The organism is Ruegeria sp. CDSB136, assembly GCF_059610965.1.
Window position 1 is genome coordinate 112742 of the sequence record NZ_JBXWOP010000009.1, and the last position, 56386, is coordinate 169127.

The 56386-nt window shown below is 59.9% G+C and carries 55 protein-coding genes and 1 pseudogene (2 of these 56 cut by a window edge); 27 read left to right on the forward strand and 29 right to left on the reverse strand.

Annotated features, from left to right (window positions below):
- Positions 1–668, reverse strand: the 5' portion of a protein-coding gene (locus AC2FIR_RS11560; protein WP_170805790.1) for a sulfotransferase family protein. It extends 151 nt beyond the left edge of the window; 668 of the gene's 819 nt are visible here — the first part of the coding sequence; it begins with the start codon at positions 666–668; the stop codon falls past the left edge of the window.
- Positions 669–811: 143 nt separating this feature from the next.
- Between AC2FIR_RS11560 and AC2FIR_RS11565 the strand changes: the two genes are divergently transcribed.
- Complete coding sequence (locus AC2FIR_RS11565) at positions 812–2389, forward strand: DUF5928 domain-containing protein (protein WP_496762380.1); 1578 nt, start codon at positions 812–814, stop codon at positions 2387–2389.
- 299 nt (positions 2390–2688) lie between these two features.
- On the opposite strand, the gene AC2FIR_RS11570 is transcribed toward AC2FIR_RS11565, so the two are convergent.
- From AC2FIR_RS11570 to AC2FIR_RS11585, 4 genes are read right to left on the reverse strand one after another with little or no spacing between them, the layout of a single operon-like run.
- Positions 2689–3633 carry an ABC transporter substrate-binding protein gene (locus tag AC2FIR_RS11570; protein WP_170681871.1) on the reverse strand — a complete coding sequence of 315 codons (945 nt, stop codon included), beginning with the start codon at positions 3631–3633 and terminating at the stop codon, positions 2689–2691.
- Between the two features lie 43 nt (positions 3634–3676).
- Positions 3677–4684: an ABC transporter permease gene (locus AC2FIR_RS11575; RefSeq protein ID WP_496746780.1), complete on the reverse strand. Its 1008-nt coding sequence runs from the start codon at positions 4682–4684 to the stop codon at positions 3677–3679.
- Positions 4681–6207 (reverse strand): sugar ABC transporter ATP-binding protein, encoded by a 1527-nt coding sequence (locus AC2FIR_RS11580; RefSeq protein WP_496746782.1) that lies wholly within the window; start codon positions 6205–6207, stop codon positions 4681–4683. Before AC2FIR_RS11580 ends, AC2FIR_RS11575 begins: the two co-directional genes overlap by 4 nt.
- 42 nt (positions 6208–6249) lie before the next feature.
- On the reverse strand, positions 6250–7803 hold the full coding sequence (locus AC2FIR_RS11585) for a UxaA family hydrolase (protein WP_170615623.1): 1554 nt from the start codon (positions 7801–7803) through the stop codon (positions 6250–6252).
- Between the two features lie 83 nt (positions 7804–7886).
- Here AC2FIR_RS11585 and AC2FIR_RS11590 point away from each other — a divergent pair, with 83 nt between their 5' ends.
- The 9 genes from AC2FIR_RS11590 to AC2FIR_RS11630 are packed head-to-tail and all read left to right on the forward strand — an operon-like array spanning position 7887 to position 15570.
- A complete protein-coding gene (locus tag AC2FIR_RS11590) occupies positions 7887–8624 on the forward strand; it encodes a GntR family transcriptional regulator (RefSeq protein ID WP_480813667.1) in 738 nt (245 codons plus the stop codon).
- Positions 8621–9673: an aldo/keto reductase gene (locus AC2FIR_RS11595; protein WP_496746783.1), complete on the forward strand. Its 1053-nt coding sequence runs from the start codon at positions 8621–8623 to the stop codon at positions 9671–9673. Before AC2FIR_RS11590 ends, AC2FIR_RS11595 begins: the two co-directional genes overlap by 4 nt.
- Entirely contained in the window at positions 9663–10091 is a 429-nt protein-coding gene (locus AC2FIR_RS11600; protein ID WP_170681865.1) for an RbsD/FucU family protein, read from the forward strand. The genes AC2FIR_RS11595 and AC2FIR_RS11600 overlap by 11 nt, the downstream gene beginning before the upstream one ends.
- Entirely contained in the window at positions 10088–10918 is an 831-nt protein-coding gene (locus AC2FIR_RS11605; protein WP_496746785.1) for an amidohydrolase family protein, read from the forward strand. Before AC2FIR_RS11600 ends, AC2FIR_RS11605 begins: the two co-directional genes overlap by 4 nt.
- Before the next feature lies 1 nt (position 10919).
- Entirely contained in the window at positions 10920–12032 is a 1113-nt protein-coding gene (locus tag AC2FIR_RS11610; protein WP_496762383.1) for a fumarylacetoacetate hydrolase family protein, read from the forward strand.
- A 14-nt stretch (positions 12033–12046) separates the two neighbouring features.
- The gene (locus AC2FIR_RS11615) at positions 12047–13549 is read left to right on the forward strand and encodes an aldehyde dehydrogenase (NADP(+)) (protein WP_496746787.1); all 1503 of its coding nucleotides are present in this window, start codon (positions 12047–12049) and stop codon (positions 13547–13549) included.
- Between the two features lie 8 nt (positions 13550–13557).
- Positions 13558–14313 carry an SDR family oxidoreductase gene (locus tag AC2FIR_RS11620; RefSeq protein WP_496746789.1) on the forward strand — a complete coding sequence of 252 codons (756 nt, stop codon included), beginning with the start codon at positions 13558–13560 and terminating at the stop codon, positions 14311–14313.
- A 17-nt stretch (positions 14314–14330) separates the two neighbouring features.
- Positions 14331–15173 carry a fumarylacetoacetate hydrolase family protein gene (locus tag AC2FIR_RS11625; RefSeq protein ID WP_170615639.1) on the forward strand — a complete coding sequence of 281 codons (843 nt, stop codon included), beginning with the start codon at positions 14331–14333 and terminating at the stop codon, positions 15171–15173.
- 52 nt (positions 15174–15225) lie between these two features.
- On the forward strand, positions 15226–15570 hold the full coding sequence (locus AC2FIR_RS11630) for a DUF8846 family protein (protein ID WP_170681859.1): 345 nt from the start codon (positions 15226–15228) through the stop codon (positions 15568–15570).
- Here AC2FIR_RS11630 and AC2FIR_RS11635 read toward each other — a convergent pair.
- Positions 15567–16625 (reverse strand): transporter substrate-binding domain-containing protein, encoded by a 1059-nt coding sequence (locus AC2FIR_RS11635; protein ID WP_496746791.1) that lies wholly within the window; start codon positions 16623–16625, stop codon positions 15567–15569. The genes AC2FIR_RS11630 and AC2FIR_RS11635 overlap by 4 nt on opposite strands.
- 208 nt (positions 16626–16833) lie before the next feature.
- On the opposite strand from AC2FIR_RS11635, the gene dapE reads away from it, so the two are divergent.
- Genes dapE through rnr form a run of 3 tightly spaced genes read left to right on the forward strand, consistent with a single transcriptional unit; the run spans position 16834 to position 20869 of the window.
- Positions 16834–17973: a succinyl-diaminopimelate desuccinylase gene (dapE, locus tag AC2FIR_RS11640; RefSeq protein WP_496746793.1), complete on the forward strand. Its 1140-nt coding sequence runs from the start codon at positions 16834–16836 to the stop codon at positions 17971–17973.
- Between the two features lie 3 nt (positions 17974–17976).
- On the forward strand, positions 17977–18552 hold the full coding sequence (locus AC2FIR_RS11645) for a TIGR04282 family arsenosugar biosynthesis glycosyltransferase (RefSeq protein WP_321250365.1): 576 nt from the start codon (positions 17977–17979) through the stop codon (positions 18550–18552).
- A gap of 58 nt (positions 18553–18610) precedes the next feature.
- Positions 18611–20869, forward strand: a complete 2259-nt coding sequence (gene rnr / locus AC2FIR_RS11650; protein ID WP_496746794.1) for a ribonuclease R — start codon at positions 18611–18613, stop codon at positions 20867–20869.
- On the opposite strand, the gene AC2FIR_RS11655 is transcribed toward rnr, so the two are convergent.
- Positions 20860–21246, reverse strand: a complete 387-nt coding sequence (locus AC2FIR_RS11655; protein WP_170615652.1) for a DUF1801 domain-containing protein — start codon at positions 21244–21246, stop codon at positions 20860–20862. The genes rnr and AC2FIR_RS11655 overlap by 10 nt on opposite strands.
- Positions 21243–21941 carry a glutathione S-transferase family protein gene (locus tag AC2FIR_RS11660; RefSeq protein WP_496762385.1) on the reverse strand — a complete coding sequence of 233 codons (699 nt, stop codon included), beginning with the start codon at positions 21939–21941 and terminating at the stop codon, positions 21243–21245. The genes AC2FIR_RS11655 and AC2FIR_RS11660 overlap by 4 nt, the downstream gene beginning before the upstream one ends.
- An 83-nt stretch (positions 21942–22024) precedes the next feature.
- On the opposite strand from AC2FIR_RS11660, the gene AC2FIR_RS11665 reads away from it, so the two are divergent.
- The 4 genes and pseudogenes from AC2FIR_RS11665 to AC2FIR_RS11680 all read left to right on the forward strand — a co-directional run bounded on the left by AC2FIR_RS11665 (position 22025) and on the right by AC2FIR_RS11680 (position 25798).
- Positions 22025–22747 carry a helix-turn-helix transcriptional regulator gene (locus AC2FIR_RS11665; RefSeq protein WP_170615655.1) on the forward strand — a complete coding sequence of 241 codons (723 nt, stop codon included), beginning with the start codon at positions 22025–22027 and terminating at the stop codon, positions 22745–22747.
- 94 nt (positions 22748–22841) lie between these two features.
- Positions 22842–23480: pseudogene (locus AC2FIR_RS11670) on the forward strand (acyl-homoserine-lactone synthase).
- A 60-nt stretch (positions 23481–23540) separates the two neighbouring features.
- Positions 23541–25073 carry an ATP-dependent DNA helicase gene (locus tag AC2FIR_RS11675; protein WP_480914884.1) on the forward strand — a complete coding sequence of 511 codons (1533 nt, stop codon included), beginning with the start codon at positions 23541–23543 and terminating at the stop codon, positions 25071–25073.
- Positions 25070–25798, forward strand: coding sequence for an SDR family oxidoreductase (locus tag AC2FIR_RS11680; protein ID WP_496746796.1), 729 nt, complete (start codon positions 25070–25072; stop codon positions 25796–25798). Before AC2FIR_RS11675 ends, AC2FIR_RS11680 begins: the two co-directional genes overlap by 4 nt.
- A gap of 4 nt (positions 25799–25802) precedes the next feature.
- Here AC2FIR_RS11680 and AC2FIR_RS11685 read toward each other — a convergent pair whose 3' ends face one another.
- The 13 genes from AC2FIR_RS11685 to trpS all read right to left on the reverse strand — a co-directional run bounded on the left by AC2FIR_RS11685 (position 25803) and on the right by trpS (position 37381).
- On the reverse strand, positions 25803–26570 hold the full coding sequence (locus AC2FIR_RS11685) for a TIGR02186 family protein (protein ID WP_170825255.1): 768 nt from the start codon (positions 26568–26570) through the stop codon (positions 25803–25805).
- 2 nt (positions 26571–26572) lie between these two features.
- Positions 26573–27493: a sulfite exporter TauE/SafE family protein gene (locus AC2FIR_RS11690; RefSeq protein ID WP_170615663.1), complete on the reverse strand. Its 921-nt coding sequence runs from the start codon at positions 27491–27493 to the stop codon at positions 26573–26575.
- A gap of 338 nt (positions 27494–27831) precedes the next feature.
- Positions 27832–28800, reverse strand: a complete 969-nt coding sequence (locus tag AC2FIR_RS11695) for an ABC transporter permease (RefSeq protein WP_480490855.1) — start codon at positions 28798–28800, stop codon at positions 27832–27834.
- Positions 28800–29894 carry an ABC transporter permease gene (locus AC2FIR_RS11700; protein ID WP_170615667.1) on the reverse strand — a complete coding sequence of 365 codons (1095 nt, stop codon included), beginning with the start codon at positions 29892–29894 and terminating at the stop codon, positions 28800–28802. Before AC2FIR_RS11700 ends, AC2FIR_RS11695 begins: the two co-directional genes overlap by 1 nt.
- 1 nt (position 29895) lies before the next feature.
- The gene (locus AC2FIR_RS11705) at positions 29896–31425 is read right to left on the reverse strand and encodes an ABC transporter ATP-binding protein (RefSeq protein ID WP_496762388.1); all 1530 of its coding nucleotides are present in this window, start codon (positions 31423–31425) and stop codon (positions 29896–29898) included.
- An 89-nt stretch (positions 31426–31514) separates the two neighbouring features.
- Positions 31515–32513, reverse strand: a complete 999-nt coding sequence (locus AC2FIR_RS11710) for a BMP family lipoprotein (RefSeq protein WP_170615671.1) — start codon at positions 32511–32513, stop codon at positions 31515–31517.
- A 158-nt stretch (positions 32514–32671) separates the two neighbouring features.
- Positions 32672–33085: a GNAT family N-acetyltransferase gene (locus AC2FIR_RS11715; protein WP_170805766.1), complete on the reverse strand. Its 414-nt coding sequence runs from the start codon at positions 33083–33085 to the stop codon at positions 32672–32674.
- Positions 33082–33672 carry a tRNA (adenosine(37)-N6)-threonylcarbamoyltransferase complex dimerization subunit type 1 TsaB gene (tsaB, locus tag AC2FIR_RS11720; protein ID WP_170805765.1) on the reverse strand — a complete coding sequence of 197 codons (591 nt, stop codon included), beginning with the start codon at positions 33670–33672 and terminating at the stop codon, positions 33082–33084. The genes AC2FIR_RS11715 and tsaB overlap by 4 nt, the downstream gene beginning before the upstream one ends.
- Positions 33662–34225: a NifU family protein gene (locus tag AC2FIR_RS11725; RefSeq protein WP_170615678.1), complete on the reverse strand. Its 564-nt coding sequence runs from the start codon at positions 34223–34225 to the stop codon at positions 33662–33664. The genes tsaB and AC2FIR_RS11725 overlap by 11 nt, the downstream gene beginning before the upstream one ends.
- A gap of 69 nt (positions 34226–34294) precedes the next feature.
- Positions 34295–34888 (reverse strand): 2-hydroxychromene-2-carboxylate isomerase, encoded by a 594-nt coding sequence (locus tag AC2FIR_RS11730; protein WP_170805763.1) that lies wholly within the window; start codon positions 34886–34888, stop codon positions 34295–34297.
- Between the two features lie 9 nt (positions 34889–34897).
- Positions 34898–35353, reverse strand: a complete 456-nt coding sequence (locus AC2FIR_RS11735) for a universal stress protein (RefSeq protein ID WP_170615682.1) — start codon at positions 35351–35353, stop codon at positions 34898–34900.
- A 77-nt stretch (positions 35354–35430) separates the two neighbouring features.
- Complete coding sequence (locus AC2FIR_RS11740) at positions 35431–36294, reverse strand: branched-chain amino acid aminotransferase (RefSeq protein ID WP_480490859.1); 864 nt, start codon at positions 36292–36294, stop codon at positions 35431–35433.
- A 58-nt stretch (positions 36295–36352) separates the two neighbouring features.
- Entirely contained in the window at positions 36353–37381 is a 1029-nt protein-coding gene (gene trpS, locus AC2FIR_RS11745) for a tryptophan--tRNA ligase (protein ID WP_496746799.1), read from the reverse strand.
- 86 nt (positions 37382–37467) lie between these two features.
- Between trpS and AC2FIR_RS11750 the strand changes: the two genes are divergently transcribed.
- The gene (locus AC2FIR_RS11750; RefSeq protein ID WP_170615688.1) at positions 37468–38154 is read left to right on the forward strand and encodes a rhomboid family intramembrane serine protease; all 687 of its coding nucleotides are present in this window, start codon (positions 37468–37470) and stop codon (positions 38152–38154) included.
- A 4-nt stretch (positions 38155–38158) separates the two neighbouring features.
- Here the strand turns inward: AC2FIR_RS11750 and murJ are convergent, their stop codons facing one another.
- Genes murJ through AC2FIR_RS11765 form a run of 3 tightly spaced genes read right to left on the reverse strand, consistent with a single transcriptional unit; the run spans position 38159 to position 43627 of the window.
- Entirely contained in the window at positions 38159–39700 is a 1542-nt protein-coding gene (gene murJ / locus AC2FIR_RS11755; protein WP_496746801.1) for a murein biosynthesis integral membrane protein MurJ, read from the reverse strand.
- Complete coding sequence (locus tag AC2FIR_RS11760; protein WP_170615692.1) at positions 39697–42495, reverse strand: [protein-PII] uridylyltransferase; 2799 nt, start codon at positions 42493–42495, stop codon at positions 39697–39699. The genes murJ and AC2FIR_RS11760 overlap by 4 nt, the downstream gene beginning before the upstream one ends.
- Complete coding sequence (locus AC2FIR_RS11765; protein WP_170681842.1) at positions 42455–43627, reverse strand: penicillin-binding protein activator; 1173 nt, start codon at positions 43625–43627, stop codon at positions 42455–42457. The genes AC2FIR_RS11760 and AC2FIR_RS11765 overlap by 41 nt, the downstream gene beginning before the upstream one ends.
- 88 nt (positions 43628–43715) lie before the next feature.
- Between AC2FIR_RS11765 and rsmI the strand changes: the two genes are divergently transcribed.
- The 3 genes from rsmI (at position 43716) to gshB (ending at position 45940) form a co-directional block, all read left to right on the forward strand.
- Positions 43716–44573 (forward strand): 16S rRNA (cytidine(1402)-2'-O)-methyltransferase, encoded by an 858-nt coding sequence (gene rsmI, locus AC2FIR_RS11770; protein ID WP_480904216.1) that lies wholly within the window; start codon positions 43716–43718, stop codon positions 44571–44573.
- 1 nt (position 44574) lies between these two features.
- Positions 44575–44946, forward strand: coding sequence for a YraN family protein (locus tag AC2FIR_RS11775; RefSeq protein WP_496716626.1), 372 nt, complete (start codon positions 44575–44577; stop codon positions 44944–44946).
- Between the two features lie 61 nt (positions 44947–45007).
- Positions 45008–45940, forward strand: coding sequence for a glutathione synthase (gene gshB / locus AC2FIR_RS11780; protein ID WP_480813646.1), 933 nt, complete (start codon positions 45008–45010; stop codon positions 45938–45940).
- On the opposite strand, the gene AC2FIR_RS11785 is transcribed toward gshB, so the two are convergent.
- The 4 genes from AC2FIR_RS11785 to cobU form a co-directional block, all read right to left on the reverse strand.
- Entirely contained in the window at positions 45937–47451 is a 1515-nt protein-coding gene (locus tag AC2FIR_RS11785; RefSeq protein WP_170615702.1) for a YifB family Mg chelatase-like AAA ATPase, read from the reverse strand. The two genes, gshB and AC2FIR_RS11785, sit on opposite strands and share 4 nt — an antisense overlap.
- Before the next feature lie 70 nt (positions 47452–47521).
- The gene (locus AC2FIR_RS11790) at positions 47522–48394 is read right to left on the reverse strand and encodes a glutathione S-transferase N-terminal domain-containing protein (protein WP_496762391.1); all 873 of its coding nucleotides are present in this window, start codon (positions 48392–48394) and stop codon (positions 47522–47524) included.
- A 58-nt stretch (positions 48395–48452) separates the two neighbouring features.
- Positions 48453–49031, reverse strand: coding sequence for a histidine phosphatase family protein (locus AC2FIR_RS11795; RefSeq protein ID WP_496746804.1), 579 nt, complete (start codon positions 49029–49031; stop codon positions 48453–48455).
- A complete protein-coding gene (gene cobU, locus AC2FIR_RS11800) occupies positions 49028–49549 on the reverse strand; it encodes a bifunctional adenosylcobinamide kinase/adenosylcobinamide-phosphate guanylyltransferase (RefSeq protein ID WP_170615708.1) in 522 nt (173 codons plus the stop codon). The genes AC2FIR_RS11795 and cobU overlap by 4 nt, the downstream gene beginning before the upstream one ends.
- A gap of 98 nt (positions 49550–49647) precedes the next feature.
- Between cobU and AC2FIR_RS11805 the strand changes: the two genes are divergently transcribed.
- The 5 genes from AC2FIR_RS11805 (at position 49648) to AC2FIR_RS11825 (ending at position 54143) form a co-directional block, all read left to right on the forward strand.
- Positions 49648–50526 (forward strand): RNA polymerase factor sigma-32, encoded by an 879-nt coding sequence (locus AC2FIR_RS11805; protein ID WP_170615711.1) that lies wholly within the window; start codon positions 49648–49650, stop codon positions 50524–50526.
- Positions 50523–51347, forward strand: coding sequence for a ChaN family lipoprotein (locus AC2FIR_RS11810; RefSeq protein WP_496746805.1), 825 nt, complete (start codon positions 50523–50525; stop codon positions 51345–51347). The genes AC2FIR_RS11805 and AC2FIR_RS11810 overlap by 4 nt, the downstream gene beginning before the upstream one ends.
- A gap of 63 nt (positions 51348–51410) precedes the next feature.
- Positions 51411–52607 carry a bifunctional phosphopantothenoylcysteine decarboxylase/phosphopantothenate--cysteine ligase CoaBC gene (coaBC, locus tag AC2FIR_RS11815; protein ID WP_496746830.1) on the forward strand — a complete coding sequence of 399 codons (1197 nt, stop codon included), beginning with the start codon at positions 51411–51413 and terminating at the stop codon, positions 52605–52607.
- Between the two features lie 37 nt (positions 52608–52644).
- Positions 52645–53100 carry a dUTP diphosphatase gene (dut, locus tag AC2FIR_RS11820; RefSeq protein ID WP_480908915.1) on the forward strand — a complete coding sequence of 152 codons (456 nt, stop codon included), beginning with the start codon at positions 52645–52647 and terminating at the stop codon, positions 53098–53100.
- The gene (locus AC2FIR_RS11825) at positions 53100–54143 is read left to right on the forward strand and encodes a HesA/MoeB/ThiF family protein (protein WP_496746806.1); all 1044 of its coding nucleotides are present in this window, start codon (positions 53100–53102) and stop codon (positions 54141–54143) included. Before dut ends, AC2FIR_RS11825 begins: the two co-directional genes overlap by 1 nt.
- Before the next feature lie 90 nt (positions 54144–54233).
- Here AC2FIR_RS11825 and AC2FIR_RS11830 read toward each other — a convergent pair whose 3' ends face one another.
- Positions 54234–55445, reverse strand: coding sequence for a trans-sulfuration enzyme family protein (locus tag AC2FIR_RS11830; protein WP_480915212.1), 1212 nt, complete (start codon positions 55443–55445; stop codon positions 54234–54236).
- A 142-nt stretch (positions 55446–55587) separates the two neighbouring features.
- Here AC2FIR_RS11830 and AC2FIR_RS11835 point away from each other — a divergent pair, with 142 nt between their 5' ends.
- Positions 55588–56386 carry the beginning of a M3 family metallopeptidase gene (locus AC2FIR_RS11835; RefSeq protein ID WP_496746807.1) on the forward strand. The gene runs 1217 nt beyond the window's last position, so only the first 799 of its 2016 coding nucleotides appear in the window; it begins with the start codon at positions 55588–55590; the stop codon falls past the right edge of the window.

Consider the following 56386-nt stretch of genomic DNA (forward strand, 5'->3'; position numbering starts at 1 on the left):
TCGACCGGATGCGCGCGCTTGGGCCCGTGTCCTTCGGATTCGTTGAACCGCGGAATATCCGACAATGCTATGGCGTGAGGGGTCTGGATGTGATCCAGAACATCCTGCATCCCGTCGTTGAAACGTTCGGTCCAGAAAATCCGGTCATACCGCCCGCCATTCACGATGAAGGTCGAGACATGCCCGGACATCGCCGACCAGTGAATGTCCGGATCCATCGGGCGCCGCCAGCGAATCGTATCACGCGCAAAAAGCAGGAACCGGCGAAAGCTGGCGATCTGGTCGAACTCTCCCTTGCCGTCGTCGCCGCCAACCTCGATGCCGTAATTGTAAACCAGCGTCGGCACAAGGTTGCCGCGATACCGTTTCCCATTGCGCTGAATGCCGCAGATCTTGTCGAAAAACGAGCTCAGAACGCGGGTGTACGGGTTGCGCACGCAGGTAAAGGAATAAGACGCATGCGAGCGGACATTGGTTGAAATCGGGTCCTGACTCGGGCCAAAAGCCCATTTATGCATGCCATCTTTGGCATCATGTATGTCGCCATCAAAGAACCTGCCATGATCGGAATAATACATGATCTGCCCGATGGTCGAGCAGGCACATTTGGGCACAACACGGTAAACCATGCTTTCGCTTTCGGTCATCCAGGTGCCGGGAAAACCCATCTGCTGTGCCTCCTTATCCGATCGGGTCTCAGATTGACGCGTCGGCTTTGGACCCCAAAGAAGCAAAAAAATTCTGTTTATTCAATCGCTCATCCTCAGTATCACGGTTGCGAACAGGCAGAAACGGAAATCGCGTAACTCAGATGGCAAAGATTGCCTATATTTTGCTGTGCCACAAAGACCCCGACGCGATCATCGCGCAGGCCCGGCAACTGACTGCGTCCGGTGACTGCATGGCGATCCATTTCGATGCGCGTGCAAAGGCTGAAGATTACACCAGAATACAAACGGCCCTGAAGGACAACCCGTACGTCGCATTCGCGGTCAAACGGATCAAATGCGGCTGGGGTGCCTGGTCGCTGGTTCAGGCAACGCTCCACGCGCTTTCGGCAGCGGTCGAAAGTTTTCCGCGCGCAACGCACTTCTACATGCTGTCAGGCGACTGCATGGCGATCAAGACAGCCGAATACGTTCACGATTTCCTGGACCGCAACGATTTGGATTTCATCGAAAGCCACGACTTTTTCGAAAGCAACTGGATCAAGACCGGCATGAAGGAGGACCGGCTGATCTATCGACACTATTTCAATGAACGTACGCAAAGCGGGCGGTTCTATGCGTCATACGAAATACAAAAACGTATGGGCCTGACCCGTGAAATACCGCAAGACCTGCAGGTCATGATCGGTAGCCAATGGTGGTGTCTGCGACGCCAGACCGTGGAAAAGATCCTGGATTTCCTGCGCCAGCGACGAGATGTCGTCCGGTTCTTCGCGACAACCTGGATTCCCGACGAGACCTTTTTTCAAACGCTTGTCCGCCATCTGATCCCAAGACAGGAAATCGAGAACCGGACGCTGACTTTTCTGATGTTCTCGGATTACGGCACGCCGGTGACGTTCTATAACGACCATTTTGACATGCTGCTTGGTCAGGATTATCTGTTCGCTCGCAAGATCAGCCCCGAAGCGCTTGAGCTCAAGGAAAGACTGGGCAAACTCTACGCCAGCGACGGCATTGACTTCCAGATTTCGAATGAAGGGCGCAGCCTCTATGACTTTCTGGCCGGGCGCGGGCGGGTTGGCCGGCGTTATGCCCCGCGTTTTTGGGAAGCTGGAAACACGCTGGATCCCGGACGCGAAATCTACCTGATCGCCTGCAAGAAGTGGCACGTCGCCAAGCGACTGGTCGATCAGATCATGTCGGAAACAGACATTCCCTGCGTTGAATACCTGTTCAACGAACAGGATTCGCCATTGCCGGACCTGGGAGGTATTGAAACCACCCTGGTCAAACGGGGACGTCATCGGCGCGCCGTGGTGCGCATGCTTTTCGAATGTTTTGAAACTGACAGGCTGGTCCTTTGCGTGGACCCTGCAAACCTTGAGATCATTCAGGATTTTTGTGCGGATCAGGCCCGGACGCATGTTCTGGAGATCGAATGCGATTACTCGGATGAGTACCTGATCGGCCACGCACGCCGTGTCGGACTGGCCGGGGAAAACACGCCGACGCAGCGGGTCGCCCACCTGTTGCCCGCGCTCAGAAACTCATTGGCTTACGAATCCGAACTGATCCGCGGTGCAGGGCTTGAGGGCCATTTTCGCCTTCGCGAATCCGCCGAACGCGAAGAAAACGAAGCGGCGATCGCCGCGTTTCTGAGGATTTCGCGAGAAAAGGCGCGGTCGGTCATGCAGTTGGACTATCTGTTTCTGGACTGAGACCATGCGGCTTTGGGACGGTATCCGCCCGGCGGCACGACAGGTCTCTCGGGCAATCGATCAATCGCATCCACGTCCGGTTTCGTTTCGTTGCAATATTCGTCGATCAACTTTTGGGTCTGAGGTTGCCGACCCCGATAGCACGTAGCCGAAACAATCCACATCAAACTCAATATTGAAACGCACCGCGCTGGGATCACTCGATGCGCAGATTCTCCTGAGCCTTGGTGTCAATTCGGTGTGTTGCCATCGAAGTAAAAAGCCCACCGAACGGCGGGCTTTTTTTGGGGCGTTTAGACTTAGTCGTACAATACGGCGGCGATTGCCGGATCTTCCATATTGGACGCGTCATAGTAGTAGAACCCGGTATCAATCAGGGCTGGTACACTTTCACCCTTTGACGCGGCCACCGCCGCCTTTACCGTTTCGTATCCGATACCGACCGGGTTCTGGGTAATGGCCCCTGCCATCAGGCCGCTCTTGATCGCGTCCTTCTGGGCTTTGCCGCTGTCATAGCCAATAATGACCAGACCTTCGGTGCCTAGTTCCTGCACACCGTTCACAACGCCAATCGCCGATCCTTCGTTGGTTCCGAAAATGCCGTTCAGATCTGGATTGGCTGTCAGGATCGCCTTTGTCACCTCGGTGGATTTCAGATGGTCGCCCTGTCCGTACTGAACGGTTACGACCTCGATATCGGGATACTTCTCGGCAATGCGATTGACGAACCCATCGCGACGGTCGATGCCCGTGCGGCTGGTCTGGTCATGGGCCACGACGGCAACCTTTCCTTTGCCACCCAGCATTTCAGCCATCTTGTCAGCGGCCAGACCCGCAGCAGCCAGATTGTCTGTGGTCGCAGTGGACACCGGAATGTCACTGTCTACCCCGCTGTCGAATGCGATGATCGGAATGCCCTTGTCATTGGCTTGTTTCAGCAGCGGGATCGCCGCCTGGCTGTCCAGCGCGGCAAAGCCGATGGCCTTGGGGTTGTTGGCCAGCGCAGCGGCCAGCATATCGATCTGGCGATCCACCATGGTTTCGTTGTCAGGCCCTTCGAACGTGATGGTGACATTGTATTCGTTCGCCGCTTGCTCGGCACCGGCCTTCACGGCCTGCCAGAACTGGTGCTGGAACCCTTTGGACACCAGCGGGATATAGACCTCCTCGGCCACGGCCATCGAGGCCGGAACGGAAAGGCTGGCAGCACTGAGCGCCCCCAGAATGAAACGACGTGTAAACATGATTTTCTCCTCCAGTTGGTCGTTTTTTCGTTTTTTGGAATGATCAGCCGGTTTTCTTGCGCCGGGCCATGTCGGCATAGACGGCAAGGATGATGATTGCTCCGGTCACGACGGTCTGCCATTCCTGCGCGACCGACAGCACCCGCAGACCATTGGTCAGAACCGCCATGATCAGTGCGCCGATCAGCGTGCCCAGGATGGTGCCGCGCCCGCCGGACAGGGATGTGCCGCCGATCACCACGGCTGCAATCGCCTCCAGCTCGTACCCAAGACCCAATGCCGGTTGCGCCGAATTCAGCCGCGAGGCGATCAGGATTCCCGCAATGCCGCAGATCGCACCGGCCAGCGCATAGATGCGCACTTTCCACATGTCGGTGTTTACACCGGACAGGCGCACTGCCTCTTCGTTCGAGCCCAGCGCAAAAGTATAACGGCCCAGAACGGTGCGCCCCAAGATGTACGAGGCGGCGATGGCCACGAGAAACAGGATCAGTACGCCGTTGGGGATCGGCAGCGCCGGAATGACCTCACCGATCAGCGACCCGCGCGAGATCTGGTCGAAACCAGGTGTGTCATTGAAATAGATCGGCCGCGTGCCGGAAATCACCAGTGACAGACCCTTCAGGATCAGCATCATACCCAGCGTGGCGATGAAGGGCGGGATTTTCATCTTCGCCACGAATGTGCCCGAGCACAGCCCGCAAAACGCACCGGCCGCGATGGCCGCAGCCACACCCAGCAGCAATGGCATGCCCAGATAAGTCAAAACCACACCCGCGATGACTGCGCAAAACGTCATCAGCGTGCCCACCGACAGGTCAATACCGCCGGTAATGATCACCAATGTCGCTGCCACCGCCAACACTCCGTTGACCGACGTTGCCTGCAGAATGGCAATCATGTTCGAGGTCTGCATGAAGTTGGGCGATGCGATCGAGAAGCCGATCAGCAGGGCGATCAGGCTGGCGAAGGCCAGCAGCTTCTGGTACGCGCCGCTTTCCGACAGGCCCGCAAGTGGCTTTTTCTTGTCGAGATCCGTTGCTGTGGTCATTGCACTGTCCCTGTAACCTGCATCGCCGCCTTGCGTTGGGTGGCCAGATGCATGATGTCTTCCTGAGTGGTGTCTTTTCCGCCGGGCAGGATGCCGGTCAGCCGGCCCTCGCACATCACGGCGATGCGATGGCTCAGCCGCATGATCTCGGGCAGTTCGGATGAGATCACGATGATAGTCTTGCCTTGTTCTGCCAGCTCTTCCAGCAGCTTGTAGATTTCCGATTTTGCGCCGACATCGATGCCGCGAGTCGGCTCGTCAAAGATCAGAATATCGCAATCCCGCAGCAACCATTTGGCAATGACAACCTTTTGCTGGTTGCCCCCTGACAACAGCCGCACTTCCTGAACGTCGGATGGCGTCCGGATGCCCAGTTGATTGATGTAGCTTTTGGCGGCGGTGCCGATTTCACTGTCGTTCAGAACGCCGCCTGTCCCGGTGAAAAGATCCATCGAAGCCAGCGCGATATTGTCCCGTACGTTCATGCCGGTAGCGAGGCCGAAGTGCTTGCGATCCTCGGAAAGGTATCCGATCCCGGCCCGCACCGCATCCCTGGGGGATCTGATCGAGACGGATTGTCCGTGCACCCGGATTTCACCACTGTCTTTCGGGTCGGCTCCAAATATGGCTCGCGCCACCTCGGTCCGGCCCGCCCCCATCAGACCCGCAAATCCCAGTATCTCACCCTTCTGGACCGAGAAGCTGACATCCTGAATTTCAACGCCCCGTGACAGGTTGCTGATCTCAAGCGAAACTTCGGCCCCGGCCAGATCGGGTACTTCCAGCGGTTCTTCCTTGACCTCGCGACCCACCATCATCGCGATGATCTGGCTGATCGGGGTTTCGGCGGCACCGACCGTACCGACATATTCGCCGTCACGCATCACCGTTACCCTGTCGGCGATCTGTTTCAGTTCGTCCATTTTGTGGCTGATATAGACGATGCCCACGCCTTCGGCCTTGAGGCGCCGAATGATTACAAAGAGTTCGGCAATCTCTGCATCGTTCAACGCCGCCGTTGGTTCATCCATGATCAGCACTTTCGAGCGGTAGGACAGAGCCTTGGCAATCTCGACCATCTGTTGCTTGGCGATGGTCAGGCCGCCGACCAGCGCCCTTGGGTCGAGCCCCAGGTTCATCGAAGCAAAGATGTCGGCTGTCTGTGCATTCAGCGCCGCATCGTCCAGTCGACCAAAGCTTTTGCACGGCTCGCGGCCGATAAAGATGTTCTGCGCCACAGTCAGGTCGTTCATCAGGCTCAGCTCCTGATGAATAATGCCGATCCCCAGATCCTGCGCCTGACGCGGGGATTGCGGACTGACGACCCGGCCTTCGACCGACAATAACCCACCATCGCGCTGATAAATGCCTGAAAGGATTTTCATCAGCGTGCTTTTCCCGGCGCCGTTCTCGCCCATCAGCGCGTGAACCTCGCCGGGCACCAGATCGAACTGCACGGATTTCAGCGCGTGCACGCCGGGGAAGTGTTTTTCAATCCCCGTCATTTCGACCAGTTTCGTCATTTCTCCTCCCATTTGTCCCTCAGTCCCCGTGTCGCATCCGGTTCACATCACCGCTCCGATCTGCCACGGAACAAACTCGACCCCTCCGAAGCCAAGCTGCTCGCTTTTCGTCTGTTCGCCCGATGCGACGCGGATCAGAATCTCGAACAGTTCCTCGCCCTTGGCTTCGATGCTGACGCCCTCGGTGACGATGTCGCCGCAGTTCAGGTCCATGTCGTCGGACATGCGGGCATACATTTCGGAATTGGTGGCCAGCTTGATGCAGGGTGTCGGCTGATAGCCGGAAACCGAGCCGCGCCCGGTGGTGAACACAATCAGGTTCGACCCTGACGCCACCTGACCTGTGACCGAGCAGGGATCAAACCCCGGACTGTCCATGAAAACAAACCCGTGTTTGTCGACGATCTGGCCAAACTCGTACACATCGCGCAGAGGCGCCGTACCGCCCTTGGCGACCGCACCCAGCGATTTTTCCAGAATCGTCGTCAGCCCGCCGCGCTTGTTGCCGGGGCTGGGGTTGTTGTCCATCTCGCCGCCGTTTCGTTCGGTGTAGTCCTCCCACCAGCGGATGCGGGCGATCAGCTTTTCTCCAACTTCGACGGTTTCGGCACGACGGGTCAAAAGATGTTCCGCACCGTAGATTTCGGACGTCTCCGACAGAATGGTCGTGCCACCGTGCCGAACCAGCAGGTCCGAGGCGTAGCCAAGCGCCGGGTTTGCCGTGATGCCGGAATACCCGTCTGAACCGCCGCATTGCATTCCGACGGTGATTGCACTGACGGGCGCGGGTTGCCGGGTCGCCTGATTGGCCAGTTCGGCAATTCCGCGCAGTTCTTCCAGGCCCCGCTCGATGGTTCGGCGCGTGCCGCCTTCGTTCTGGATCGTCATGTAGCGGAGCGCGCCATCGGGCCGGATCGGACGCCCCCCGACAAGATCGGACACCTGCATGACTTCGCAGCCCAGACCGATCAGAAGAATGCCACCAAAATTCGGGTGCTGCGCATAGCCTGCCAATGTGCGGAACAGGGCGGCATAGCCTTCGTTCTTGCCGGACATTCCGCAACCGGTGCCATGAACAATCGGCACAATGCCGTCGACGTTGGGGTAAGCATCCAGAAGGCCCGATTTCTCGGCCGCCTCGGAAATGAAACGCGCGACCGAGCCGGAACAGTTTACGGTGGTCAAAATGCCGATGTAATTACGCGTGCCCACTTTACCGTCCGCCCGGTGAAACCCCTGAAAGGTCCGGGTGCGATGTATTTCGGGCAATGGCACGCAGGCAGACGCATGCGCATAGTCCTGCTGATGCTCTCCCATCCCAAGGTTGTGGACATGGACATGCGCGCCCGGCGCAATATCTGACTTGGCCTGCCCGATGATCTGGCCATACCGGATGACATTCGCTCCTGCGGGGATATGCACCACGGCAATCTTGTGACCGCGCCCGATTGAACCCGGCAAAGGCGCAGGCACTCCTGTCGGGCAGTCGCCAGCCGAAAGATCCCGCAGCGCAATGACCACATTGTCATCCGGGTTCAGCCTGACGGTGTCCTGCGTCTTGCCCTGAAGGCCCTTGTTTTTCTGCTGTGCTTGCATTGTTTTCCCACTTGCCTGCACAAATTGCTAATGAGCGAACCCACACTTGTCAACTAACATGTTAGTATGCTAGATCGAAAATCATGAACCGACCTCAAGACATCGACGCAACCTTGCTGCCTGAAATTGCCGTGACAGAAGGCTCGCTGGCACACCGTGTTTATCTTGCGATCAAGCAGGCTATCCTGTCCTTGGATTTCCTGCCGGGCGCAAATCTGAAAAAGGCGCCGATCTGTGAGCGGCTTGGTGTCTCGCGTGCGCCCGTGGCCGAGGCGATTGCCCGGCTGGCGGCCGAAGGGCTGGTGGATGTGGTTCCGCAATCGGGGACGCGGGTATCCTATTTCTCGATGTCGGAAATCCGCGAGGGCGTCTTTCTGCGCGAAGCCCTTGAACTGGCTACCGTCGCCAAGGTCGCCCGCGATTTTACCGAAGACCAGCGCAAGCGCCTGAGTCGCAACATGCGGCTGCAGGAACTGCTGATCGAGGATGAGGACATCCCCGGGTTCTACCAGGCCGACGAGGAATTTCACGCCCTGCTGATGGCCTTTACCGGCTTTGTCCGGCTGCCGGATGTGGCGCAAACGGTTTCGCTGCAGGTCAGCCGTGCACGCATGCTGCTGTTGCCCACCCCGGGCCGCGTTGCGGAAACGCTGCAGGAACACCGCGCGATATTCGACGCGATCCAGGACCGCAACGAACAAGCCGCACAGGAGGCGATGCGCCATCACCTGGGACAGTTGATGCCGCGCATCGAGGTTCTGGAACGCGAAAAGCCGCACCTGTTCAACATCAGCTCCCACCCAGAGCGAGAGGCAGGATGACCGTTTCTCAGACCGAACTCCTCAACAACCGAACTTCACGCCCTGTTCCTTTGACCCGCATGGGTTTCGGGGGCGCACCATTGGGAAACCTCTATCGCAAGGTGTCCGATGCCGACGCACAGGCCGCGTTGCATGCGGCTTTCGATGCCGGGATCCGCTTCTTTGACACCGCCCCGCAATACGGGCTGGGCCGGTCTGAACAGCGCTTCGGAGAGGCCATCCCGGTCTTTGGACGTGACAACATTCAGCTTTCCACAAAGATCGGGCGCCTTCTTGTGGACTGCGAACCGCACGAGGTCACACCCGAAGCTTTCGTGGATGTTCCCCGGAAACGCATCGTATTCGACTACACCTATGACGGTGTCATGCGATCCTACGAAGCCAGCCGCGAACGGATCGGTGTCGCCAATTCCGACATTCTTCTGGTGCATGATGTTTGCGTGTTCAGCCAGGGCAGTCAGGAAGCATCCGACGCGAAGGTCCGAGAGCTTTTTGACGGCGGCGGCTACCGCGCACTGGCTGAATTGCGTGAGGCGGGCGAAATCGCCGCGATCGGCGCCGGGGTCAATGAATGGCAGGTGTGCGAGAAATTGCTGGGTCTGGGGGATTTCGACGGCTTCCTTCTGGCTGGGCGATACACGCTGCTGGAACAGGAGGCACTGGACAGCTTTCTGCCGCTCTGCGAAAAGCGCGATGTCGGCATCCTTCTGGGCGGTCCCTACAACTCGGGCATTCTGGCGACCGGCGCGGTTCCCGGAGCAAAGTACAATTACGCGGATGCGCCACCGGACATCATGGACAAAGTGCGCAAAATCGAGGCCGTGTGTGACGCTCACGGCACTCCGCTGATTGCGGCCGCCCTGCAGTTCGTTCTTGGGCATCCATGTGTCAAAACTGTTGTACCCGGGGCGGTCAGTGCGGCCGAGGTGAATGCGAATGTCGCCTTGCTGGAGCGCAATATTCCCGCTTCGCTGTGGTCGGATCTGAAATCCGAAGGCCTGATCCGCGCGGATGCCCCCCTGCCATCGGAGACGGCCCATGCTGCGTAACATCGATCCACTGCTTTCCCCTGACCTACTACATGCCTTGCGATCCATGGGTCACGGGGATGACATCGTTATCGCTGACGCCAATTTTCCCGGCTCCAGCGTAGGCCCCGAATGCCTGAGGGCGGATGGATCCTCGGCCGGTGATATACTTCGGGCCGTTCTCTCGGTCATGCCGCTGGATAATTTTGTCCCTGACCCCGCCCTGACCATGCAGGTGGTGGGAAACCCCGAGGCGGTCCCCGAGGCGGTGGCCGACTTTCAATCCATCATTCACCAGACAGCCGACAACCCCGTCGAAATACAAAGCCTTGAGCGCTTTGCATTCTATGAACGCGCATCCCAAGCTTTCGTCATCGTCCAGACCGGCGAGCGCAGGCTTTACGGCAATATCATCCTGAAAAAAGGCGTGATTGGATGAGAATTGATGCTCATCAGCATTTCTGGTCTCTGGATCGGGGTGATTACGGCTGGCTGACAGCCGAGATCGGGCCGATCTACAGGGATTTTCTGCCCACCGATCTGCTGCCCCTGATTGAACGTGCCGGAATCGATGGCACTGTTCTGGTTCAGGCTGCCCCGACCGTTGCCGAAACAGAGTTCATGTTGTCGTTGGCGGACAAAACTTCCTTTGTCAAAGGCGTCGTGGGCTGGGTTGATTTCGAAGCATCCGATGCCCCACAACAGATTAAGGCGCTGGCACAAAACCCACTCCTCGTCGGTTTGCGCCCGATGATTCAGGATATCGAGGATCCTGAATGGATGCTGCGGGAGTCTCTGCACCCGGCCTTTGCGGCGCTCATCGATCACGAACTGGCCTTTGATGCACTGACCTTGCCCAAGCATCTTGGGCCGTTGCGCCGTTTGCTGGCCAGATACCCGCAGATGCGGGTTATCGTGGATCACGCATCAAAACCGGCAATCCGGGACGGTCAGCTATCTGACTGGGCCGATGACATTGCCGCAATCGCCAGCAACAGCCATGCGTTTTGCAAGCTGTCCGGACTTGTGACCGAAGCGGGGCTCGGCTGGGACATCGGCGACCTGCGTCCCGTCGTTGATCATCTGCTGAACGTGTTCGGACCCGAACGCCTGATCTGGGGCAGCGACTGGCCGGTTTGCACTCTTGCCAGCAGCTATGAACGTTGGGTCGAGGTTACCGACATACTGCTTTCGGGTCTGACCCCTGAAGAACGTTCGGCAATTCTGGGCGGCAATGCGCTGCGCGCCTACAGCCTGAGGGATTGAAATGAACCTGTCTGAATTTGACCGCGACGGAGTGTGGCTGGGTCGTGTCGAACGGGCCGGCATTGGACCGTGCGTTGTCACCTTGCGCGGCGAAAGCCTGATGGACATCACATCAAGAACCGCGCCCACGGTCCGGGATGTCCTCGAACGCGAAGATGCGGTGGAATATGTCCGCACTGCCAAAGGTGAGGTGCTGGACCCGGTCCGCGATGCCTTTGCCTGGCTTGCCCCTTGTGACCTGCAGGCCGTCAAAGCCTGCGGCGTCACCTTTGCCGGTTCCATGGTCGAACGCGTGATCGAAGAAAAGGCCGGTGGCGACCCGGCCCGTGCCGACAGCATTCGCAACCGGATCGGTGTCCGCATCGGCAAGAAACTGAGCGATATCGTCCCCGGATCGGACGCAGCTGCAAAGGCAAAACAAGCCCTGATCGAAGAAGGTTTGTGGAGCCAGTACCTTGAGGTGGGCATCGGACCCGACGCCGAGGTCTTTTCCAAGGCACAGGTCCTGTCGTCGGTTGGGTACGGGGCCGAGATTGGCCTGCACCCGGTTTCGGAATGGAACAACCCAGAACCCGAAATCGTGCTTGCCGTGAATTCGCAAGGCGTGATCATGGGTGCGACATTGGGCAATGACGTCAATCTGCGCGACATCGAGGGGCGCTCGGCCTTGTTGCTGAGCAAGGCCAAGGACAACAATGCGTCCTGCGCGATCGGTCCGCTGATCCGGCTGTTCGATGACCACTACTCGCTGGACGATGTGCGACAGGCCGAACTGACACTGACTGTAAACGGTCCCGAAGGTTTCAACCTGAATGGAAGCTCCTCCATGTCCCAGATCAGCCGCGATCCTGCAGATCTTGTTTGCCAGACGATCGGGCGGCATCACCAGTATCCGGACGGTCTGATGCTGTTCCTCGGGACCCTGTTCGCCCCGACGCAGGATCGAGAAACACCCGGAGGAGGGTTTACACACAAGCTGGGAGACGTTGTAACCATCGCCAGTGAAAAGCTGGGCACACTGACCAACACAGTGCGTCTGGCGACTGAGTGCCCCGAATGGCGTTTCGGGGCGTCCCATCTGATGCGAAACCTGGCCCGGCGCGGCCTGCTGTAAGAAAGAACCACAATATGCTCACCGGAAAACACCTGATCGCTGGCGAATGGATTGGCGCGGACACTGTCTTTGCGTCGCAGCCTGCAGAAGGCCCCGCCCATGACTTTGCGGCGGGAACGGCATCTCACGTCGACGCCGCCGTCGACGCCGCCGAAGAGGCGTTTGCAACCTACGGCTGGTCCTCGCGCGCCGAACGGGCAGAGCTGTTACGCCGGGTCGCCGACGAAATCGATGCCCGGGGGGATGCAATCACCGAAATTGGCAGCCAGGAAACCGGCCTTCCCGCAGCCCGCCTGCAAGGAGAGCGCGGGCGGACAGTGGGACAGTTGCGCCTGTTCGCCGATTACATCCTTCAGGGTGACTATCTGGACATGCGCCATGACCCAGCTATGCCCGACCGCGCGCCCCTGCCGCGCCCGGACCTGCGGATGATACAGCGCCCTCTGGGTCCGGTTGCCGTATTCGGGGCCTCCAATTTCCCGCTGGCGTTTTCGGTTGCGGGCGGTGACACCGCCGCGGCGCTGGCCGCCGGATGCCCGGTTGTCGTCAAGGGGCACCCGGCACATCCGGGCACTGGCGAGATCGTCGCACAGGCCATCGACGCCGCCGTCAAGGCTTGCGGGGTCCACCCGGGTGTCTTCTCGCTGGTTCAGGGTGACGCACGTGAAGTCGGCGAACGGCTGGTTCAGCACCCATTGATCCGCGCAGTTGGCTTCACCGGCAGCCTGGCCGGGGGGCGGGCGCTGTTCGATCTGTGCGCGCAACGGGACGAGCCTATTCCGTTCTTCGGTGAACTCGGGTCGGTCAACCCGATGTTTATCCTGCCTCAGGCGGCGGCTGCCCGCGCGGCAGATATCGGTGCGGGCTGGGCCGGTTCGCTCACCATGGGCGCGGGTCAGTTCTGCACAAATCCCGGCATCGCCGTGGTGATCGATGGCCCGGATGCGGACGCGCTGGAAGCCGCGACAGCAGATGCGCTGCAGGACGTTGCTGCCCAAACCATGCTGACCGACGGAATCGCGAACGCATACCGGCAAGGGTCAGATCGCGTTGCGGCCTGCAACGGTGTTACCCGGATCCTGGGCGAAAGCTGTGAGACACGCTCGGCCAGACCTTGGCTGTTCAGTGTTTCCGGCAAAGACTGGCAATCGAACCATCGATTGCAGGAAGAGGTGTTTGGCCCGCTCGGCATCATCGTGCGCGTTCAGGATATCAGCGAAATGCGCGATATCGCCCGTACAATCGAAGGCCAGTTGACCTGCACCGTTCACATGGATGCGGGCGACGCGCAGGATGCTGGTTCGCTCCTGCCTCTGCTGGAGCGCAAGGCCGGGCGTATTCTGGCCAACGGGTTCCCCACCGGGGTCGAAGTTTGCGACGCGATGGTGCACGGGGGGCCCTACCCGGCCTCGACCAACTTCGGTGCAACTTCTGTGGGAACGCTTTCGATCCGGCGCTTCCTGCGTCCCGTTTGCTATCAGAATATCCCGGCCGAATTGCTGCCGGAACAGGGATGAGGTCCGGTATGCCGAACGAAGGAACACCAGCGCGACTGGCCGGGAAAACCGCTCTGGTCACGGCGGCAGGCCAAGGCATCGGCCGAGCGTCAGTCGAACTTTTTGCCGCCGAAGGGGCGCAGGTCATTGCATGCGACATCAACTCTGATGCGTTGGCCTCGCTTGATGGAACAGCGGGCGTGACGACGCTGCAACTGGATGTGACGGATGCCAGTGCTGTGCAGGCCGCTGTCCCGGACTTGCCGGCACTGGACGTGCTGTTCAATTGCGCGGGCTATGTTGCAAACGGGTCCATTCTGGAATGCGAGGAACGCGACTGGGATTTCAGTTTCGACCTGAACGTCAAGGCCATGTATCGGCTGACCCGGCTGATCTTGCCGAACATGTTGGATAACGGCGGCGGCTCGATCATCAATATGTCGTCGGTTGCCTCGTCGATCAAGGGCGTGCCGAACCGCTTTGCCTATTGCGCCTCGAAGGCGGCAGTCATTGGCCTCACCAAATCGGTCGCGGCGGATTTCGTCACCCAAGGGGTTCGCTGCAACGCGATCTGTCCGGGGACTGTGGACAGCCCCAGCCTGCATGACCGCCTGCGTGAAACCGGCGACTATCAGCAGGCGATGACGGATTTCATCGCGCGCCAGCCCATGGGGCGCATTGGAACCGCCGAAGAGATCGCGGAACTCGCACTCTACCTGGCCAGCGACGCCAGCAAATACACCACCGGACAGCCCTTTGCCATCGATGGCGGCTGGACGATCTGAAGAATGAGGGAAACAGGATGAAACTTCTGCGCTTTGGGCCTGTCGGTCAGGAAAAACCGGGCCTTCTGGATGATACCGGAGTAATTCGGGACCTGTCGGGGGTCGTGGATGACATTGCCGGCGAAACGCTGGGCGATGAGAGCCTGCAAAAACTCCGCGCGCTGGACCCCGCTCAATTGCCGCAAGCCGATGCGAATACCCGGATCGGTGCCTGTGTCGGGCAGGTCGGAAAGTTCATCTGCATTGGCCTGAACTATGCCGACCATGCTGACGAAAGCGGTATGGAGCTGCCGCAGGAGCCAGTCGTCTTTTTCAAGGCAACCTCGGCCATCATGGGGCCGAATGACACCGTGGAGATCCCGCGCGGATCGGTCAAAACCGATTGGGAGGTCGAACTGGGCGTGGTTATCGGCAAAGCCGCAAAATACGTGTCAGAAGCCGAAGCGTTAGACCACGTGGCGGGCTATTGCGTGATCAACGACCTGTCTGAACGCGATTTCCAACTGCATCGCTCGGGCCAGTGGGTCAAGGGCAAGTCGGCGGATACGTTTGGTCCGATTGGCCCGTGGCTGGTGACGCGGGACGAGGTTTCGGACCCGCAAAACATGGCAATGTTTCTTGAGGTGAACGGGCATCGTTATCAGGACGGATCGACCCGGACGATGCATTTCGCCGTTGCGACAGTAGTTTCGTACCTTTCCCAGTTCATGTCCCTGCAGCCGGGCGATGTGATCGCCACCGGAACACCGCCGGGTGTCGGGATGGGTCAGACACCGCAGACCTATCTGAAGCCCGGTGACAAAATCGAACTGGGTATCGAAGGTCTGGGCGTGCAGAAACAGAACGTCGTTGCTGGCTGATCCGGGCAACCGTGAACTTGACCATGTCCGGGTGCGGCGCTAAGGCCCGGATATGGACAAGCAAAAGAAACCCTCTCGCCAGCAGGTCTATACGCTGCTGGTTCAGATCGGACGGAAAGAAGGTGACGGTCTGCCCGAGGGCGCGACCGGTGCCGCACTGATGTGTTTTGCCAGCGGCGTGGACGAGGCGGAAGCGGTACGGGAAACCGTGGCGATTCTGAAACAGGCCGATACCGCTCCGCTGGATGTTACCGGCTATGGCACACTGGCCGAGCGTGAGGCGCAGGGCCATGACATCGATTCCGACGAACGTGCTCTGATGCAACGGGCGCTGGATGAAAACGCGGTCATCGTCGCGCAGATGACGCCGTTTTTCGGGGATCCGGAACAGTCCTAGTTCCGCGCCCCGAACCATTTACGGTAGATTTCGGAATACGTGCCGTCTTCACGCAGGGACAGCAGCGCCTGGTTGACTTCCTCGACCAAAGGCGAGCCGGTCGGAAAGGCGATCCCATAGGTTTCGCGCAGGAAAATTCCGCCTGTCACCGAGGCGATTTTCCGGCCTTCATGCGCAGCGTAATAGGACAGGATCGGTGCATCGAAGACGACCGCGTCCAATTCCTCTTTCTCGAAGGATGTCAGCATCTCTTCCAGTCCGGGATAGCCGGTAAATTCAATTTCGCGACGGTTCAGAAAGTTGGCCGCGGTCGAGCCCGAGATCGTGCCCACCTGCTTGCCATAGAGGTCGTTGACCGAGTTTACGCTGCCGGTGATCGCGTCCACTGTCATGACCGATGTAATCCGGGCCGTGAAAACGGACACGATGAACAGCGAAGAAACAACCAGAATGACCCCCAACAAACGGCCAAAAGGCGTCCGGGGCATGCGTTCTTCGAAGCCGCCATTGACCACGAGATTCAACGCCCACCAGAAAGACGGGAACCATGCCTCGTTCAGCTTGCGGTCAAAATAGGGTTGCGCACGTCGTTCGAAACTCCACATCAGCATCCCGCCGCCCAGCAGGATCGCAAAAGCCAGCCCGATCGCTATGAACAGTTCGCGCGACAACAGCGCCTGCAGCAGGGATGGCCGGCGCATTGCTTCGGACGGAACCATGATCTGCAAACCGGATTCGAAAATCGGCTGGCTGAAATCCATACTCGTTTCGCGTGACGCGGTGATCGAGATATTGGCGATCGCAAGATCGGCTGTCCCGTCCTGCACCGAATTCAGCATGTCCCCAAAGGCATCAAGCCGGTTGACCGAATACTCCCAACCCAGCGCGCTGGACAGGGCTTCCAGCAAGTCCATGGAAAAACCGCTCTGGTCCCCGTCCTCGACATAGGAAAACGGGGGGCGAGTTACGGTCGAGACCGTAAGCGATTGCGCCTGGCTTTGCTGTGCAAGAACGGCGAAAGTCTGGCAGACCACTGCGAAGAATAGGCGTTTCATCGACAAGATACCTGTTTCGCGGCCCTCTAGCTTAGTTTTGGACCGGGCGGCAAGGTGATCGCGGGGTAAAGCGCCATGTTTTCCGGACGTCTCAACCAGACATGCGTGGACAAAACAGGTGGAAAATTTGCGCCCTGGGGTTGGCAATCGGGCCAATTCGTTGAATCTGTGCACGAACCTGCCCAGCAATACAGACAAGAGGCCCGCGATGACAGACCCGGTACAATTGACGGCAGACCTGATCCGTTGCCCATCGGTCACACCCGAGGAAGGCGGCGCGCTGGTTCTGTTGCAGAAAGTCCTGTCGGACGCGGGCTTTGAATGCACCCGCGCGGATCGCGGCGGGATCAGCAATCTGTTTGCGCGCTGGGGCAGCAAGGGTCATGCGCGCAGCTTCGGCTTCAACGGGCATACCGACGTCGTTCCTGTAGGTGATGAGGCAGCATGGACCATGCCGCCCTTTGGGGCCGAAATACGCGACGGGATCATGTATGGCCGGGGCGCCACGGACATGAAGTCGGGCGTCGCTGCGTTTGCAGCCGCAGCCATTGATTTCGTACGGGACACTCCGCCGGACGGAGCCATCATCCTGACCATCACCGGGGATGAGGAAGCCGATGCGCTGGACGGCACAACCGCATTGCTGGATTACATGGACGCTGCGGACGAACGTATGTCGGTCTGTCTGGTTGGCGAACCCACCTGCCCGAACCGCATGGGTGATATGATCAAGATCGGGCGGCGCGGCTCGATGACCGCATGGTTCACTGTCAGTGGGGTCCAGGGCCATTCGGCCTATCCTCATCGCGCGAAGAACCCGGTGCCCGCCATCGCCCGGCTGATGGATCGGCTGGCCAGCCACGAGCTGGATCAGGGCTCGGACCATTTCGATGCATCGACCCTTGCGGTCGTCACAATCGATACCGGCAATCCGGCCACGAACGTGATTCCTGCGCAATGTCGTGGGGCAGTGAACATCCGCTTCAACGACTTTCATTCCGGGCAAAACCTGAGTGACTGGCTGCACGCCGAAGCGGACCGGGTTGCCGAAGAGTTTGGCGTCACAATCGATACCCGCATCAAAATCTCCGGCGAAAGCTTTCTGACGCCGCCGGGCCCCCTGTCGGATCTGGTTTCGCGCGCGATCGAAGCCGAAACCGGAATCGCTCCCGAGCTGTCCACAACCGGCGGCACATCGGATGCGCGCTTCGTCAAGAACCATTGCCCGGTGGTCGAATTCGGGCTTGTCGGGCGCACCATGCATCAGGTCGACGAATGCGTCGAAGTCGCGCAAATCGAACAGCTCAAGGCGATTTATACCCGCATTCTCGGGGATTACTTCGCCTGATCCATGCAACGCACTTTGATTATCATGATCAAGGAACCACGCCCGGGTCGGGTCAAGACGCGACTGGGTCGGGATATCGGCATGGTTGGTGCAGCGTGGTGGTTTCGGCATCAGGCAAGGGCTCTGATCCGGCGGCTGCGCGATCCTCGGTGGCAGATCATGCTGGCGGTTTCACCCGATCGGGAGGGTCTGGCCAGCCGGATCTGGCCCGCCGATTTGCCGCGTGTCGCGCAAGGGCAAGGCGATCTGGGTGTCCGCATGACCCGGATGTTACGCAGCGCTCCGGACGGGCCCGTCTGCCTGATCGGTGCCGACATACCGGGCATTACCCGAAACCACATCGCAAGCGCCTTTCGCGCCCTGGGGGCGACGCAAATGGTATTTGGACCTGCGACAGATGGCGGGTACTGGCTGGTTGGTGCGCAAGGCGTAGCGGCGCTGCCACCCGGATTGTTCAATAACGTGCGCTGGTCGACGGAACACGCGCTGGCGGACACACTCGCCTCGATCCCCGATCGCAGCTTCGTGCTGCTGGATTATCTGAACGACGTGGATACCGTCGCAGATCTGCAAACCTGATCCACACGACTGCTTTTTTGGTCATGACGCGGTCGCATCCCCGTGCTAGGCCGAATTCATGACTCGCATCCCCACCAAGCAGGAGGTCCTGGACTGGATCTCGGCGAACCCCACCTTGACCTCGAAACGCGATATCGCCAAGGCCTTTGGCATCAAGGGCGCGGACCGAATTGACCTCAAGCGTATCCTCAAGGAGCTAGAGGCCGAAGGGCATCTGGAAAAGCGAAAGCGCAGCTATCGCGACCCCGACCGTCTGCCTCCCGTCAGTGTGTTGCAGGTGAAGGCGCCGAACGCTGATGGCGATCTGTTTGCCCGTCCGCTGGAATGGCATGGCGAAGGCGTTGAACCCATTGTCCTGATCATTGCCCGCGCCAGCGATCCGGCGCTGGGCGAAGGGGACCGCATCCTGGCCCGCCTGACGGTGGTGCATGAGGAAGACCACAATTACGAGGCGCGGCTGATCCGCCGTATCGGAACCAACCCGCGCAAAATCGTCGGCATCTTCCGCAAAGGGGCCGAGGGCGGGCGGATCGTTCCCATCGACAAGACCGGCCAGACCGAATGGCTGGTTCAGGATGGCGCGGTGCTGGGCGCCAAAGACGGCGAACTGGTCGAGGCCGAGCAGGCCGGGCCAAAAAACCGCATGGGCCTGCCCCGTGCGCGGATCGTGGAACGGCTGGGTGATCCGTCTGCGCCCAAGGCCGTGTCGCTGATCGCCATCCATCAGCACGGCATCCCGGACGATTTTCCGGACAAGGTGATTGACGAGGCTGACAAGGCCAAACCCGTTGGCCTGAAAGGGCGCGAAGACCTGCGGGACATGCCGTTGCTGACCATCGACCCGTCGGACGCACGGGACCATGACGACGCCTGCTATGCGCATGCCGACGACGATCCCAAGAACCCTGGCGGCCATGTCATCTGGGTCGCGATTGCAGACGTGGCAGCTTATGTGCAGCCAGGTACGGCATTGGATCGCGAGGCACGCAAACGCGGCAATTCCAGTTACTTCCCCGACCGTGTGGTGCCGATGCTGCCGGATCGTTTGTCGGGTGATCTGTGTTCGCTGCACGAAGGCGTCCCGCGCGCCTGTATCGCCGTTCGAATGCAGATCGACGCGGATGGCAACAAGATCGGCCACCGCTTCGTTCGGGCCCTGATGCGCTCTGCTGCTTCGCTGAATTACACCGAAGTGCAGGAGGCTATTGACGGTAATCCCAATGACCGTACCGGACCCCTGTTGGAACCGGTTCTGAAACCGCTCTATGCTGCGTATACCGCGCTGAAAAAGGCGCGCTCGGTACGGCAACCACTGGAACTTGACCTGCCCGAACGCAAGATTGTCCTCAGCGACACCGGCGAGGTGCTGAGCGTGGCCTTCCGCGAACGTCTGGACGCACACAGACTGATCGAAGAGTTCATGATCCTCGCCAATGTCGCGGCAGCTGAGACGCTGATCGCCAAGCGCCAGCCGCTATTGTTCCGGGTGCATGAAGAACCTGCCCCCGAAAAGCTGGAAAGCCTGCGCGAAACGGCTCAGGCCGCGGGCCTCAACCTGGCCAAGGGACAAGTGTTGCAGACACGCCACCTGAACGCGCTGCTAAACGCCGCTGCCGGAACCGAGGATGCGGAGCTGATCAACCTCACCACCCTCAGGTCGATGGCGCAGGCGTATTACAACCCCGAGAATTTCGGCCACTTCGGTTTGGCGTTGCGGAACTATGCGCATTTCACTTCGCCCATCCGTCGCTATTCCGACCTGATCGTGCATCGCGGGCTGATCTCGGCCCATGGCTGGGGCAAGGATGGGTTGACCGAGGATGACATCGATCGCCTGGAAGAGACCGCGACCCACATCTCGGACACCGAACGTCGTTCGATGATGGCGGAACGGGACACAACCGACCGCTATCTTGCCGCCTATCTCAGCGAGCGGGTGGGCAATGAGTTCACCGGTCGCATTAGCGGCATCGCCCGGTTCGGTGCCTTCGTGAAGATGGATGAAACCGGCGCGGACGGGCTGGTGCCGGTGCGCTCACTGGGTCGGGAGTTCTTCCATTTCGACCGCGAGGCCGGAACCCTGATGGGGTCGGACACCGGCCTGATCATCGCCATAGGTCAGCGTGTCACTGTTCGTCTGACTGAAGCGACGCCTGTGACCGGCGGGCTGGAGCTGGAGTTGTTGTCGATTGACGATCAGGCCTTGCCGCGCGGACGGGGGCCGGCAAAGCGGGCAACCCGGCGCAAGGCGGTCAGTACCAAGCGCAAGAAGGACAAGATCAAGCGCAAGGTCGAACGCAAACGCCGTCAGAGGTGATAAGTCAGCGCCCGCGCGATCAGCCAACCGTGACGGGTTTCGTCGATCTGGTCAATGTCATCGAACAACACGGCCCGATTGCCATCGATCCGGTCTTCACCGGGAAAGGCCGAGGTGAAATCGCCCATCAACCGGCTCTGGCAATGCACGAACAGGGCGAAGCTGGCGGACTTGTGGCTACCAAGCCGGACCGTTGATCCCTTGGGCGCCAGGTAGGCAGGCTGGCCCCAGCGCAACGCCTCAGCCAACGGCTGCGCGGCTTCCAGATCGCTTGCGGTCTCAAAGACCAGCTCTCGCAGGATCAGGGCACCCTTTCGAGTGCCCTGGGGCAGTTCCTCGAAAGCCTGTGCCACTGCCGGGTTCTCAAAAGGTCTCATACCAATGGGATCGCCTGTTCCATGCGGTCAATATAGCTATTCAGCAGTTTATCCTGTTTGATCCGCCGCGTCAGCGGAGTGTCCGACGGTGTCGCCCGCATCGCCGCGAGAATTGGACCAACACTCATATCCGCCGATGTCGGGTGTTCCGCCAGCAGGAACGGAGATTGCCAAAGAAATGCGGCGATGGATTCCAGATCCCGCTCGATTCGTTCCATCCGTTCAGCAACCGAAAATCGGCCAACCCCCTGCGCCTGCAATCCTTTCAGAACGGATTTTCGGATGGCATTGGAAACCGGCTTTCGGATCAAAGCCGGTACAGAGGTAAAGAACGTGTTTCGCAGGATCGGCCAGACCTCGTCATTGCCCCAGCGGTCCAGAACGATCTGAAAATACAAGTGCTCTTCAGCCATTCGCACCAAAGCACGCGATTGCGCCTTTTGAATGTCGCTCAGGCCCCGGTCGAATTCGGCGCCCTGCGCCTCCAGCCAGTCCCGGATCAGGTCACTGTCCGGCACCAACCGGTCGGGTGTGCGCAACACCGGAAGCTTGTGGTGCGGAATCTTTCGGGGATCCAACAGATCCGACCGCTGCCACGACTGGCCGGAGTGCTGGAGCATGAGAGCCGTTTTCACGCAAAAGGGGCTGGCGCTGTATTGGCCAAAGGCGGATGGGAAGGTCAGAAGGGTCAGCATCAAAATCGCTCCTAAGTGGGATGGTAGATGCATAACTCCGACTGATGACAGAAACTGACATCAGGTTTAGGCTAAGTTGCATCATGACCCGAACCACCCGACTGTTCCAACTGATGCAGGCCCTGCGCTCGGGCCCGTCTCCCAGAACGTCCTCACAACTGGCGCAGGATCTTGGTGTCTCGGCCCGCACGGTTCACCGCGACATAGACACATTGCGCGGCCTTGGCGCAGTCATCGACGGAGAGGCCGGATTTGGGTTCACCCTGATCGAAGACGCGACCCTGCCCCCGCTCGGTTTTACCGATGATGAACTTGAAGCCCTTGTTCTTGGCCTGCGCGAAGTGCAGCAGATCGGGGACCCTGCCCTGTCCGACGCAGCCAGCGCGGCGCTGCGCAAATTGCAGGGCCGCCTGCCACAGCGCCAGTCCCACAGGCTAAGTCATGCGGTGCTGACAGCAACACGTTTTGACCGCCCGGCCACGCCCACGATTCATGTCCCTGATCTGCGGCAGGCCACGTGGGATGAACGCACGGTCGAGTTCGCCTATACCGATGCAAAAGGCGATGCCACCACGCGGCGCGTCAATCCGCTCAGCATCGTCTATATGGATCGGGCCAGCATTCTGCTGAGCTGGTGCCACCTGCGCCGGGATTTCCGGTTTTTCCGTCTGGACCGGATGCAGGACATGACGATTTCGGATGAAAGCTTTCGCCCCAATCGCGTTCCCTTGCTGCGGAAAGCACTGGCCCGAATCCGAGAAGATCGCGAGGCGCATAGCCGGGAAAACCAGAACGGCGAGTCCTAACAGCCACTTAAGCAACGCGCGGTCACCAAACGGGAAATTAACCACGGATTTGTACCCCATTCGTTCCTGCACAGGACGACGAGGGGAGCAAGTCATGTTGCGTTATGTATATGCTGACGAACTGCATAAATTTCCAAAACTTGCCAAGGGGATGTTTCTGGACCGCGCCGATCAGTTCAAGACCCGGCTGGGGTGGGATGTTGATGTCGACGAAAACGGCGAAGAACGGGATCGGTATGACGATCTGAACCCGCTTTATGTCATCTGGGAAGAACCCGATGGCAGCCATGGCGGTTCGATGCGGATACTGCCGACAACCGGCCCGGTCATGGTAAACGATGTCTTTGGTCATCTGACGGGCGGCAGTCCTATCCGCAGCCCGCTGATCTGGTAGGTTACGCGGTTCTGCCTGTCGCGCAATGCCAGCCCGCACACGGCAGGTGCCATAATGCTGAGCGGTGGCGAAGTGATGGAAGGATTTGGCCTGACCCATATTGCCGGTGTCTTCGACGCAAGGATGATCCGGATCTACCGTCTGATAGGGTCTTCGCCGGTGGTGCTGGGGTCGCAGGGCAAGGGCCGGGATCAGATCTCGGTCGGGCTCTGGCCCTATTCAGCCGAGGACTGCAGCCGGGTGGCTGAACGGGCGGGGGTTTCCCGAGACCTGTCCCGGCTGTGGTTTCGTGCAGCGTTCGGGGGCAGTGCGCAACATCGGTTCGCGCTTTCGGCCTGAATTCAGGAAAAGCGGACTCCGCGTCTGGTGATGACTGACGCGGCCCTGTAGGGTCGCGCCATGTCCTTGCCTCTTGTCACCTTTTCCGATGATCAGGCCGCCGCCTATGACAGCATTTCCGAGATGCTGAAATCGGCGGGCGTCGACCTTGACGATGACGCGCTGCTCAGGCCGCCCGGAGGTGGAAAGACAGAAACGATGGCCGTGATCGGCAAGGCCGGGTCAGGCAAAACCTTGCTGTTGGCTGAATTGTTCAAGGCGCTGGCCGAAACCGGTGTTCAGATCGTGTCCGGCGATTTTGAAAGCCGTAAGTCAAAGGACAAGCGCAGCCTTGCCATTCTGGCCCCGACCAACAAGGCGGCCAGCGTTCTGCGCCTGCGCGGGGTTCCCGCAACAACCATCCACCGCATCCTTTACACGCCTGTATACGACCCGGAATATGAGCGTATTGCCGAATGGCTCGCAGGCAATGACGAACGCCCTGAAATCGAGGGGCTGACGGATGAGGCGCTGGATCGGGCAGCGGCATTCTATGCCAACAACAAATCCATCCCCGGGGCGCTAGCCGCTGCCGGGCTCCGGGGTTCGGATTTCATTACCGGGTGGAAACGCCGGGACGAACCGCTCGATATCGGGTTTGTGGACGAAGCCTCGATGCTGGATGACCGGCAGTTCGAGGACCTGAAAGAGATTTTTCCAACCTTGCTGCTGTTCGGAGATCCGGCCCAGCTTGCGCCTGTGAACCAGTCCGGCAGCATGGTATTCGAAGCTCTGCCCGAGCCTCGGAAGCTGACACTGCACCGGGTCCACCGGCAGGATGCGGATAACCCGATTCTGGATCTTGCCCATGCCTTGGCGGACCCGGCAATGGGGTTCGAGGATTTCGAAAGGCTGGTCGAGCAGACCGCCCGGCAGGATGACCGCGTCGTCTGGGGGCAGCGGGTCGAGGTTGACCTGATGGCGCGCAGCCCGGTTCTGGTCTGGCGCAACGCCACGCGCATTCGCCTGATCAACGCCTTCCGGCATGTTCACGGCGCCCCCGACACCGAGTTGCTGGAGGGTGAACCCCTGATCTGCGACGGTCTGGAACTGCCGCTGAAACACCGCAAGAAGCGGCTGGATCTGGAAGCGCGCGGCCTGATCAAGGGCGCACAGGTCATCTATCTGGGCCCCGGGCGCAAACCAGGTTTTTCGCGTCTGCATGTGATGGGGGCTGAAGACCCGCAGGTCAGCGCCGCCTCAATCGTTAAGATCGAGAAACCGGACGAGGAAGAGCCGTTTATCCCCTATGCCGCCCGCATGGGGGCGACTTTCCTGCATGGTGCTGCCGTGACGATTCACAAGGCGCAGGGATCGCAATGGGACACGGTGCAGGTTTTTGCGCCAGATATCTACGCTGCCGCCAGAATGGGTCGTACCGAGGCGGGACAACCCCTGTGGAAACGCCTAGCTTATGTGGCCATAACCCGCGCGCAGGAACGGCTGATCTGGGTCGTGCGCAACCGCCTGTCCAAGCCAACTCATCCACTGCGCGTTGATGACCTGCGCACAGCGCCCGTGGCTTCTCTGGTTCTGGAGGCTGAAGACACATGAAGACCATCATCGTAACCGGCGCAAGTTCTGGTATCGGCCGGGCAACCGCCGAGTTGTTTCTGGAAGAAGGCTGGCGCGCCGGCCTTCTGGCGCGCAGTGCCGATGTTCTGACGGCAATGTCAGAGGCTCACGAAAACGCCGTCCCCTTGGTTGCCGATGTAACGAACCCGGACGCAGTCGCCGCCGCCTTCGATGCTTTCACCAAACAGGCTGGCCGTCTGGACGTGCTGTTCAACAACGCGGGCATCTTCGCGCCTGGCGGAACCATTGACGAGATCGCGCTGGACGACTGGTACAACTCGGTCAACGTGAACCTCAACGGGATGTTCCTGTGTGCCCGGGCGGCCTTTGGCATCATGCGCCATCAGTCGCCGCAAGGCGGGCGTATCATCAACAACGGTTCGATAGCGGCCCATGTCCCGCGTCCCAACTCGGTCCACTACTCGGCGACGAAACACGCGATCACCGGATTGACCCGCAGCCTGTCATTGGACGGGCGGAGCTTTGGAATTGCCTGCGGCCAGATCGACATCGGCAACGCGCGCACGCAAATAGTGCAGGGCCTGGTCGACGCGGCGATGGCAGAAGGCACGACCCCGGACCCGACTATGTCTGTCGAGGATGCGGCACGCTCTGTATTGCATATGGCTTCGCTGCCGCCCGAGGCGAATGTTCAGTTCATGACGGTGATGGCCACCACGATGCCTTACATCGGCCGGGGCTAAAGGTTTACTTCTCGCGCAGCAATCTGAACGCGGTCGAGGCGCCCCACCCGGCCGAGATCGCGATGACAAGCGACATCAGTCCGTACCAGACCGGCTGTTGGCGGGACATGTTGAACAGAAACCGTTCAAGTCCAACCTTGCGCACGTCGATCACCGTCTCGAATTGGGAAACAACCTCTCCGCCGCGTGTCAGCAGAATGCGCGCGACATAGTCGCCCTCGGTCAAGTCTGCAGGCATGTCGATCGAGGTTCTGAACAAGGTCTGCTCATCCACAGCCACGGTGTTTTCTCGGATCGAGTAAAGTCCCTCATGCTCGCGAATTCGAACAACAGCATCCGCAAAGTCCTGCGCGCCGCGAATATGCATCGCGGCACCCACCGACCGGATGGCACGTTCGATCGAAACCCGGTGGCGCAGATCTTCTACGTCCGACAGGATGGAATTCAGCGGTGAACTGGTTGCAACGGCATAAAAGCTGGGTGCCAGATCGACCAACACGCTGTCGGTGTTCACCCAGATACCCAGCCGCTTTTCTTTTCTTCGCACCGTTACGGGGCTGGATGGCCCGGCAACCGCAACAATCACTTCCAGCGGAGGGCCCGGCGGGATCGGCGCTTCGCGCTTGACCGCCCCGAAAATCAGAATTTCGGAACCGTCAAAGTTTGCTGTGATTGCAACCCGGTCCTGGCTGAGGCCAAGAACGACCTGCTCATCCTCTGCATGCGCGGGCAGGCAGATAAGGCACAGAACGGCGATCAGATAACGCATCATGATCAGTGCCCTCCCGCATCGCCCAACGAGTACAACTCGGAGGGTTGAAGCAACAGGTCCAGCGCAAGTTTTCCACATACGGCAAGCACCAGGGCCGCCAGCAGAACACGCAACTGCTCGGCCGGCATGCGCGATCCGATGACCGTGCCGATCTGCGCCCCGATAACTCCACCAACCAGAAGAAGCACCGCCAGGACCACATCAACAGTGTAGTTCGTGGTGGCATGCAGCATTGTTGTAAACGCCGTCACGAAAATGATCTGAAACAGCGATGTTCCCACAACGACCTTGGTCGGCATGCCCAGCAGGTAGATCATCGCAGGCACCATGATGAACCCGCCGCCCACGCCCATGATGGCGGACAGCACGCCGACGCACAGCCCGACCAACGCTGGTGGAATGACCGAAATATACAGGCCCGAAGTCCGAAAGCGCATCTTGAGCGGCATGGCGTGAACCCAGCCGCGCTGACGTCGCTTGGGGGGCGAACCTCCGGCCTTTTTTGACTTGCGCAGCGCGTTGAGGCTTTCGATGAACATCAGGCTACCGACGACACCCAGAAACACGACGTAACACAGGGTAACCAGCAAATCGACCTGACCCAGGCTTTTGAGGTAGTTGAACACCACAACGCCCAGCGCCGCGCCGATCAGACCTCCGGTCAGCAACACGGTGCCCATTCGAAAGTCCACGGTCCTTCGCCGGAAATGCGCCAACACGCCAGAGAACGACGACGCCACGATCTGGTTGGCCTCGGTCGCAACTGCCACAGCGGGAGGGATGCCGATGAAGAACAGCAGCGGGGTCATAAGGAACCCGCCGCCAACTCCGAACATGCCGGAAAGAATGCCCACCATTCCGCCCAGACCCAACAGCAGAAAGGCGTTCACGGATACTTCGGCGATTGGAAGGTAAATCTGCATGATGTTCTCTAAACGGGCTGGGTGTGTTCGTGTAATGTGACAAAGCCCGTCTTATTGCAATGGGTCTGGCCGCAAGTGCGACGCACCGGCACGGTCTTGGCAGTGTTCTGGGCGAACAATCTCTGTTTATGACCCACCAGCGGCAAAGACAGACCGACCCGCACAACAATCCCGGAGCCAGAGTCCGAGGAATCGGAAAGCGAAAAAAGCCTGTCTGCAGACCGGGTTATGAAAGGGGGCGTTTGCATACCCCTTTAGAGCGGGTGCGACATGCAAAATCAACTCTGCATGCCGCTCTGCAGCGAACAGGACTGAGATACTAGTCCGAACTGGACCTATCAGCGTTCCTTCACATAGGGTTCGCCCCCGGCGCGTGGCGGCACGGCCTTGCCCACGAACCCGGCAAGGATCACCACGGTCAGGATATAGGGCAACGCGTCCATGACTTGCACCGGTATGACAACCCCACCCAGATCGATGTTCTGGAATCGCAGGGCGATGGCCTGAAGCAGACCGAACAGAAGGCAGGCCCCCATCGCGTGCCAGGGTCTCCATTTCGCAAAGATCAGGGCCGCCAGCGCGATAAAGCCACGCCCGGCTGTCATGTCCTTGACGAACCCGGCCTGAAGCGCGGTGGCCAGATAGGCACCGGCGATCCCGCAAAGCAGGCCGCAGATGGCAACAGCGGCATAGCGAAGCCCCACAACGGAAACACCGGCCGTATCCACCGCGGCAGGATTTTCACCCACGGCGCGCAGTCGCAAGCCAAACCGGGTGCGGAACAGGATCCACCAAGTGGCAGGCACCATCAGAAAGGCGACGTAGACGAGAATCGAATGGCCAGACAGCAACTCGGAATAAATCGGGCCAATGAACGGAACACCGCTTAATGCTTCCGCAAAGGGAAATTCGATCGGTCCAAACCGTCCGCCACCGATCAGTGAAGGTGTTCGACCCCCCTGCTGGAACCAGCTTTGCGCCACAAGAACGGTCATCCCCGCCGCCAGAAAATTGATCGCCACGCCCGAGATCAACTGATTGCCCCGGAATGTGATCGACGCAACGCCGTGCAGGGCGGACAAAACCAAAGATGCGGCAACACCTGCCAACAAGCCCAGCCAGACCGACCCGGTCACGGCTGCCACGGCGGCGGAAAAGAAAGCCGCCATCAGCATCTTGCCTTCTAGTCCGATGTCAAAGACGCCCGCCCGTTCGGAATAGAGCCCGGCCAGACAGGCCAGCAGCAGCGGTGTTGCAAGGCGGATGGTTGAGTCCAGGACCTGGATGATGATCAGGAATGTGTCCATCACTCAGCTCCTTTCCGCATACCCAGGAACAGTTTTTCAAGCGGCATGCGAACCATGTTGTCCAGCGCGCCGGTGAACAGGATCACCAGCGCCTGAATCACCACGATCAGCTCGCGCGGAATACTGGTCCAGAACGCCAACTCGGCCCCGCCCTGGTACAGGAACCCGAAAAGGATCGCCGCAAGAAACACCCCGAACGGATGAGAGCGCCCCATGAGCGCCACCGCGATACCGATGAAACCCGCGCCCTCGGTCGAGTTCAGAACCAGCCGCTCCGCCTCGCCCATGACGTTGTTGATGGCCATAAGGCCAGCCAGCGCGCCCGAGATCAGCATGGCGATGATGGTAATGCGCACGGGTGAGATGCCTGCGTAGACGGCCCCGGTTTCCGAATGACCATAGGCCCGGATTTCATAGCCAAGCCGGGTGCGCCAGATCAGCGCCCAAACCACGAAACAGGCCAGAACCGCGACAAAGAAGGTGATATTGGCCGGGGCACCTTTGAACAGAACGTTTTCGGCCGTCGAGAACATGGACTGGAACGTAGGCAGATGAACGGCTTCGGGGAACCGGGCGGTCGCCGGATCCTGCGCCCCCGGGGGGCGCATCACATTGACCAGAACATAGTTCAGAACCGCCGCTGCGATAAAATTGAACATGATCGTGGTAATCACGATATGGCTGCCGCGCTTGGCCTGCAGATAGGCCGGGATCGCAGCCCATGCCGCACCGAAAACCATTGACGCGGCGCAGGCGGCCAGAAGGGCAATGCTCCAGTGTGGCCAGGGGACATAGAGGCAGACGATGGCAACCCCAAGGCCGCCCAGCATGGCCTGTCCTTCGCCGCCGATGTTGAACATGCGCGCATGAAAGGCGACGGCCACCGCCAGCCCAGTGAACATGAAGTTCGTCGCGTAATACAGGGTGTAACCCCAGCCATAGGTCGACCCAAGCGCGCCGGAAACCATGAGCTTCACAGCCTCGACTGGGTTTTCACCGATGGCCAGGATGACCAGTGCCGAGAGGATTGCGGCCAATATCAGACTGATCAGCGGGATCAGGACGACATCGGCCCATTTGGGCATTTTTTCCATACTACGCGGCCTCTCCCGCCACACCGGCCATCAACAGGCCCAGTTCTTTTTCATCTGTCTCATGGGGCAGACGTTCGCCCATGATATGTCCGTCAAACATCACCGCAATCCGATCGGACAACGAGAAGATCTCTTCCAGCTCGACCGAGACCAGCAGGATTGCCTTGCCCTGATCACGCAGCGCGACGATCTGTTTGTGAATGAACTCGATCGCACCAATGTCCACACCGCGTGTGGGCTGGCCGACCAGCAGCAGGTCGGGGTTGCGCTCGATCTCGCGGGCAACGACGATTTTCTGCTGGTTTCCGCCAGAGAAGCTTTTGGCTGTCAGCCACGGGTTGGGCGGGCGGACGTCGAATTTCTCGATCTTGGCCTCGGTATCGGCCCGCAGGGAAGCGTTGTCCATGAAAATGCCGCGCTTGTAGGCAGGGTCACGGTGATAGCCGAAGGCGACGTTTTCCCAAGCGTGGAAATTCATGATCAGACCTTCGCGCTGCCGGTCTTCGGGGACATGCGCGATGTGCTGATCACGGCGCGCGCGCCCGTCCGAACCCGGTCCGCTCAGCGCCAGCGGGGTGCCGTTCAGCTTGATGGACCCTTGCCCCGGTCGCATCCCGCCCAGAACTTCCAGCAATTCGGACTGACCATTGCCAGCAACACCGGCGATGCCGACGATCTCACCAGCACGGATCGTCAGGTCGATACCTTTGACGCGCTCGACACCCGCCTGATCGCTCACCCGCAGATTCTCGATCTCCAGCACAGGTTTGCCGGGCTGGGCGGGCACTTTATCGACTTGCAGCAGAACCTTCCGGCCAACCATCAGCTCGGCCAGTTCCTCGGGGCTGGTGTCGGCGGTCTTGACCGTCGCAGTCATCTGCCCGCGGCGCATGACCGAGACCGTATCGGTGTTCTCCATGATCTCACGCAGCTTGTGCGTGATCACGATGATGGTCTTCCCCTCGGCCCGCAGACGGTCAAGGATGCGGAACAGCTGATCAGCCTCGGCCGGGGTCAGAACGCCGGTCGGCTCGTCCAGAATCAAAATCTCGGCCTTGCGATACAGGGCTTTCAGGATTTCGACACGCTGTTGCATGCCCACGCCGATCTCGTCGATGCGTTTGTCCGGATCCACGAACAGTTCGTACTCTTCTTCCAGCGCTTTCAGTTCCTTGCGCGCCTTGGACAAAGACGGGGCCAGCAGCCCGCCGTCTTCAGCGCCCAGAACAATGTTCTCCAGAACGGTGAAATTCTCGACCAGTTTGAAGTGCTGGAACACCATCCCGATCCCCGAGGCAATCGCGGCCTGGCTGTCAGGGATTTCGGTCTTTGTCCCGTTGATCCAGATCTCGCCGTTGTCGGCTTTGTAAAACCCGTAGAGGATGCTCATCAGCGTGGATTTGCCCGCACCGTTTTCACCGATGATCCCGTGGATCGTGCCGGGGGCGACGCTGATGGAAATGTCTTTGTTGGCCTGAACCGGCCCAAAGGCTTTGGAAATCCCTTTGAGCTCAATGGCGGGGACGGTCATGTCTTGCCCTCAATTGCCGAAGGGCCGCGTAGTCAAACAGCGGCAGAGTGAGTTGGGACGGGAGATAAAATCCCCCGTCCCATGCGATATCAGAACTGCAGTGCCGGGCAGCTGTCGTTCTCGTAGTAGCTGACAACAGAGATGTCCCCGTCGATGATGCCACGACGTGCAGCTTCTACGGCATCAGCCATCTGGGGGTGTACCAGTTCGCGGTTGTTATCGTCGATTGCGACACCAACTCCGTCTTCGGCCAGACCCATGGCGAATACGCCGGTTTCAAGGTCTTCACCCGCTTTCATCGCTTCATAAACAGCAACGTCCACACGTTTCAGCATCGATGTCAGGACCTTGCCCGGGTGCAGGTGGTTCTGATTGCTGTCCACACCGATCGACAGGATACCTTCGTCTGCCGCAGTTTGCAGAACGCCAACACCGGTGCCGCCGGCAGCCGCATAGATCACATCAGCGCCCTGGCTGATCTGGGCTTTGGTCAGTTCCGAACCCTTTACAGGGTCGTTCCAGGCGGCCGGGGTGGTGCCGGTCATGTTGGCTACCACGTTGATGTCCGGGTTCACAGCCTTGGCGCCCTGTGCATAGCCGCAACCGAAGTGGCGGATCAGCGGAATGTCCATGCCGCCGATAAAGCCGACGGTGCCGGACTTGGACGCCATCGCGGCCATCATGCCGACCAGATACGAGCCTTCATGCTCGGCAAAGCCGATCTGACGGATGTTCGGCGCGTCCAGCCAGGTTACGTCAACCGCGACGAACTTGGTGTCCGGATAGTCGCCTGCAACAGCAGACAGCGGATCGGCCATTGCAAAACCCATGGTGATGATCGGGTTGGCGCCGGCTTCCGCAAAGCGGCGCAGGGCCTGCTCGCGCTGGGCTTCGGACTGAAGCTCGATCTCGCGGTAGGTACCGCCGGTCTGATTGGCCCAACGTGACGCGCCGTTATGGGCCGCTTCGTTGAACGATTTGTCGAACTTGCCACCCAGGTCAAAGATCAGGGCCGGTTCTGCAATTGCGGCACCCGCTGTCATCGCGACTGCGGCTGCGGCACCCATCAAGGATTTCATCAGGGTCATTGGTTACTCCCGTTTTGTTTTTTTGTCGGCTGGAGCCAAGATAGCCCCCTTTACCCACTCAGAGCGAGCATAACTGTTGTGATGGCGGGAATTAAGGCCGTTTGCAACAGCCATGGTCAACCACTATTTTGACCAATCGGTAAAAAACTTGCCTGCCTTCAGATCAGACTGCATTCCATTTGGATTGCATCGAGCTTCTGATTGTTTTCATGAAGGTAATACCCCTTACGCAGGCCGCAGACCTTGTAACCACAGCTCTGATAAAGGGAAATTGCCGGCAAATTGTCGGCCGCTACGTCCAGAAAAGTATGAGTGGCACCCAGTTTTTTTGCCTTGTTGTGCCAGTCTTTCATGCATTGCCTTGCAAGCCCCTGCCTTTGACAGGCCGGGTGAGTTGCAATCGTCAAAAGCTCCGCCTGATCAGCAATAACCTGAATGACGGCAAATGATCGTTCATTTCCAACAACATGCGTGAATCTGTTTTCCAGAAGATCGCAAAACTCCTGGGCGCTCCACGGGCGGGCCCGGGTAAAGGCCGCGGCATGCGTCTTTGCAAGATCCTGCGGTTTCATTCGTCCAGCAACACCGGAGGCAGATCTTTCGACGGGGCCGCATCGGCCGCACGGATATAGAGCGGCGCTGGTGCCTCTGATACAGACTGCCAGCGACGTGACGTAATCCGGGCAATCGCGCGGGCTTGCAAATCCGCGTTGTCGTTCAGAACCAGGGCTCCAAACGTCTCTGCCGTCTCTTGGCCAATCAGTTCCGGGTCAGAATCATGCAAGGAAACATAAACCTGCTCTCGCGGCGCGCGAATCGCAGGGATGCTGCCCTGAGGCGCAAATTCGGCCAGAGCATCGAATCCCGTCACGCCGACAGCCGGAATTCCCAGGCCCAGCGCCAAACCGCGCGCGGCAGAAACCGAGATTCGGATTCCGGTGAAATTGCCCGGACCTATGCCAACGCCGATCGCATCCAAATCCGCCCAAGTACACCCGCCCAGGGCCAGAACCTCGTGCAGCAGCGGCATCAGGCGTTCCGCCTGGCCGCGCGTCATGGGTTCAGCGCAGGAGGTCACGATTTCGCCGTCCCGCAACAAAGCGGCCGCGCAATGCGCGGCCGATGTGTCGAATGCCAGTATGGTCGGATCAGACGGCAACCGGGCGCACCTCGGTCACTTCGGGGATGTAGTGACGCAGCAGGTTCTCGATCCCCATTTTCAGGGTAAGTGTCGACGATGGGCAGCCCGCACAGGCGCCTTGCATATGCAGATATACGACCCCACGGTCAAAGCCGTGAAAGGTGATGTCCCCACCATCCTGCGCCACGGCCGGACGCACGCGGCTGTCCAGCAGGTCTTTGATCTGATTGACGATTTCCGCGTCCTCGCCGGTATGTTCGGCGTGCCCCGAGGCGGTTGCGGCGTCCGCGCCCATAACCGGCTGACCGGACTGGTAATGCTCCATCACCGCGCCCAGAATTGCGGGCTTGATGTGATCCCACTGCACGTCGTCAGACTTCGTGACTGTTACAAAATCATTGCCGAAGAAAACTCCGGTAACGCCGTTCACCTCAAAGATCCGCTTGGCCAAGGGTGACTTCTCGGCAGCTTCGGCCGTCGGGAAGTCTGCCGTACCCGCTTCCAGAACGGTTTGGCCGGGCAGGAATTTCAATGTTGCAGGGTTGGGCGTCGATTCGGTTTGAATGAACATGGCGCGGCTCCGGTTGGGTTGTACCTGATATGCGGGCAGGCGCCGTGGAAGTCAAGATTTGGAACGATTCTAAATCGTACTGGCAAAATCGACCGCATCCTCCAGCCGGTCATCCCCCCAGAACAGCTCGTCGCCTGCTACAAAACTGGGCGCCCCGAACAGGTCCAGGGCCTGAGCGCGCTTGGACTGCTCGAACAAAGCTTCCTTGATAGCCGGATCCTTTGATCGCGCAATCATATCGCTGCGCAACCCGGCAACGACAAGACAATCAGCCAGCACGCTTTCGTCCGAGATTGTGCGCCCGTCGGCAAATTCTGCTTGGTACACAGCGCGCACAAATGCCGCTTTTTGGTCCTGATCCTCGATGGCCAGAACCAGCCGGGCGGCCAGAACTCCGTTTTGGGGAAAAGGGTTCGGATGCACGAAAGCCAACCCGCGCTTTTTGCACAGACGCTCCATGTCACGCCACATATAGCGCCCTTTGGCGGGATAGATATTGAACGGAGAATTGTCCCATCCCTGCGCGGCGAAAATCGGGCCCAGAAGAAAGGGCTGCCAATCCACGGCAACCCCTTTTTGCGCCGCCACCTGTTCAACCCGCATCGCACTGAGATAGGAATAGGTCGAAGCAAATTCGAACCAGAATTGGATACGGCGGGTCATGTTGGGGCCTCAGGTAATAGCTTCCAGCTTTTCCTTGCTCAGATCCCCGGGCACGATGGTGATCGGGATCGGAAGACTGCCGGAATTGCGTGTCAGTTGCGTCACCAGCGGACCGGGCCCTTTTTTTTCGACGCCCGCACCCAGAACAAGTACCCCGATTTCAGGGTCCGACTGGACATGTTCAATGATCTGCGGCACCGGATCGCCTTCGCGGATGGCCAGTTCGGGTTCGATACCCTGCTTGTCGCGCATCCATTTCGCAAACACCTCGAAATGTGCGTGAATGCGCTCGCGCGCTTCTTCCCGCATTACTTCCGCCACACCGATCCAGTGGTTGAACTCATCCGGAGGGATGACCGACAGAACCGTTACCCCTCCGCCGGTATGCGCCGCACGCATTGCCGCGAAACGCATGGCATTCAGGCATTCGCGGCTGTCGTCAAGTATGACCAGGAACTTACGCATTTGTATCCTCTTTTGTTTCCGGGATCATGCCCGACAGTGGGGATACTGGCAACTCGGAAGCGCGCCGCATTGACGTGTTAGCGGTTGCTGGCGGCCCAGTCCCAATACAACTCACGGGCGCGGCGGGAAATCGGGCCGACCTGATACCGGGTATCTTCCAGTGCCGTTACCGGTGTGACCTTGTTCATGTTCCCGGTCATGAACACTTCGTCAGCGTTGTGGAAGTCATCAAAGCTCAGGATGGCTTCGTGCACAGTGACGCCGTCCGCCCTCAGGTTCTTGATATGACGGGCGCGCGTGATCCCGGCCAAAAAGGTTCCGTTCGGGGTGGGTGTGAACACCTCGCCGTCGCGAACCATGAAAATGTTGGCCGTTGCGGTTTCCGCCACATGTCCAAGGGCGTCGGTGACAAGCGCATTTGAAAACCCTTTTCCGCGCACCTCCTGCAACATCCGGGCGTTGTTGGGGTAAAGACAGCCGGCCTTGGCATTCACGACTGCGGATTCCAATACCGGGCGACGGAATCGCGTGGTGCCCAGCGTTGCCGAGGCGGTCTCGGGCGCCATCGGAATTTCTTCCAGACAGACCGCAAAACCTGTGCTGTTTTCCTGCGGTACGATCGCGGTCGCGTCGCCATCGATACCCCAGTACATCGGACGGATATAGACAGCGGCATCGGGGCTATAGCCTTCCAACCCCTCGAGGACGATCCCGATCATTTGATCAGTGGTTACGAATGGCGTCAGCATAAGCGCCTCGGCCGAGCGATTCACGCGGGCACAATGCGCCTCAAGATCCGGGGCCATGCCATCAAAATACCGCGCCCCATCAAAGACGGACGATCCCAGCCATGCACCGTGATCGGCCGCGCGCATGATCGGGGCATCCCCGTCATGCCACTGACCCTCGAAATAGGTACGGATATTCTTGCCGACTGCCATGGCGCCCTCCCTAGCTTTTGGCAAACCTAGGAAGGCGTTGAGGCAACGTCCAGCGTAATCAGCCCTGTTTGGCGCCGACCATGCCCACGATTTCGTAGGTCTGCTGCAGGATCGGAGATGCAATCGCGCGGGCCTTCTCGGCGCCCCGTGCCAAAATCTGGTCGATCTCGGCCTCTTCGCCCATCAGTCGGGCCATCTCGGACGAGATCGGCGCCAGCTTCGACACCGCCAGTTCGGCCAGCATCGGTTTGAACTCGCCAAACTGCTTGCCGCCTGCTTCGGCCAGAACCTGCTCGGCAGTCTGGTCGCTGAGGGCGGCATAGATGTTTACCAGATTGCGCGCCTCCGGGCGTTCTGCCAGCCCGTCGATCTCGGACGGCAGCGCATCCGGGTCTGTCTTGGCCTTGCGAATCTTCTTGGCGATCGCGTCGGCGTCATCGGTCATGTTGATCCGGGTCATGTCGGACGGATCCGAAGACGACATCTTGCGCGTTCCGTCGCGCAGGTTCATCACGCGCGGCGCAGCACCACCGATGACCGGTTCGGTCACAGGGAAGAAATCTACCCCATAGTCGTGATTGAACTTGATCGCGATGTCACGGGTCAGTTCCAGATGCTGTTTCTGATCCTCTCCCACAGGCACATGGGTTGCGTGATAGGTCAGAATGTCCGCCGCCATCAGCGCAGGATAGGCAAAAAGACCCAACGAGGCGTTTTGCGCATTCTTGCCCGCCTTGTCCTTGAACTGCGTCATCCGCTGCATCCAGCCCATCCGGGCGATACAGTTGAAGATCCACCCAAGCTGCGTGTGTTCGGCCACCTGGCTCTGGTTGAAAAGGATCGACTTTTCCGGATCAAGACCGGCGGCGATAAAACCAGCGCAGACTTCGCGGGTCTTTTCGCGCAGACGCTCCGGGTCTTGCCAGACGGTGATCGCGTGCAGGTCGACCATGCAATAGATGGTCTCGAATTCAGGGCCCTGCATATCCACAAAACGCTTGAGCGCACCCAGGTAGTTGCCAAGGTGCAGGTTTCCCGAAGGCTGGATGCCGGAAAACACGCGCGGCGTGAATTGAGTTTCGGTCATCGAAGGGAACTCCCGTCTGGAAAAATCAGCCCCCGTCGCTTACCCATGAGGTCAAGGGACGTCAACAGCCGCGAAAGGCCCGCCCAATGAGCAGCGAACAATATACACCTGCCGTGAACCCTCTGCCGCCTGTCGTTGTGGCGCTGGTGTTGTTCATCATGGGTATCGAACTGGCGTTTTCCCTTGGTACGCGCGGGATCGTCGGCGGACCTTCGGCTGTCGGATGGCGGCTGGACGCGCTGCAAAGCTATGCCTTCTCGCCGGACATCTTCGACTGGATGGTTCAAAACGGGCGGTGGCCCTTCGAACATTTGATCCGGTTCGTGACCTATCCCTTTGTCTCGGCCAATTTCACGCAGGCCATTTTTGTCTGCGTGTTCGTGCTGGCCATGGGCAAAATGGTGGCCGAGGTGTTTGGCGGCTTTCCCATGCTGTTGATCTTTGTGCTGTCAGGTGTCGGCGGTGCACTGGCCTATGCGCTGATCCTGGATCCCCGCTACCCGCTGGTCGGCGGGTTCCCACCGGTCTACGGTCTGATCGGCGCGTTCACCTGGCTGTTGTGGCGCAAACTGTCGCTGGTCGGCGAAAACCAGTCACGCGCTTTCAGCCTGATTGCCGTGCTGATGGGCATCCAACTGCTGTTCGGCCTGCTGTTTGGCGGCACGTCCGACTGGGTCGCCGATCTGGGCGGGTTTGCCACTGGCTTTGGCCTGTCATTCTTTTTGGCCCCGGGCGGATGGGCCCGGATTGTCGGGCGCATCCGGCGCGACTGACGGATCAGGACCGGCGCAAGGCGCGCCTGAATTCCGATACTTCAAATGCCCGCAACAGGTGGCCCAGAGCGAAATAGGTGATCGCGGCAATCGCAATCAGCAGGAACAGGGCCGGATAACGCCATCCGGGCAGGGCAAAGACCCAGCCGAACAGGTGCAGCGCTACAAACAACACAACGCCCATTCCAACCGAGGCCGCGACGATCCGCCATGCACGGCGCTTGAAGCGGGCGTCAAAGCGGGCCTCTTCCCCCATCCGGCGTGCGCCGATGGCCAGTAGCGCCACCATCGCCCACCCGGCAGCCGAAGCCGCAATGGCGGGCGCGATCCAACCCACCACCGGATACAGGCCAAAGGCCAGGGCAGCATTCACGATCATGGCCACCACCGCGTAGTGAAACGGCGTGCGGGTGTTTTCCCGGGCGAAGAATAGCGGTTGCAGCAGCTTTTGCAGCATGAAGGCTGGCAGGCCGACCCCGTAAATCGCGACGGCCAGCGCCGTGGCGGCTGTGTCTTCGGGGCCGAACTGGCCCCGCTCGAACAGCACCGAAACCAGCGGTGTGGGAATGATCACAAACGCCACGGTCGATGGAATGGTCAGAAGCAGCGTGAATTCGCCCGCACGGGAAAAGGCGTTGCGCGCACCGTCCTTGTCGTCCGCACGCAAGCGGCGCGAAAGATCGGGCAGCAGCACGATGCCCACAGCGATGCCCACCACACCCAATGGCAACTGGTAAAGCCGGTCCGCGGCAAACAACCAGCTGACGGCTTTTTCGGTTTTCGACGCCACCAACTGGCCCACCACCAGGTTGACCTGCGTCACGCCCATCGCCAAAGCTGCAGGAACCGCGACACGAACCAGATTGCGCATCTCAGGGCTGAGCTTGGGAAGCCCGGGACGAATACGGATACCTGCGCGCTCGGTTGCGACCCAGACCAGTGCCAACTGTGCGACACCGGCCACCGGAATGACCGCCAGCAGCCAGCGGATGACTTCGCCACCGGATACAGCACCAAGAATAAGGGCCGAACAGGCAAAGATGTTCAGCAACACCGGCGCGGCCGCAGCGGCGGCAAACCGGCCCGTCGCGTTCAGGACGCCAGAAAACAAGGCCGCCAGCGACATGAACAGGATGTAGGGAAAGACGATATACCCATAGTCCACCGCCAGATCGAAACGTTCGTCGCCATAGAAGCCCTCGGCCGTGACCCAGACCAGCGCGGGCATGAAGACCATAGCGAGGCCGACCAGCGCCAACACAGCCAACGCCAACAGGTTGAAGGCGTCCTGCGCAAACCCTTGTGCGTTCTCGCCGCCCTCAAGGCGCTTTGAGAACATCGGAACAAACGCTGCGTTGAACGCGCCTTCGGCGAAGAAGCGACGGAACATGTTGGGCAGGCGGAAGGCCGCGACAAATGCATCCATGACTGGCCCCGGACCAATATAGGCGGCCAGAAGGATTTCGCGCAGAAATCCCAGGATGCGGCTGGCAAGCGTCCAGAAGCCGACCGTGAACAGGCCTGAAAACAGGCGGATCTGCTTCATGAGGCCGCGCGCTCGGCGCCTTCGGTGATCGCTTTACGCAGCTTGGCTTCCAGCCCGCGCTGCTTGCTTTCCGAATAGTATTTCAACCCGAACATATCCTTGACATAGAAGGTGTCGACCACCTGTTCGCCGTAGGTCGCGATCACAGCATTGGCGATATACACGTTGGATGCCGCCAGGGTTCGGGTCAGGTCAAACAGCAAACCGGGACGGTCGCGGGTATCGACCTCGATGATCGTGTAAATTTCAGACCCGTCATTGTCGAACATGATGTGGGTCGGAACGTTGAAGGCGCGTTCGCGTTTTTTGATCTTGTCCCGCGATTTCAGCGCATCGCGCGCCACCACCTCACCCTTGAGGGTTTTGTGGATCATCTGGGTCAGGCGTGGCAGGCGGCTGGCTTCGAATGGGTGGCCTTCGGCATCCTGTATCCAGAACGCATCGGTCACATAGCCGTCCTTGGTCGTATAACTGCGTGCATCCACGACGTTGGCCCCGACCAGCGCCAGCGCGCCGGCGATCCGCGCGAAAATTCCGGGGTGATCGCCCATGGCGAAACAGGCGCGGGTGGCATCGCGGTCTTCGTCCGGGTGCAGGCGGATTTCCATCGCTCCGGGGTCGCCGCTGGTTTCCAAAGCCTGCAGCATCTCGGCAAATTCGATGTGGGTCGAAAGATTGAGACCCTGCCAGTAAGGATCGTAGTGCCGTCCGGTTTCGGTTTTCAGGTCGGCCTTGGACCAGTCGTCCAGCGCAACCCGCAGTGCCTTCTTGGCCTCGGCCCCGCGGTTGGCCCGGTTCAGATCCTCCATCCCCGTTTCCAGCGCGCGTTTTGTTTCGGCATGCAGCGCGCGCAACAGGGTAGCCTTCCAGTTGTTCCATGTATCTGGGCCGACGCCGCGAATGTCACAAACCGTCAGCACCGTCAGAAGGTCCAGCCGTTTGACTGTCTGCACCGCCTTGGCAAAATCGCGCACCGTGCGCGGGTCGGAGATATCGCGTTTTTGTGCCATGTCCGACATCAGCAGGTGATAACGCACAAGCCATTCGACCGTTTCGGTGTCTGACTTGTTCAACCCGAGACGCGGCGCAATCTTGCGGGCCATCTGGGCGCCGAGAATCGAGTGATCTTCAGGCCGCCCCTTGGCAATGTCATGCAACAGCAGCGCCACATACAGAACCTTGCGATTGACGCCCCCTTTCAGGATCGACGAGGCGAGCGGCAGCGATTCAACCAACTCTCCGCGTTCGATCTGCGCCAGGTTGACGATGCACTGGATGGTGTGCTCGTCCACCGTATAGCTGTGATACATATTGAACTGCATCATCGCCACGATGGGCTCGAACTCGGGCAGGAAGGCCGACAACACGCCAAGTTCGTTCATCCGGCGCAGGGCGCGTTCCGGGTTGCCGTGTTTCAGCATCAGGTCGAGGAAGATGCGCTGCGCCTCTTTGTCATTGCGCATTTCATCGTCGATCAGATGCAGGTTGGCCGTGACCAGGCGCATTGCATCCGGGTGGATCAGCATCCCGGTCCGCAACCCTTCCTCAAACAGACGCAGCAGGTTCAGTTTGTCGGACAGAAACTTGTCCGGGTCACCAACATCCAGACGGCCATGCACCACTGTGTAGCCTGATTTGACACGGCGGCGGCGGCGAAAGATGCGTTCCAGCAGCGGCGCACCTTTTACATGCGCGGCCTCCAGCTTGGTCAGAAAGATCCGCGTCAGTTCTCCGACACGTGTTGCTTCGCGGAAATATCGCTGCATGAACACCTCGACCGCTCGCCGACCGGCGCGGTCCTGATAGCCCATGCGGTCGGCAACCTCGACCTGCAGATCAAAGGCCAGCTGCTCGGTCGCGCGCCCCGTGATCAGATGCAGATGCGACCGGACAGCCCACAGGAACTCCTCGGCCTCGACAAAGCCCTTGAATTCATCAGGTGTAAACAAGCCAAGCGGAACAAGCTCGGCCACGTCGTGAACGCCATATATGTACTTGGCGATCCAGTACAATGACTGCAAATCGCGCAGACCCCCTTTACCCTCTTTCACATTGGGCTCGACCATATATCGCTGGCCTTGCTTGAGGTGTCGTGCGTCCCGCTCCTGCAACTTGGCTTCGATGAATTCACGCTCGCTGCCCTTGAACAGATCCGCTTTCAGGCGCTCTTCCAGACCCGTCGCCAATTCCCTGTCCCCGGCAAGGTACCGCTGCTCGAGCATCGAAGTGCGGATCGTGAAATCATCCGCGCCCAAACGCAGGCAATCCCGGATCGTGCGCGATGAATGCCCGACCTTCAATCGCAGATCCCAAAGGATGTAGAGCATGGATTCGATCACGCTCTCGGCCCACGCGGTGATCTTGTAGGGGGTCAGAAACAGCAGATCGACATCGGATGAAGGGGCCATCTCGCCCCGGCCATACCCTCCGACCGCCAGAACCGCGATCTTTTCACCCTGGGTCGGATTGGCCAACGGGTGAAGATATCGGCCGGAGACCAGCATCGCGGTTCCGACCAACTGGTCCGTCAGGTAGGTGTACGATCGCGTCAATGGTCGCGCCGCAAAGGGTTGCTCCGCAAACGCATTGGCGATGGCCATGCGTCCGGCCTTCTGCGCATCACGCAAAACGCGCACGGTTTCCGCGCGCATTTCAGCATTGTCATTGCAGTTATCGAAGGCTTCAGACAAACGGGCACTGACGCCCTCACTGTCAAAAATCTCGTTTGCCGGGCAGATCAGGCTGCCTTCGGGCTCAGAGACCGGCGCCCGCAAAGCTTTGTGGAGCAGGGTCAATCACAACCACCTGTTTGTTCTGGATCGTGGCAACCGCCAGACCACGTTCATTTGTTCCATTCGATCGCAGACGGAAGATGCCGCCAACGCCCTGAAACCCAGCATTCTGAGTCAGGGCGGCACCTGTCAGCGCGTCCGATTTTCCCTGCCCGACCAATGCGCCGATGGCCGCGATGCCATCATAGGCCAAACCGCTGATCGGGTGCGGTGCCTCGCCATAGGTCGCATTGTACCGCTGGCGATAGGCTTGTGCCTTTGCCGGATCCGGCAAGGCAAACCAGCCGCCCTGCACACCCGGCAATTCCAGTGTTTGCGGTGGAATATCCCAGCGTGTCAGCCCGATGAATTGCGTCGTGGCCGGGGAAATGCCAGCCTCGGGCAGCAGCTGGCTGAACAGCGGCAAGGCACCGGCGGTGGTCGCAGTCAGAAAGATCGAATCGGCCCCGGTTGCGTCGACCGTCGCCTTAATCGTGGGAACCGAGCCGATGACGCCCTGCTGCGAGCGGTCAAATCCAACCGAACCCGCATTGTTGACCCGGCTTGTGCTGAGGGCTGAAATAATTGCGGTTTGGCCCTGCTGACCTGCCCCATCGTTACTGTGAACGACGACCATTCCGGTTTTGCCCTGCTGGGCCGCGTAATTCACCAGCCGACCAGCCGTGTTTTCAAAGGTCGGTCCCAGCACAAACACGTTTCCACCGGCGACGCTGGTATTGTTGGAAAAGGACAGAACATTGATGCTTTTGTCCAGAACGGCCAAACCGGCGGCATTGGCTGCCTGCGCGTAAACCGGGCCGATGATGATCTTCGCACCGTCATCCACGGCCTGTTTGGCCACCGTGCCGGCAATACCCGCGTTTCCTGCAGTGTCATAAACCCGAAGATCAATCTGCACATTCTGAAGATCAGCCATGGCCAGACGGGCGGCGTTTTCAAGGCTTTGGGCCAATGCCGCATCCCCCGATTGCGCCGATCCGCGTGGAACCAGCAGGGCGACAGGCACCGGTTTGGATGCGTTGATCGAAGGACCCCCGCCCAGACCGCCGGGCTCACAAGCGGCGAGAAGCGCGGCGGTGGCGAGGACTACGGCGGATTTCGCCAACTTGCGAACGGGCTTGCAAACGGTAAACATCTAAATGAAAACTCCCTGATCCGGCGGCTTGGAACGCTGCTATTCTATTGAGCCGCGATAATAAACGTCATGCAGTGAGGGTCCAGCTTTGAATTTCCAGAAGGTCAGATTAGGCGCGGGATTGTATTTTGTTGCCACTCCGATCGGAACGGCGCGCGACATCACGCTCAGGGCGCTGGATGTACTGGCCTCGGCTGACATGATCGCCGCCGAAGACACCCGCAGCCTGCGGCGCCTGATGGAGATTCATGGAATCCCCTTGGAAGGGCGGCGTATCCAGGCCTACCACGACCACAGCAGTGCAGGCGCGCGCCAGAAAATCCTGGACGCCCTGGCGCAGGGATTGTCGGTGGCCTACGCATCCGAAGCCGGGATGCCGCTGATTGCCGACCCCGGCTACGATCTTGGACGACAGGCGGCCGAGGCCGGGCATTCCGTGACCTGTGCCCCGGGTCCTTCTGCGGCCCTAATGGCCTTGACGCTTGCCGGTTTGCCCACGGATGCGTTCTTTTTTGCAGGCTTTCTTCCCAATGCCTCGGGCGCGCGCCGCAGCCGGATCGAGGCGCTGCGCGACATACCCGGTACGCTGGTGTTCTACGAATCACCAAAGCGCGTCGCCGCCAGCCTGTCCGATCTCGCAGAGGGTCTTGGACCCGACCGTCAGGCCGCGCTGTGCCGCGAACTGACCAAGAAATTTGAAGAGGTCCGGCGCGGCACGCTTGGGGATCTGGCCGAAGCCTATCGCGGCGAAACCGTAAAGGGCGAAGTTGTCTTGTTGGTTGATCGCGGCCATTCGCAAAACATTAAGGACTCTGACGTAGAAGAGGCTCTGAAAAGAGCCTTGGAAACCCATTCGGTTCGGGACGCGGCTGATCTTGTCTCGCAGATGTTCAAACTGCCGCGCCGCCCCCTCTATCAGAAGGCTCTGAAACTCGGGAAGGAGTGAAATGGCCAGTCGTTCGGTCAGGGGGTCAGTTTCCTACCACGCGGGTCAGTCAGCGGAACTGTGCGTTGCATCTGATTATGAACGGCGTGGTTTCACAATCACTCACCGTCGCTGGCGCGGGGCCGGTGGTGAGATCGACCTGATTGCACGCGATGCGGACGGTATCGTCTTCATAGAAGTCAAGAAAAGCAGCAGTTTTGAAAAGGCCGCGGCGCGGATCAGCCCCCGCCAGATCAGCCGAATCTACGCCTCCGCAGCCCAGTTTCTGGAGCATGAACCCAATGGGCAGCTGACGAATGTCCGATTTGACGCGGCTCTGGTCGACGCGAGCGGAGCGGTTCAAATCATCGAAAACGCCTTCGGTCTGGTTTGATCGCCATTGAACCCCCTGCCCCTCTGCGCCATGTATCAGGCGAGAAAACGAGGGATACGCCATGAAAATCGCCTTTCAGATGGACCCAATCGGGACCGTGGACATCAATGCAGACAGTTCTTTCAGGCTGGCGGAAGAGGCACAGGCCCGCGGACATCAGTTGTTTTTCTACGGACCCGATCAGCTGGCTTATCAGGAAGGTCGCATTACAGCGCTTGGCCGGGACATGACGGTACAGCGCGTTCCCGGCGATCCTGCGGTTCTGGGGCCAGAACGCGAAGTGGATCTGGCCGATTTCGACGTGATCTGGCTGCGTCAGGACCCACCGTTCGACATGCACTACATCACCTCCACGCACCTGTTGGACCGCCTGAACGGGCGCGCCCTTGTGGTGAATGATCCCTTCTGGGTGCGCAACTACCCGGAAAAACTGCTGGTTCTGGATTTTCCTGACCTGACCCCGCCAACCACAATTGCGCGGGATCTGGAGACAATCAAAACCTTCAAGGAAAAACATGGCGACATCATCCTGAAGCCGCTCTACGGCAACGGCGGCGCCGGTGTGTTCCGCCTGGATACCAATGACCGCAACCTGACCTCGCTGCATGAACTTTTCACGGGCTTTTCGCGTGAACCTCTGATCGTGCAGAAATTCCTGCCCGATGTCCAAAACGGCGACAAACGCGTGATTCTGGTGGACGGGGAACCGGTTGGTGCCATCAACCGCGTTCCAGCAAAGGGCGAGACACGGTCCAACATGCATGTTGGCGGCCGGCCAGAAAAGATCGGCTTGTCCGACCGGGATCTTGAAATCTGCGCCAAGATCGGTCCGCTGCTGAAGGAAAAAGGCCAGGTGTTTGTCGGCATCGACGTGATCGGCGACTACCTGACTGAGATCAACGTCACCTCGCCCACCGGTATTCAGGAACTGGAACGGTTCGACGGGGTCAACGTCGCAGGCAAAATCTGGGACGCAATTGAGGCAAAGCTCTAGGCCATCGTCCGGGCGCTGATGCGAAAGCTCAGCGCTTCGGCCACATGGGGTTTGCGGATGTCAGGCGCGCCGTCGAGATCCGCAATCGTGCGCGCAACGCGCAGGATACGGTGGAACGCGCGGGCTGACAGTCCAAACCGTTCGGCCGCCTTCAACAGCAACTCCCTGCCTTCGGCGTCCGGCGCGGCAACTTCCTCCAGCAGCGCCCCCTCGATATCAGCGTTTTGACGCACCGACGGGTTTCCCTGAAATCGCGCTGCCTGAATGCCACGCGCCCGTTCCACGCGCGCTGCAACCACAGCCGAACAGTCACCTGACGGCGGCAGATCCAGATCGGTAAACCCGACCGGAGGAACTTCGATTCGCAGGTCAAAACGATCCATCAAAGGACCAGAAATGCGCCCCAGGTAGTCCTCGCCACACATCGGAACCCGCGAACAGGCACGCGCAGGATCGCTCAGATAGCCGCATTTGCATGGGTTTGCGGCCGCTACTAGCATGAACCGGCAAGGGTATTTCACATGGGCATTCGCGCGGGCGACCATGACCTCGCCGGTTTCGATTGGCTGGCGCAAAGTTTCCAGCACGGTGCGCGGAAACTCGGGGAACTCATCCATGAACAGCACCCCGTTATGGGCCAGCGAAATCTCACCGGGTTTGGCACCCTTTCCGCCGCCGACGATGGCCGCCATCGAAGCGGTGTGGTGCGGTTCGCGAAAGGGGCGGCTGCGGTTGATGCCGCCTTCGTCCAGCAAGCCGCACAGGGACTGAATCATCGAGGTTTCCAGTGCTTCGACCGCTGTCAGCGGTGGCAGGATACCGGGCAACCGGGCGGCCAGCATTGATTTGCCCGATCCCGGTGTGCCGATCATGATCAGGTGGTGTCGCCCCGCCGCAGCAATTTCCAGCGCCCGTTTGGCGCGTTCCTGCCCCTTCACATCGCGCAGGTCTCGCGTAATGGGCGCAAGTGTCACTTCGCCGGGCTGCGCGACCGGCAATGGCGACTGACCCGAGAAATGCCGGACCACATCGCCCAGAGATTCGGCGCCTATCACTTGCGTAGCATCAACCCAGGCCGCTTCGGCGCTTGAGGCTTTGGGGCACAACAGGGAACGATCCTCGGCAGCGGCGGTCATGGCTGCGGGCAAGGCGCCGACGACGGGGACCAACGATCCATCCAGGGACAGCTCGCCCAGCGCAACTGTGCCTTCCGCGGCATCGGCAGGAATGATCTCCAACGCCGACAGCAGGGCCACGGCAATGGGCAGGTCGAAATGGCTGCCCTCTTTCGGTAAATCGGCGGGCGACAGGTTGATGGTGATCCGTTTGGACGGCAGGGCGATGGCCATTGAACTGAGGGCGCTGCGCACACGATCGCGCGCTTCGGACACGGCTTTGTCCGGCAGGCCTACGATCGAAAAGGCTGGCAACCCCGGTGAAACGGCGCACTGAACTTCAACCGGACGGGCATCAACCCCTTGAAATGCGACAGTGTGGGCGCGGGCAACCATTGTCTTCCTGTTGTTGGTTAACAGGACGTTGCTGCCATGGTTGCGGTTTAGGAATGGTTAACGGCGGTGTTCATTTCCCGACCATCGCCTTGAATTTCGGCCATGCTTCGGGGTCGGCGACCGTCTTGTCCCGACAAAACGCGTTGCAGAACCCCCAACTTGCGCCGTCAAGCTCCAGGAAGTGGGTGGCTACTTTGCCGGAATAGGGACAGTTTTCATTGGCGGAGGGGCCGCTTGCAACTGGCCTGGCCGGTGAAACCCCGCCGATGGGCCACGGGATTGAAGAAAGGTCCTGCGCGTAAGGAAAAGGATCGTACTGCACGGTCAACCCCATGGCCCGCCATTGCCTTACGCAAGGGTCCGAGAGCAACTCCAGACAATAGTCGCGGCTCGCCGAGGACACCGTCAGCCCATAGCCAATGATGCGGGCCGCAACTGGTGTATAGAATACATCTGCCAGAGAATACGCGCCGAACAACGGACCTGAAGCCGCACCGGACACCAAACGGGCGTGATCCCACAATGTTTCGATGCGCTTCAGGTCTGACAGGGTCTCGGGCGAAGGGTCAAAACCCACCCAGCAGTGAAGCAGTTGCATCGGGCATTGGCTGCGTAACGCCGAAAAACCCGACACCATTTCTGTGCAAAGCCAGCGCGCGGTTGCGCGGGCCGCCGGTTCGTTGGGCCACAAGCCTGCCTCGGGGTGCCGTTCAACCAGCGTCTCGGCCATGGCCAGGCTTTCACCAACCACAGTTCCGTCCGGCAAACGCAAGGCCGGCACAAGCCGTGCCGGAGCCAGAGATTTCATGTCTTCGTCCATTGTGCCGGAATACAGACCGATCAAATGGCTTCGATAAGGCAGGCCGAACTTTTCCAGCATCAGCCATCCACGCATGGACCAGCTGGAAAACAGGCGGTCCCCGATATACAGGTCATAAGTCATGCGGCAACGATGCCGCAGGGCTTTGCATCAGTAAATCAGAGAATTGTGGGCACTCTTATCACGGAATGTGATTAATAGACCCAACCGACCATGTGCTGCCGTCCCGCGAAATCCGCGTCACCGACAGATTGTCGATCCGGTGTGAAAATGCCTGTTGCGCATCCAGATCAAGCGCGCGTTGCACCTGTGTCAGGATAACGCCGAAATGGGCGACAATGACCAGATCCGCGCCCGTGTGCGCTGCGATCAGCCGATCAATGGCCCGGTCCACCCTCAGGCGCACGTCGTTCCAGCTTTCGCCACCGGGCGGGCGTATGTCGCCGGGATTGTCCCAATAGGCAAATGCAAGTTCGGGATCTTCCGCCTCGATTTCGGCAAAGGCGCGCATCTCCCAGCGGCCAAAGTTGATTTCCCGCAAATCACGGTGATGCGGCAACCGTCTCCGCGCGCCCTGAATGGCCGTTGCCGTATCCGCCGCACGGGACAAGTCGGATGACACGATCAGAGCATCTGATGGCAGGTGCTCGTGCAACCGGTCAATCGCGGCCTGATCGCTCAGATCAGCAGGCAGATCCGACCAGCCGACCATGGTTTTAGCATGTGTGGGCCCGTGCCTGACAAGAAACAAACGTGTCATGGCAATTGCCCCTTGAGGACCAGCGGCAATCCGGCTGTCACCTGCACGACCAGCTTGGCCTGCGCGGCCAGCGCAATGTTCAGACGCCCCTGCGCCTCGCGGAACCGGCGGGCCAGCGCGTTTTCGGGCACGATGCCATGACCGACTTCGTTGGACACGACAACCAGCCGGGCCGGGCAATCGCGCAGTGCGTTCAGCAAATCCTCCTGCGCAGATTGCAGATCGGATTCTGCAAGCAAATGGTTGGTCAGCCACATGGTGGCGCAATCGATCAGACAGATCTGATCCGCTGCCAGTTCGGCCAGAACCGGGGCCAGATCCATGGGCGCCTCAATCGTGGTCCAGCCTTCCCCGCGCTGATCCAGATGGCGCTGAACCTTGGCGTGCATCTCGCCATCAAGCACTTGTGAAGTTGCAAGATAAACCCGGCTTTTTGCAGTTGAAACAACCAGTTGTTCCGCAAAGGCAGATTTCCCCGAGGCCGCCCCGCCCAGTACAAAGGTTAAATCGGAGCTCACGATCCCTACCTTTCAAATGATCCATCTGGTCTTTCTGTGCGTATCGACACCAGGTCGGCATGGCAAGCCCGGCCCGCGCCTGTGAAGGGGAGATTTGCATGGCACTGGATAACGCAAAAGATTTTTCGATGTCCCGGCAGGCAATGAAAGCCGAGCTGCTGGACGCTGAAACCGAACTTCGGCTGGCTTATGCATGGCGGGATGAACGAGATGAGCAGGCGCTGCATCGCCTGATCACCGCCTATATGCGTTTGGCGATTTCAATGGCCGCCAAGTTCAAGCGCTATGGCGCGCCGATGAATGATCTGATTCAGGAGGCCGGGTTGGGCCTGATGAAAGCCGCCGACAAGTTTGATCCGGACCGCGGCGTGCGCTTTTCGACCTATGCGGTTTGGTGGATCAAGGCCAGCGTGCAGGATTACGTGATGCGAAACTGGTCGATGGTGCGGACCGGATCGACCTCTTCGCAGAAATCTCTGTTCTTCAACATGCGGCGGGTTCAGGCCCGGTTGGAACGTGAAGCAGCGACCGAGGGTATGGAACTGGATCGCCATCAGCTTCACCAGATGATCGCGGCCGAAATCGGTGTCCCGCTGCGCGACGTCGAAATGATGGAGGGGCGTCTGTCCGGTTCAGATTTCTCGCTCAATGCGGTGCAGTCAGCCGATGAAGACGGGCGCGAATGGATCGACGCGCTTGAGGACGATCGCGAGCAGGCCGCTGAAACCGTGGAAAGCCGTCATGACACCGAACAGCTGCGTGAATGGTTGCTGAAAGCGATGCAATCGCTGAATGAGCGCGAGCGTTTCATCGTGCGCGAGCGCAAACTGCGTGAACCTTCCCGGACATTGGAAAGCCTCGGGCAGGAGTTGGGATTGTCAAAGGAACGGGTGCGTCAGCTTGAAGCCGCCGCCTTTGTGAAAATGCGTAAGAACCTTGAAGGCCAATCGCGCGAGGTGCAACACTTCATCGCATGAAACAGTTTGCGATTCTTGTTTGGGCCCTGACCCTTACCTCTGGGTTGGCGCGACCCGGACAGGCCGACGGCCTGATCCCCGATGATGTGGCGGCCGCCATGCAGGCGGCGGATGTGGTCATACTGGGTGAAATTCACGACAACCCGCGCCATCACCTGGTTCAGACCCAGGCACTTGAGGCGGTTTCGCCTTCTGCCGTTGTTTGGGAAATGGTGACGGAAGAGGGTGCCAAACGTCTGGCTCAGACGGCAGCCTCCGACCCCGAGGAATTGTCACGTATTCTGCAATGGGCCGAGTCTGGCTGGCCGCCGCTCAGCATGTATTACCCCGTCTTCGAGGCAACGGATGCGCCAGTTTACGGGGCGATGGTTCCACGAAAGGCCGCCCGAACTGCCATGGAACGAGGTGCCGCCACGACGTTTGGCGCCGATGCGGCGCGCTACGGTCTGACCGTTCCCCTGTCAGCCGATGATCAGGCCGCGCGCGAGGCCGATCAGCTTGCCGCGCATTGCAATGCGGTTCCGACCGAGATGTTGCCCCAGATGGTTGCGATTCAAAGGTTGCGGGACGCAGTTCTGACCCGCGCGATCCTGCGCGCAAAGGATGAAACCGGCGGGCCGGTCGCGGTTATCACGGGCAACGGCCACGCTCGCAAGGATCGCGGTATTCCGACCTTCCTGTCGCGCCTGAGCCCCGGTCTGAAGGTTTATGTTCTGGGCCAGTCCGAAGACGGCGTTATCGATGGCACGTTTGATGCCGTAATCGACAGCCCCGCTGCCGAGCGGGAAGATCCGTGCGAAGCCTTTGGTGTGCAGAATTAACAACTGGAACAACCTGCCTGCGTTGCCTAATGTCGGGGCCGACCGGGACGGGAAGGGCATATGATGCTGGCATCCAAACGCATATTGCTGATCATTGGCGGCGGGATTGCGGCTTACAAGTCGCTGGACCTGATCCGGCGGCTGAAGGAACGCGGTGCGGCGGTGACTCCGGTCCTGACGGGCGCAGCAGAAGAATTCGTGACGCCCTTGTCCGTGTCCGCACTGGCCGGAGAAAAACTCTACCGAGATCTGTTCGATCTGACGGATGAGGCCGAGATGGGCCATATCCAGTTGTCCCGTTCTGCTGACCTGATCGTAGTGGCTCCGGCAACGGCGGATCTGATGGGCAAGATGGCTGCTGGGCTCGCCAATGATCTGGCCTCGACCCTGTTGATGGCAACGGATACGCCCGTGCTGTGCGCACCCGCAATGAATGTGCGAATGTGGAATCATCCGGCGACGCAACGAAACCTAAGGCAATTGCAGGCCGATGGCGTCCGTTTCGTCGGTCCGAACGAAGGCGATATGGCTTGCGGCGAATACGGACCGGGCCGCATGTCGGAACCTCTTGAGATCGTGGCCGCGATCGAGGCCGCATTGGGCAAAGGCCCCCTGTCCGGCAAGCGTATTCTGGTGTCGTCGGGACCGACCCACGAACCCATTGACCCGGTGCGCTATATCGCCAACCGGTCGTCTGGCGCGCAAGGCACGGCCGTGGCCCGCGCGCTGGCGTCCCTGGGGGCCGAAGTGATCTTTGTGACCGGCCCCGCAGATGTTCCTCCGCCCGATGGCGTGCAGGTCATCCCAGTGGAAACCGCACGCCAGATGTCCGATGCGGTCGATGCAGCCCTGCCTGTCGATGCCGGCGTGTTTGCCGCAGCCGTGGCTGACTGGCGCGTGGCCAGCGCGTCCGATCGGAAGCTGAAGAAAAGCCGCGACGGCCTGCCCGCGCTGGAGTTTGCCGAAAACCCTGACATCCTGAAACGTGTGTCGCACATGACGGATGGGCGACCCAGACTGGTTGTCGGCTTTGCCGCCGAAACCAATGACGTGGTCGAAAATGCGACGGCCAAACGCACGCGCAAAGGATGCGACTGGATCGTCGCGAACGATGTCAGCCCCGCCACGGGCATTATGGGCGGTTCGGAAAACGCCGTGACCCTCATCTCGCAAGATGGAGCCGAAAGCTGGCCTCGCATGGGCAAGGATGAAGTCGCCCGGAAACTGGCCGCCAAAATCGCCGACGCTTTGAAAGAATAAGATACCGGCCCCGCGTGGCACGGCAAGAGGTGCAGCTATGGTAGCAATTCGTGTAATCCGTGAAGATGGAGCGGACCCTTCGGTTCCCCTGCCCTCTTATGAAACATCGGGCGCGGCGGGCGCGGACGTGCGGGCCAATCTGCCGGGTGGCGCGCCGATACGGCTTGAACCCGGTCAGCGTGTGCTGGTGCCGACCGGGCTGCGGATCGAAATTCCCAACGGGTATGAGGTGCAGGTGCGCCCCCGTTCCGGGCTTGCGCTGAAACACGGAATTACCTTGCCAAACACGCCCGGCACCATCGACAGCGACTATCGCGGCCCGTTGGGTGTGATCGTTCTGAATGCTGGGCAGGATGTGTTCGAGATCACGCATGGGGAACGCATTGCGCAACTTGTGGTGGCCCCGGTTGTGCAGGCCGTGTTCGAGGCCGCGGTTGCCCTGTCCGACACCGAACGCGGGGCAGGTGGCTTCGGTTCGACCGGGCGCGGCTGATGATACTGGTTCTTGGGCTTGCCGCTGGGCTTTGGGGCATCGGGTATTTTGCCGGAGTTTCGCGCGGGGCGCGGACTGTATCCGTTGCCGTATTGTTGGCCGGGGTCATCATTGCCCAACTGGTGCTGCCGGATGGAAACCCGCTAAGGCAGGCGACCGGCGGATCGGCGGCTGTCTGGCTGATCCTGGGTGGCGCGGCCGGTCTTGCTCTGATTTATGGCAGGTTGTTGAGGATGCTGCGCGCTCGCGCAGTGCCTGCCAAGGAGCCTGCCATGCCATCCGATCAATTCAGCGAAACCGAACTTGACCGCTACGCCCGACACATCGTTCTGCGCGAACTGGGCGGACCCGGACAGAAACGGCTGAAAAAGGCGCGGGTGCTGGTCATTGGTGCCGGCGGGCTTGGCGCCCCGGCCCTGCAATATCTGGCAGCGGCAGGTGTCGGCACAATCGGCGTGATCGACGATGATGAGGTCGAAAACGCCAACCTGCAGCGGCAGGTAATCCATCGGGACGCGGATATCGGCATGCCCAAGGTGTTTTCCGCCCAACAGGCAATGGAGGCGCAGAACCCGAATGTTGTGGTCCTGCCCTATCATCGTCGCCTGACAGACGACATCGCCGAAGAGCTGTTCCGCGACTTTGATCTGATCCTGGACGGTACCGACAATTTCGGCACTCGTTATCTGGCCAACCGAACGGCAGTGGCGCTTGGCAAGCCTCTGATCTCAGGCGCGCTGTCGCAATGGGAGGGGCAACTGAGCGTCTTTGATCCGGCTACGGAAGGCCCCTGCTATCAATGCATTTTCCCCGAAGCCCCGGCCCCCGGGCTGGCTCCTTCCTGTGCCGAAGCGGGTGTCGTTGGCCCCCTACCCGGTGTGGTCGGATCCATGATTGCGGTGGAAGCCATCAAGGTCATCACCGGCGCGGGGCAGGCCTTGCGCGGCGAGATGCTGATTTATGACGCGCTTTACGGCGAAAGCCGCAAGATCACCCTGTCCAAACGCGACGATTGCCCGATCTGCGCAAGCGCCGGGGTTTAACCCAATCCGCCGCGCGCCAGCGGCGCGCGGCCCTGCCCAACCCCGCCGGGGCACATCTTTGATGTGTCCCGCGGGGGCGGGAGCATACCGTTAGCCCAATGCGCGATCCAGATCGGCGATCAGGTCTTCGGCGTCTTCCAGCCCGACAGACAGGCGGAAAATCCCGTCGCCGGCATAGGCGCGGTAGTCCTCAAGCTGCGCGCCACTCAGTTGGAAGGACGTCTCCATCAGACCATCGGTTCCCATCCAGAAAATCAGGCTGCGATGATGTCCCAGCGACACCGCGTAGTGAATCACCTCAAGCCGCTCGATCATCTGCTGCGCGATACGCTCGCCATCGGCGGCGCTACCTACCTGAAACGAAATCATGCCGGATTTGTTCGACATCTGCCGTTCCGCCAGGTCCGACTGCGGATGCGAGGCAAGACCCGGATAGATGACTTTCGAGACGCGCGGATCATTCTCCAGCCATTGCGCCACGGCCTTTGCACCCGCCTCATGCGCTTTCATTCGCAACGGCAGGGTCGAAGCCCCGCGCGCGATCAGCCAGGCGTTGAAGGGGGACAAAACGCCTCCATGATGAATACCCGCCTCGATCCGCATTTTCGCGATCAGTTCGGCGGACCCGGCAACGGCACCGCCAATCGCATCACCATGGCCGCCGATATATTTGGTAATCGAATGCATCGTCAGATCAACGCCAAGACCCACTGTGTCCATGCCCAAAGGCGATGCAAAGGTCGCATCACAGCTGAGCAACGCCCCGGCGTCACGCGCCAGTTTCGAGACGGCGGCCAGATCGGTCAGGCGGCCGATCGGGTTCACCGGCGTTTCCGTGTGGATCAGGCGGGTGTTGGCGCGAATTGCGACCGCCACCGAGGCCGGATCGGACATGTTGACCGCCGAGACTTCGATCCCCATACGCGGCAAAGTCTCGCGTGCCAGTTCCGCGACCCCTGCATAAGAAACATCCGACACGATCAGATGATCTCCGGCAGACAGAAAGGTGAAAAAGATCGCTGACGCAGAAGCCATCCCGGACGCGCTTGCCAGACAGGCTTCAGTCCCCTGCAACGCGGCAATCTTGGCCTCCAGACCCGCGACCGTCGGGTTCGCCCAGCGCGAATAGACAAACGGGCTGTCCGGCGTCAGGTCATGGGCCGAAAAACCCGCCAGATCCTCGGTCACATAGGTCGAGCTCATGTGGATCGGCGGAGCAGACGCGTTGGTCGAAGCATCCGGCGGATCGCCTGCGTGGATGGCCCTGGTCATGATCCCGGCAGGACGGTTCGGCTTGGTCATATCCTGTCTCCCTTTGCCGACGACCCTGCGTGCGCCACGCTGCCGATGCAAGCCGGATTGCGACTTTTTCAGGCGACTTGCGCGCCCGCCCTCTGGACCATCACAGGCAGGCTGCCTACCTTGTCGGACAAAGGAGATCTGAATGACCAACCCGATCCTGTCCGACTGGAACACCCCCTTTGCAATCGCCCCATTTGCCGAGATTTCGGACGATGATTTTACCCCGGCGCTGGATCAGGCATTGGCCGCGCACACGGCCCAGATCGATACAATCGCGACAAATCCGGACGCCCCGACATTCGCCAATACAATCGAGGCACTCGAAGCCGCCGGGGAACAGCTGGACAAGGTTCTGGCGGTCTTTTTTACCGTCGCAGGTGCGGACAGCAACCCGGCGCGCGAAGCCCTGCAGCGCGATTTCTCACCCAAACTGGCGGCCCATTTTTCCGCGATCTCATCCAACAAACCTCTGTTTCAGCGGGTCGCCGATCTTTGGGCGCGGCGCGGTGAATTGGGCCTGACCGACGAACAGGCGCGTGTCCTGATGCTGACCCATCTCGGTTTTGTGCGCGCGGGTGCGGCGTTGCAGGGTGATGACGATACCCGCATGCAGGAAATCAAATCCCGCCTGGCCACGCTGGGCACATCCTTCACCCAGAACCTGCTGGCGGATGAAAGGGACTGGTTCATGGAGTTGACTGAGGGTGATCTGGCCGGTCTGCCCGGTTTTGTTACCGATGCCGCCCGTGCGGCTGGCAAGGAGAAAGGGCTGGATGGCCCGGTTGTGACTCTGTCACGGTCCTTGATCGTGCCGTTTCTGCAGTTCTCGCCCCGCCGCGATCTGCGCGAAAAGGCGTATCTCGCGTGGGCGGCGCGTGGTGCGAAAGGCGGGGAAACCGACAACCGCGAGATTGCCGCTGAAATCCTTTCGTTGCGCGAAG

What these genes read in the sequence shown, in the direction of transcription:
- AC2FIR_RS11565 (WP_496762380.1), top strand. Translation starts at nt 812, where the DNA reads ATGGCAAAGATTGCCTATATTTTGCTGTGCCACAAAGACCCCGACGCG.
- AC2FIR_RS11570 (WP_170681871.1), bottom strand. Translation starts at nt 3,633, where the DNA reads ATGTTTACACGTCGTTTCATTCTGGGGGCGCTCAGTGCTGCCAGCCTT.
- AC2FIR_RS11575 (WP_496746780.1), bottom strand. Translation starts at nt 4,684, where the DNA reads ATGACCACAGCAACGGATCTCGACAAGAAAAAGCCACTTGCGGGCCTG.
- AC2FIR_RS11580 (WP_496746782.1), bottom strand. Translation starts at nt 6,207, where the DNA reads ATGACGAAACTGGTCGAAATGACGGGGATTGAAAAACACTTCCCCGGC.
- AC2FIR_RS11585 (WP_170615623.1), bottom strand. Translation starts at nt 7,803, where the DNA reads ATGCAAGCACAGCAGAAAAACAAGGGCCTTCAGGGCAAGACGCAGGAC.
- AC2FIR_RS11590 (WP_480813667.1), top strand. Translation starts at nt 7,887, where the DNA reads ATGAACCGACCTCAAGACATCGACGCAACCTTGCTGCCTGAAATTGCC.
- AC2FIR_RS11595 (WP_496746783.1), top strand. Translation starts at nt 8,621, where the DNA reads ATGACCGTTTCTCAGACCGAACTCCTCAACAACCGAACTTCACGCCCT.
- AC2FIR_RS11600 (WP_170681865.1), top strand. Translation starts at nt 9,663, where the DNA reads ATGCTGCGTAACATCGATCCACTGCTTTCCCCTGACCTACTACATGCC.
- AC2FIR_RS11605 (WP_496746785.1), top strand. Translation starts at nt 10,088, where the DNA reads ATGAGAATTGATGCTCATCAGCATTTCTGGTCTCTGGATCGGGGTGAT.
- AC2FIR_RS11610 (WP_496762383.1), top strand. Translation starts at nt 10,920, where the DNA reads ATGAACCTGTCTGAATTTGACCGCGACGGAGTGTGGCTGGGTCGTGTC.
- AC2FIR_RS11615 (WP_496746787.1), top strand. Translation starts at nt 12,047, where the DNA reads ATGCTCACCGGAAAACACCTGATCGCTGGCGAATGGATTGGCGCGGAC.
- AC2FIR_RS11620 (WP_496746789.1), top strand. Translation starts at nt 13,558, where the DNA reads ATGCCGAACGAAGGAACACCAGCGCGACTGGCCGGGAAAACCGCTCTG.
- AC2FIR_RS11625 (WP_170615639.1), top strand. Translation starts at nt 14,331, where the DNA reads ATGAAACTTCTGCGCTTTGGGCCTGTCGGTCAGGAAAAACCGGGCCTT.
- AC2FIR_RS11630 (WP_170681859.1), top strand. Translation starts at nt 15,226, where the DNA reads ATGGACAAGCAAAAGAAACCCTCTCGCCAGCAGGTCTATACGCTGCTG.
- AC2FIR_RS11635 (WP_496746791.1), bottom strand. Translation starts at nt 16,625, where the DNA reads ATGAAACGCCTATTCTTCGCAGTGGTCTGCCAGACTTTCGCCGTTCTT.
- dapE (WP_496746793.1), top strand. Translation starts at nt 16,834, where the DNA reads ATGACAGACCCGGTACAATTGACGGCAGACCTGATCCGTTGCCCATCG.
- AC2FIR_RS11645 (WP_321250365.1), top strand. Translation starts at nt 17,977, where the DNA reads ATGCAACGCACTTTGATTATCATGATCAAGGAACCACGCCCGGGTCGG.
- rnr (WP_496746794.1), top strand. Translation starts at nt 18,611, where the DNA reads ATGACTCGCATCCCCACCAAGCAGGAGGTCCTGGACTGGATCTCGGCG.
- AC2FIR_RS11655 (WP_170615652.1), bottom strand. Translation starts at nt 21,246, where the DNA reads ATGAGACCTTTTGAGAACCCGGCAGTGGCACAGGCTTTCGAGGAACTG.
- AC2FIR_RS11660 (WP_496762385.1), bottom strand. Translation starts at nt 21,941, where the DNA reads ATGCTGACCCTTCTGACCTTCCCATCCGCCTTTGGCCAATACAGCGCC.
- AC2FIR_RS11665 (WP_170615655.1), top strand. Translation starts at nt 22,025, where the DNA reads ATGACCCGAACCACCCGACTGTTCCAACTGATGCAGGCCCTGCGCTCG.
- AC2FIR_RS11675 (WP_480914884.1), top strand. Translation starts at nt 23,541, where the DNA reads ATGTCCTTGCCTCTTGTCACCTTTTCCGATGATCAGGCCGCCGCCTAT.
- AC2FIR_RS11680 (WP_496746796.1), top strand. Translation starts at nt 25,070, where the DNA reads ATGAAGACCATCATCGTAACCGGCGCAAGTTCTGGTATCGGCCGGGCA.
- AC2FIR_RS11685 (WP_170825255.1), bottom strand. Translation starts at nt 26,570, where the DNA reads ATGATGCGTTATCTGATCGCCGTTCTGTGCCTTATCTGCCTGCCCGCG.
- AC2FIR_RS11690 (WP_170615663.1), bottom strand. Translation starts at nt 27,493, where the DNA reads ATGCAGATTTACCTTCCAATCGCCGAAGTATCCGTGAACGCCTTTCTG.
- AC2FIR_RS11695 (WP_480490855.1), bottom strand. Translation starts at nt 28,800, where the DNA reads ATGGACACATTCCTGATCATCATCCAGGTCCTGGACTCAACCATCCGC.
- AC2FIR_RS11700 (WP_170615667.1), bottom strand. Translation starts at nt 29,894, where the DNA reads ATGGAAAAAATGCCCAAATGGGCCGATGTCGTCCTGATCCCGCTGATC.
- AC2FIR_RS11705 (WP_496762388.1), bottom strand. Translation starts at nt 31,425, where the DNA reads ATGACCGTCCCCGCCATTGAGCTCAAAGGGATTTCCAAAGCCTTTGGG.
- AC2FIR_RS11710 (WP_170615671.1), bottom strand. Translation starts at nt 32,513, where the DNA reads ATGACCCTGATGAAATCCTTGATGGGTGCCGCAGCCGCAGTCGCGATG.
- AC2FIR_RS11715 (WP_170805766.1), bottom strand. Translation starts at nt 33,085, where the DNA reads ATGAAACCGCAGGATCTTGCAAAGACGCATGCCGCGGCCTTTACCCGG.
- AC2FIR_RS11725 (WP_170615678.1), bottom strand. Translation starts at nt 34,225, where the DNA reads ATGTTCATTCAAACCGAATCGACGCCCAACCCTGCAACATTGAAATTC.
- AC2FIR_RS11730 (WP_170805763.1), bottom strand. Translation starts at nt 34,888, where the DNA reads ATGACCCGCCGTATCCAATTCTGGTTCGAATTTGCTTCGACCTATTCC.
- AC2FIR_RS11735 (WP_170615682.1), bottom strand. Translation starts at nt 35,353, where the DNA reads ATGCGTAAGTTCCTGGTCATACTTGACGACAGCCGCGAATGCCTGAAT.
- AC2FIR_RS11740 (WP_480490859.1), bottom strand. Translation starts at nt 36,294, where the DNA reads ATGGCAGTCGGCAAGAATATCCGTACCTATTTCGAGGGTCAGTGGCAT.
- trpS (WP_496746799.1), bottom strand. Translation starts at nt 37,381, where the DNA reads ATGACCGAAACTCAATTCACGCCGCGCGTGTTTTCCGGCATCCAGCCT.
- AC2FIR_RS11750 (WP_170615688.1), top strand. Translation starts at nt 37,468, where the DNA reads ATGAGCAGCGAACAATATACACCTGCCGTGAACCCTCTGCCGCCTGTC.
- murJ (WP_496746801.1), bottom strand. Translation starts at nt 39,700, where the DNA reads ATGAAGCAGATCCGCCTGTTTTCAGGCCTGTTCACGGTCGGCTTCTGG.
- AC2FIR_RS11765 (WP_170681842.1), bottom strand. Translation starts at nt 43,627, where the DNA reads ATGTTTACCGTTTGCAAGCCCGTTCGCAAGTTGGCGAAATCCGCCGTA.
- AC2FIR_RS11775 (WP_496716626.1), top strand. Translation starts at nt 44,575, where the DNA reads ATGGCCAGTCGTTCGGTCAGGGGGTCAGTTTCCTACCACGCGGGTCAG.
- gshB (WP_480813646.1), top strand. Translation starts at nt 45,008, where the DNA reads ATGAAAATCGCCTTTCAGATGGACCCAATCGGGACCGTGGACATCAAT.
- AC2FIR_RS11785 (WP_170615702.1), bottom strand. Translation starts at nt 47,451, where the DNA reads ATGGTTGCCCGCGCCCACACTGTCGCATTTCAAGGGGTTGATGCCCGT.
- AC2FIR_RS11790 (WP_496762391.1), bottom strand. Translation starts at nt 48,394, where the DNA reads ATGACTTATGACCTGTATATCGGGGACCGCCTGTTTTCCAGCTGGTCC.
- AC2FIR_RS11795 (WP_496746804.1), bottom strand. Translation starts at nt 49,031, where the DNA reads ATGACACGTTTGTTTCTTGTCAGGCACGGGCCCACACATGCTAAAACC.
- AC2FIR_RS11805 (WP_170615711.1), top strand. Translation starts at nt 49,648, where the DNA reads ATGGCACTGGATAACGCAAAAGATTTTTCGATGTCCCGGCAGGCAATG.
- AC2FIR_RS11810 (WP_496746805.1), top strand. Translation starts at nt 50,523, where the DNA reads ATGAAACAGTTTGCGATTCTTGTTTGGGCCCTGACCCTTACCTCTGGG.
- coaBC (WP_496746830.1), top strand. Translation starts at nt 51,411, where the DNA reads ATGCTGGCATCCAAACGCATATTGCTGATCATTGGCGGCGGGATTGCG.
- dut (WP_480908915.1), top strand. Translation starts at nt 52,645, where the DNA reads ATGGTAGCAATTCGTGTAATCCGTGAAGATGGAGCGGACCCTTCGGTT.
- AC2FIR_RS11825 (WP_496746806.1), top strand. Translation starts at nt 53,100, where the DNA reads ATGATACTGGTTCTTGGGCTTGCCGCTGGGCTTTGGGGCATCGGGTAT.
- AC2FIR_RS11830 (WP_480915212.1), bottom strand. Translation starts at nt 55,445, where the DNA reads ATGACCAAGCCGAACCGTCCTGCCGGGATCATGACCAGGGCCATCCAC.